The 57,671-nt window shown below is 44.2% G+C and carries 50 protein-coding genes (1 of these 50 running past the window's edge); 19 read left to right on the top strand and 31 right to left on the bottom strand.

Annotated features, from left to right (window positions below; translation table 11 throughout):
* From JKP82_RS18985 to JKP82_RS18950, 8 genes are all read right to left on the bottom strand, one after another.
* A protein-coding gene (locus tag JKP82_RS18985; RefSeq protein WP_159533020.1) for an IucA/IucC family protein crosses the window boundary here: on the bottom strand, nucleotides 1–20 show its 5' portion. 1,846 nt of this gene lie to the left of the window's left edge; 20 of the gene's 1,866 nt are visible here — the first part of the coding sequence; its start codon is at nucleotides 18–20; its stop codon lies beyond the left edge, outside the window.
* 86 nt (nucleotides 21–106) lie between these two features.
* Nucleotides 107–1,480, bottom strand: coding sequence for an MATE family efflux transporter (locus JKP82_RS18980; RefSeq protein ID WP_159533018.1), 1,374 nt, complete (start codon nucleotides 1,478–1,480; stop codon nucleotides 107–109).
* A gap of 201 nt (nucleotides 1,481–1,681) precedes the next feature.
* A complete protein-coding gene (locus tag JKP82_RS18975; protein WP_218398262.1) occupies nucleotides 1,682–2,836 on the bottom strand; it encodes a HupE/UreJ family protein in 1,155 nt (384 codons plus the stop codon).
* Between the two features lie 9 nt (nucleotides 2,837–2,845).
* The gene (locus tag JKP82_RS18970) at nucleotides 2,846–3,997 is read right to left on the bottom strand and encodes a hypothetical protein (RefSeq protein WP_218398261.1); all 1,152 of its coding nucleotides are present in this window, start codon (nucleotides 3,995–3,997) and stop codon (nucleotides 2,846–2,848) included.
* Nucleotides 3,998–4,075: 78 nt separating this feature from the next.
* Nucleotides 4,076–4,582, bottom strand: a complete 507-nt coding sequence (locus JKP82_RS18965) for a cadherin-like domain-containing protein (RefSeq protein ID WP_159533012.1) — start codon at nucleotides 4,580–4,582, stop codon at nucleotides 4,076–4,078.
* Between the two features lie 12 nt (nucleotides 4,583–4,594).
* Nucleotides 4,595–6,175 (bottom strand): DUF4331 domain-containing protein, encoded by a 1,581-nt coding sequence (locus JKP82_RS18960; protein ID WP_218398259.1) that lies wholly within the window; start codon nucleotides 6,173–6,175, stop codon nucleotides 4,595–4,597.
* A 157-nt stretch (nucleotides 6,176–6,332) separates the two neighbouring features.
* Entirely contained in the window at nucleotides 6,333–7,034 is a 702-nt protein-coding gene (locus JKP82_RS18955) for an anti-sigma factor (RefSeq protein ID WP_159533008.1), read from the bottom strand.
* Nucleotides 7,031–7,564, bottom strand: a complete 534-nt coding sequence (locus JKP82_RS18950; protein WP_159533006.1) for a sigma-70 family RNA polymerase sigma factor — start codon at nucleotides 7,562–7,564, stop codon at nucleotides 7,031–7,033. Before JKP82_RS18950 ends, JKP82_RS18955 begins: the two co-directional genes overlap by 4 nt.
* 464 nt (nucleotides 7,565–8,028) lie before the next feature.
* Between JKP82_RS18950 and JKP82_RS18945 the strand changes: the two genes are divergently transcribed.
* A complete protein-coding gene (locus tag JKP82_RS18945) occupies nucleotides 8,029–8,472 on the top strand; it encodes an RDD family protein (protein WP_232370733.1) in 444 nt (147 codons plus the stop codon).
* A 141-nt stretch (nucleotides 8,473–8,613) separates the two neighbouring features.
* Here the strand turns inward: JKP82_RS18945 and lptG are convergent, their stop codons facing one another.
* Together lptG and lptF are read right to left on the bottom strand one after the other, a co-directional pair.
* A complete protein-coding gene (lptG, locus tag JKP82_RS18940; protein ID WP_218398255.1) occupies nucleotides 8,614–9,675 on the bottom strand; it encodes an LPS export ABC transporter permease LptG in 1,062 nt (353 codons plus the stop codon).
* The gene (gene lptF, locus JKP82_RS18935) at nucleotides 9,676–10,776 is read right to left on the bottom strand and encodes an LPS export ABC transporter permease LptF (RefSeq protein ID WP_159533000.1); all 1,101 of its coding nucleotides are present in this window, start codon (nucleotides 10,774–10,776) and stop codon (nucleotides 9,676–9,678) included.
* Between the two features lie 261 nt (nucleotides 10,777–11,037).
* On the opposite strand from lptF, the gene pepA reads away from it, so the two are divergent.
* The 3 genes from pepA to JKP82_RS18920 are packed head-to-tail and all read left to right on the top strand — an operon-like array spanning nucleotide 11,038 to nucleotide 15,789.
* A complete protein-coding gene (pepA, locus tag JKP82_RS18930; protein WP_013782779.1) occupies nucleotides 11,038–12,543 on the top strand; it encodes a leucyl aminopeptidase in 1,506 nt (501 codons plus the stop codon).
* Nucleotides 12,544–12,549: 6 nt separating this feature from the next.
* The gene (locus JKP82_RS18925; protein ID WP_013782780.1) at nucleotides 12,550–12,975 is read left to right on the top strand and encodes a DNA polymerase III subunit chi; all 426 of its coding nucleotides are present in this window, start codon (nucleotides 12,550–12,552) and stop codon (nucleotides 12,973–12,975) included.
* 39 nt (nucleotides 12,976–13,014) lie between these two features.
* Nucleotides 13,015–15,789, top strand: coding sequence for a valine--tRNA ligase (locus tag JKP82_RS18920; RefSeq protein WP_218398253.1), 2,775 nt, complete (start codon nucleotides 13,015–13,017; stop codon nucleotides 15,787–15,789).
* Between the two features lie 130 nt (nucleotides 15,790–15,919).
* Here the strand turns inward: JKP82_RS18920 and JKP82_RS18915 are convergent, their stop codons facing one another.
* From JKP82_RS18915 to JKP82_RS18890, 6 genes are all read right to left on the bottom strand, one after another.
* Nucleotides 15,920–18,583 (bottom strand): ATP-binding protein, encoded by a 2,664-nt coding sequence (locus tag JKP82_RS18915; protein ID WP_159532996.1) that lies wholly within the window; start codon nucleotides 18,581–18,583, stop codon nucleotides 15,920–15,922.
* A gap of 34 nt (nucleotides 18,584–18,617) precedes the next feature.
* Nucleotides 18,618–19,892: an ABC transporter substrate-binding protein gene (locus JKP82_RS18910; RefSeq protein ID WP_159532994.1), complete on the bottom strand. Its 1,275-nt coding sequence runs from the start codon at nucleotides 19,890–19,892 to the stop codon at nucleotides 18,618–18,620.
* A 142-nt stretch (nucleotides 19,893–20,034) separates the two neighbouring features.
* Entirely contained in the window at nucleotides 20,035–21,525 is a 1,491-nt protein-coding gene (locus JKP82_RS18905) for a sensor domain-containing diguanylate cyclase (RefSeq protein ID WP_246604311.1), read from the bottom strand.
* Nucleotides 21,526–21,624: 99 nt separating this feature from the next.
* On the bottom strand, nucleotides 21,625–22,446 hold the full coding sequence (locus JKP82_RS18900; RefSeq protein WP_218398251.1) for a choice-of-anchor H family protein: 822 nt from the start codon (nucleotides 22,444–22,446) through the stop codon (nucleotides 21,625–21,627).
* Nucleotides 22,447–22,560: 114 nt separating this feature from the next.
* Nucleotides 22,561–22,959 (bottom strand): ribonuclease E inhibitor RraB, encoded by a 399-nt coding sequence (gene rraB, locus JKP82_RS18895; RefSeq protein ID WP_159532990.1) that lies wholly within the window; start codon nucleotides 22,957–22,959, stop codon nucleotides 22,561–22,563.
* 30 nt (nucleotides 22,960–22,989) lie between these two features.
* Nucleotides 22,990–23,715 (bottom strand): 1-acylglycerol-3-phosphate O-acyltransferase, encoded by a 726-nt coding sequence (locus tag JKP82_RS18890; RefSeq protein WP_159532988.1) that lies wholly within the window; start codon nucleotides 23,713–23,715, stop codon nucleotides 22,990–22,992.
* Nucleotides 23,716–23,947: 232 nt separating this feature from the next.
* On the opposite strand from JKP82_RS18890, the gene JKP82_RS18885 reads away from it, so the two are divergent.
* Nucleotides 23,948–25,087: an HD domain-containing phosphohydrolase gene (locus JKP82_RS18885; protein WP_159532986.1), complete on the top strand. Its 1,140-nt coding sequence runs from the start codon at nucleotides 23,948–23,950 to the stop codon at nucleotides 25,085–25,087.
* A gap of 115 nt (nucleotides 25,088–25,202) precedes the next feature.
* Here JKP82_RS18885 and glnG read toward each other — a convergent pair whose 3' ends face one another.
* The 4 genes from glnG to glnA form a co-directional block, all read right to left on the bottom strand.
* Complete coding sequence (glnG, locus tag JKP82_RS18880; RefSeq protein ID WP_159532984.1) at nucleotides 25,203–26,612, bottom strand: nitrogen regulation protein NR(I); 1,410 nt, start codon at nucleotides 26,610–26,612, stop codon at nucleotides 25,203–25,205.
* Nucleotides 26,602–27,687: a nitrogen regulation protein NR(II) gene (gene glnL / locus JKP82_RS18875; RefSeq protein WP_159532982.1), complete on the bottom strand. Its 1,086-nt coding sequence runs from the start codon at nucleotides 27,685–27,687 to the stop codon at nucleotides 26,602–26,604. Before glnL ends, glnG begins: the two co-directional genes overlap by 11 nt.
* A 126-nt stretch (nucleotides 27,688–27,813) precedes the next feature.
* Nucleotides 27,814–28,383 (bottom strand): DUF4124 domain-containing protein, encoded by a 570-nt coding sequence (locus tag JKP82_RS18870; RefSeq protein ID WP_159532980.1) that lies wholly within the window; start codon nucleotides 28,381–28,383, stop codon nucleotides 27,814–27,816.
* Between the two features lie 105 nt (nucleotides 28,384–28,488).
* A complete protein-coding gene (gene glnA, locus JKP82_RS18865) occupies nucleotides 28,489–29,898 on the bottom strand; it encodes a glutamate--ammonia ligase (RefSeq protein ID WP_057789700.1) in 1,410 nt (469 codons plus the stop codon).
* Nucleotides 29,899–30,330: 432 nt separating this feature from the next.
* Here glnA and typA point away from each other — a divergent pair, with 432 nt between their 5' ends.
* The 3 genes from typA to JKP82_RS18850 all read left to right on the top strand — a co-directional run bounded on the left by typA (nucleotide 30,331) and on the right by JKP82_RS18850 (nucleotide 34,017).
* Nucleotides 30,331–32,160: a translational GTPase TypA gene (gene typA, locus JKP82_RS18860; protein ID WP_159532978.1), complete on the top strand. Its 1,830-nt coding sequence runs from the start codon at nucleotides 30,331–30,333 to the stop codon at nucleotides 32,158–32,160.
* A 178-nt stretch (nucleotides 32,161–32,338) separates the two neighbouring features.
* Entirely contained in the window at nucleotides 32,339–32,734 is a 396-nt protein-coding gene (locus JKP82_RS18855; protein WP_159532976.1) for a response regulator, read from the top strand.
* Nucleotides 32,735–32,871: 137 nt separating this feature from the next.
* Nucleotides 32,872–34,017 carry a MalY/PatB family protein gene (locus JKP82_RS18850; RefSeq protein WP_159532974.1) on the top strand — a complete coding sequence of 382 codons (1,146 nt, stop codon included), beginning with the start codon at nucleotides 32,872–32,874 and terminating at the stop codon, nucleotides 34,015–34,017.
* Nucleotides 34,018–34,109: 92 nt separating this feature from the next.
* Here the strand turns inward: JKP82_RS18850 and JKP82_RS18845 are convergent, their stop codons facing one another.
* The gene (locus JKP82_RS18845; protein WP_159532972.1) at nucleotides 34,110–35,306 is read right to left on the bottom strand and encodes an Nramp family divalent metal transporter; all 1,197 of its coding nucleotides are present in this window, start codon (nucleotides 35,304–35,306) and stop codon (nucleotides 34,110–34,112) included.
* Nucleotides 35,307–35,509: 203 nt separating this feature from the next.
* Here JKP82_RS18845 and JKP82_RS18840 point away from each other — a divergent pair, with 203 nt between their 5' ends.
* Entirely contained in the window at nucleotides 35,510–36,187 is a 678-nt protein-coding gene (locus JKP82_RS18840) for a UPF0149 family protein (RefSeq protein WP_159532970.1), read from the top strand.
* Here JKP82_RS18840 and JKP82_RS18835 read toward each other — a convergent pair.
* The 3 genes from JKP82_RS18835 to JKP82_RS18825 all read right to left on the bottom strand — a co-directional run bounded on the left by JKP82_RS18835 (nucleotide 36,184) and on the right by JKP82_RS18825 (nucleotide 38,557).
* A complete protein-coding gene (locus JKP82_RS18835; protein WP_159532968.1) occupies nucleotides 36,184–36,381 on the bottom strand; it encodes a hypothetical protein in 198 nt (65 codons plus the stop codon). The two genes, JKP82_RS18840 and JKP82_RS18835, sit on opposite strands and share 4 nt — an antisense overlap.
* Before the next feature lie 68 nt (nucleotides 36,382–36,449).
* A complete protein-coding gene (gene hemJ, locus JKP82_RS18830; RefSeq protein ID WP_159532966.1) occupies nucleotides 36,450–36,878 on the bottom strand; it encodes a protoporphyrinogen oxidase HemJ in 429 nt (142 codons plus the stop codon).
* A gap of 2 nt (nucleotides 36,879–36,880) precedes the next feature.
* A complete protein-coding gene (locus tag JKP82_RS18825) occupies nucleotides 36,881–38,557 on the bottom strand; it encodes a chloride channel protein (protein ID WP_159532964.1) in 1,677 nt (558 codons plus the stop codon).
* Between the two features lie 117 nt (nucleotides 38,558–38,674).
* On the opposite strand from JKP82_RS18825, the gene JKP82_RS18820 reads away from it, so the two are divergent.
* Nucleotides 38,675–39,400 carry a DUF6776 family protein gene (locus JKP82_RS18820; RefSeq protein WP_159532962.1) on the top strand — a complete coding sequence of 242 codons (726 nt, stop codon included), beginning with the start codon at nucleotides 38,675–38,677 and terminating at the stop codon, nucleotides 39,398–39,400.
* A gap of 93 nt (nucleotides 39,401–39,493) precedes the next feature.
* Here the strand turns inward: JKP82_RS18820 and JKP82_RS18815 are convergent, their stop codons facing one another.
* Nucleotides 39,494–40,630, bottom strand: coding sequence for a putative manganese transporter (locus JKP82_RS18815; RefSeq protein WP_220100008.1), 1,137 nt, complete (start codon nucleotides 40,628–40,630; stop codon nucleotides 39,494–39,496).
* A gap of 450 nt (nucleotides 40,631–41,080) precedes the next feature.
* Here JKP82_RS18815 and JKP82_RS18810 point away from each other — a divergent pair, with 450 nt between their 5' ends.
* From JKP82_RS18810 to minE, 4 genes are all read left to right on the top strand, one after another.
* Nucleotides 41,081–42,472, top strand: a complete 1,392-nt coding sequence (locus JKP82_RS18810) for a class II fumarate hydratase (RefSeq protein ID WP_218398249.1) — start codon at nucleotides 41,081–41,083, stop codon at nucleotides 42,470–42,472.
* Between the two features lie 297 nt (nucleotides 42,473–42,769).
* Nucleotides 42,770–43,513 (top strand): septum site-determining protein MinC, encoded by a 744-nt coding sequence (gene minC / locus JKP82_RS18805; protein ID WP_159532956.1) that lies wholly within the window; start codon nucleotides 42,770–42,772, stop codon nucleotides 43,511–43,513.
* A gap of 29 nt (nucleotides 43,514–43,542) precedes the next feature.
* A complete protein-coding gene (gene minD, locus JKP82_RS18800) occupies nucleotides 43,543–44,352 on the top strand; it encodes a septum site-determining protein MinD (RefSeq protein ID WP_159532954.1) in 810 nt (269 codons plus the stop codon).
* Nucleotides 44,352–44,606, top strand: a complete 255-nt coding sequence (gene minE, locus JKP82_RS18795) for a cell division topological specificity factor MinE (RefSeq protein ID WP_159532953.1) — start codon at nucleotides 44,352–44,354, stop codon at nucleotides 44,604–44,606. The genes minD and minE overlap by 1 nt, the downstream gene beginning before the upstream one ends.
* A 114-nt stretch (nucleotides 44,607–44,720) precedes the next feature.
* On the opposite strand, the gene JKP82_RS18790 is transcribed toward minE, so the two are convergent.
* Nucleotides 44,721–45,554, bottom strand: coding sequence for a polyphosphate kinase 2 family protein (locus JKP82_RS18790; protein ID WP_159532951.1), 834 nt, complete (start codon nucleotides 45,552–45,554; stop codon nucleotides 44,721–44,723).
* Between the two features lie 211 nt (nucleotides 45,555–45,765).
* Here JKP82_RS18790 and erpA point away from each other — a divergent pair, with 211 nt between their 5' ends.
* The gene (gene erpA, locus JKP82_RS18785; protein WP_159534683.1) at nucleotides 45,766–46,110 is read left to right on the top strand and encodes an iron-sulfur cluster insertion protein ErpA; all 345 of its coding nucleotides are present in this window, start codon (nucleotides 45,766–45,768) and stop codon (nucleotides 46,108–46,110) included.
* A gap of 124 nt (nucleotides 46,111–46,234) precedes the next feature.
* A complete protein-coding gene (locus JKP82_RS18780) occupies nucleotides 46,235–46,807 on the top strand; it encodes a glutathione S-transferase family protein (RefSeq protein ID WP_218398246.1) in 573 nt (190 codons plus the stop codon).
* Here the strand turns inward: JKP82_RS18780 and JKP82_RS18775 are convergent.
* Complete coding sequence (locus tag JKP82_RS18775; protein WP_218398244.1) at nucleotides 46,801–47,763, bottom strand: D-2-hydroxyacid dehydrogenase; 963 nt, start codon at nucleotides 47,761–47,763, stop codon at nucleotides 46,801–46,803. The genes JKP82_RS18780 and JKP82_RS18775 overlap by 7 nt on opposite strands.
* Before the next feature lie 236 nt (nucleotides 47,764–47,999).
* Between JKP82_RS18775 and JKP82_RS18770 the strand changes: the two genes are divergently transcribed.
* Nucleotides 48,000–48,446, top strand: coding sequence for an SRPBCC family protein (locus JKP82_RS18770; protein ID WP_129739950.1), 447 nt, complete (start codon nucleotides 48,000–48,002; stop codon nucleotides 48,444–48,446).
* Between the two features lie 148 nt (nucleotides 48,447–48,594).
* Here the strand turns inward: JKP82_RS18770 and JKP82_RS18765 are convergent, their stop codons facing one another.
* Entirely contained in the window at nucleotides 48,595–49,716 is a 1,122-nt protein-coding gene (locus JKP82_RS18765) for an alkene reductase (protein ID WP_218398242.1), read from the bottom strand.
* Between the two features lie 270 nt (nucleotides 49,717–49,986).
* Entirely contained in the window at nucleotides 49,987–51,306 is a 1,320-nt protein-coding gene (locus JKP82_RS18760; RefSeq protein ID WP_159532941.1) for a carbohydrate porin, read from the bottom strand.
* Nucleotides 51,307–51,795: 489 nt separating this feature from the next.
* Between JKP82_RS18760 and fucP the strand changes: the two genes are divergently transcribed.
* Nucleotides 51,796–53,127, top strand: a complete 1,332-nt coding sequence (gene fucP, locus JKP82_RS18755; protein ID WP_218398274.1) for an L-fucose:H+ symporter permease — start codon at nucleotides 51,796–51,798, stop codon at nucleotides 53,125–53,127.
* A 135-nt stretch (nucleotides 53,128–53,262) separates the two neighbouring features.
* On the opposite strand, the gene JKP82_RS18750 is transcribed toward fucP, so the two are convergent.
* Together JKP82_RS18750 and JKP82_RS18745 are read right to left on the bottom strand one after the other, a co-directional pair.
* Nucleotides 53,263–54,417: an anhydro-N-acetylmuramic acid kinase gene (locus tag JKP82_RS18750; RefSeq protein ID WP_218398240.1), complete on the bottom strand. Its 1,155-nt coding sequence runs from the start codon at nucleotides 54,415–54,417 to the stop codon at nucleotides 53,263–53,265.
* 7 nt (nucleotides 54,418–54,424) lie between these two features.
* Nucleotides 54,425–55,750: a peptidoglycan DD-metalloendopeptidase family protein gene (locus tag JKP82_RS18745; protein WP_218398238.1), complete on the bottom strand. Its 1,326-nt coding sequence runs from the start codon at nucleotides 55,748–55,750 to the stop codon at nucleotides 54,425–54,427.
* 455 nt (nucleotides 55,751–56,205) lie between these two features.
* Between JKP82_RS18745 and tyrS the strand changes: the two genes are divergently transcribed.
* Nucleotides 56,206–57,405 carry a tyrosine--tRNA ligase gene (gene tyrS, locus JKP82_RS18740; protein ID WP_159532933.1) on the top strand — a complete coding sequence of 400 codons (1,200 nt, stop codon included), beginning with the start codon at nucleotides 56,206–56,208 and terminating at the stop codon, nucleotides 57,403–57,405.
* Nucleotides 57,406–57,671: the final 266 nt, after the last annotated feature.

The raw sequence follows: 57,671 nt of genomic DNA, 5'->3' as shown, positions 1-57,671 counted from the left end.
TGCTTGGCGATTGTGGCCATGCTTTTCTCCCCTTACTCAGACATTAAAATTCCCCGTCATCGTAATGAGAATGATTATCATACTCAAGTTGGTTTACATTTGTTACTTATTCCAAAAGCGTAGTGGGGCGAAATCGATAGCTATATATGAGAGCAAAACTAAAGGTTAGCCATTCGGCAATGGGCAGTGCGATAAGAAATAATAGTGGTGAAGGTGACAGTGACAACAGTGTGCTGTGATAAAAAATAACGTAGAGGAACACCAGCATAGTTGCGGGAAATAAAATACTACGGCATAGCGCCAACAATGCCGACGGCGCGGGTTTATGAATGGCCGTTAGGTAGCACCCTAGAAGAATATTAATGCCATTTACAATGAACACCGGCCACATCAGGCCTATAACGTGACCAACAAGCTCGGTTACCTCGCTGTCCCGTTCATTTAAAAATAAGGTGGTAAGAGGTGCTTGTGCAAAAATCAGTGCACCCGCCAGCAGCAAGCCAGTGAGTAACACACTTGAAAGTGAAATTTTTAGAAATGCGTAAACTCGAGGGGTATTCTTTGCGCCGTAATTCTGGCTAACCAGTAAATGAAGAGCATCCGCCACCCCATAAGACACCATCACGCTAAGAAAAATAAAATAGTTCACTACGCTAAACGCAGCAACACCATTTGCCCCTAACTGTGCAATCAGCAGCCAGTTTAGGAGTAAGAAAAGGGCGCCAACTGATACTTCATTGACGAATTCTGAAACGCCGTTATAGGCAGTGGAAACAATAGCGCGCCAATTTTTCTGCTTAAAGGAAAAGCGTAGGGTACGTTTTTGGCTGAAAAAGTAGGTCATAAGCACCACGCACTGTATAAACTGCGCGATGGCAGTAGCATAGGCGGCGCCCGCTATTCCCATATCAAGGTGCAATATGAATACCCAATCAAGAACAACATTAGTAAGCGCCCCTATGACTAAGGCTTTTGTTCCCAGCACAGGATGACCATCGGTGCGCACAAAATAATAAAGCACCATGGTGCTTAGTTGCAGAATGAACACCCAACGAATAATGGCAAAATACTCGGTTACTAGCGGTTGAATATGTGCAGGTATGTTTAAAATTACGTATAACGTAGGCTCAAGAGCAAAACTTAGCAGTGCGAAACAAAAGTTAACTAGCACAGTGGTTATCAGAGTTTTACTCATAATGTCAGAGGCGGCGGTAGTGTTCCCTTCGCCTAAATACTTGCCTGCAGTTACCGCGCCGCCAATGGCGAGCATCAGTGATATAGCAATAAGAAAGGTTAAATACGGTAATAGCAAACTAACGGCGGCTAGCGCATCTGAGCCGACAATATTTCCCACAAAAATGCCGTCTACAAGGCTAGCGGTGGTAAGTGATAGTAAGCCTATCATTGAGGGAATAACGTAATAGAAAAATGTGGGAATGGTGGGGCCTGCCAGAACCCGATTTTGCTCGCGACTACTCATTGCTTGCTCGTCTGTAAATAATTAACCCTGTGCTAGAAACCTCATTGATGACCAGCGTGTAGGGGCAAAGGTTATGCGGCAGAAACGTGAGGTGCAATCAAGGTTACATTTGTGACATTTGGCGTGACATTAGGTTGACATTCAAAAGCCCCGCTTAACACCAGTGTTAAGCGGTCTGAACAAGGTTTACTGCTATGATCGTTACCAGCGCTGAATCGTCCAGTTAATAGCGATAATCGCAATGACTGATGATAGGAGTGGCATCAAGGTTTTGGCATAAAATGCAAAATGACGCAGCCACAGAAGCAAGGGTAGTAATACTGCCACAATAGCTAACTGACCCACTTCCACACCAATATTGAAAGCAGCCACACTAAGTACCAAGTTATTTGACTGCGCATTTAAATCGGCAAACACGCTGGCGAACCCCATTCCGTGTAATAAGCCAAAGGCAAACGTAATAATGCCTAAACGAACAATTAGCGGATAGATATTATTAAGAGCAGTCAGCAGCACTGAAATAGCGATACCAAGCTCGACTAAACGGCTATCCAACGCAATAAAATTCAGGGCGGTAGCGGTCAGGGTTATAGAGTGCGCTAGCGTGAACGCACTGACTAATATTACAGTGTGCTTTAGTATTCGAGAGGTTGAAGGCTCTTTTTGCCACTGTTTTTGCTCTCTTACCAGGTTAACGGTAAGCAAGGTAGCCACTAAAAACAGGATATGATCGATACCAATGAAGATATGCCATACACCTTCGTACACTAGCGAAATGAACAATGCGGTTAGTGACGTAGTGCTAGCATCGAATGTAACGCTGCGGTTATCTGTATCAAGTACGCTGGTAACAGATGTGTTTTCTGAAATGCTTTGTGAACTGCCTTGTGAACGACTTCCTGATTGACCAGCAAGGTTTACGTTCACAAGAAGCTTATGGGTAGGGCTATGTTCAAAAATGCCGTCGTAGTGAATGCCCAATGTGCCAGCTGATCCGCACACAATCTGAATAGGTGAAACTAGATAAGAGTCACCGGAAACACTTCTAATATTTGGCATGCTAAGGCTAATTTTACAGGGTGAGTCGTTTACTCTAATACTTAGCACTTTCGTTATATAACTCTCTAATAAGGGCTGGTTTTGGTGAATCTCACCCCACGTCAATGCGCCATTGCCATTAGTATCTAGTCCAGCTACCTGCCCAATATCATCCGGCTTTAATAACAATTCACCGCTATAGGTATTTTCTTTACCTGCGTTTAGCGTTAAATACCCGCTACTAAGTTCGTGGGCGTTTACTACGCTTACGTTGATAACTAAAAGGGACAATAAAAGACTAACTACAAGTGTTTTCATATATGTTCTTTAATTCAATGCAGATGATGTGGCAACAGCGCTTTCGGCCCGTGCAAGTAACCTAGCGTCACTTCGTGTTTGTGCCGCTTGCCAGTTCAGTCTGGCGAATTTCAGGGCTATAGCAGGTTTATAATCAATATCTAAAAAATAACTAGCCACTTGCGCTGCATGAGACACATCTTCCCGCCAAGTACGTAAGGCCATTCTATCAGCTAATTGCTTTTGAATTTCAGTGTCATGAAGACTTATTTGCCTTTCAGCTTTCGCCCAGCGAAGCAATAAGCCATCGTCTATGTCGTTGTTCGTGCTGTTGGGAATGCGATTAGTAGCCTGAATTGCTGTAAGCCTATTAATGACATCTTTGGGCTTTGAAAGTTTGAGCTTAGCATCAGACCATAGCAGCAATGCGCTTAATGGCAGTTTTTGTGCGTCTAATTTGTTCAGGTGTGAAAGCGTAGCTTCGGGTTTATCGAGGGTATAGGCCATTGCAGCCAAAGTTTCGTAGTACCAAAGGCGTTCGCTCGCACTCGCTTGCTCGGCGCGAGTGTTATTAGCATGGTTTTCCACGGCATGGTTTTTTTCAGCAAATGTCTCAATATTTAATAGTTTTTTGTAGCTAGCACTATTAGTATTAAGTGTGAATTCGGCATTCAAAATACATGTGATGGCCAATAAATAACTGGTTTTTCCAATTAATTGTTGGCAAAAGTTCTTGGCCGCAGCGGGGTTACCTTGTTGAATGTTAATATCAGCTAATAGCAATAAAGCCGGTGCATAAAGCGGTGTATTTATTTCGTTTAAAATAGCCTCAGCTTCGCTAAATTGATGTGTGCCTTGTAGCACTTTGGCCTCTAATACCATTAGCTGTGTTTGCGCGCTAGCAGAAAGGGGGTCTTTTTGCTGCTTTTGATAATGAATGAAGCGAATCACCTGTTGTCTTTCATTGCCTGTAGCATCGGGATAACGGCTTTGATTAAGCGCTGTTTGCGCTTGTGCTATGGTCATTTTTGCGTGAGGTTGTGCACTCCATGTGGCGATAACTTTATTGCTAGGAATGTCGCCTGATGTGCCGCTAAGAGAAGCGGTATCATCAAACGTAAAGGCCGATGAACATAACGTAGACAAAGCGCTAAGCGCCACAAGCCGATTCATTAATTTCATGATCTAAACTCCTAGGTTTGATAAACGTAAAGTGAACAATCTGAAGAAAAAGAGCGCCATCCATGGCGCTAGTACTATTTACTGCTGAGGCAGCAAATCATCAAAACTGCTTTGCTCAGCATCCAGCGTGAACGCTCTTCCATTGACGGGAAGGGGGGTATCAGTCGCTTCTTGGTTAAAAGCATCTCTGGTATAACTTGAAAACGAGACTTGTTGCGCTTCGATGGTGATAGTCACTTCGCCCATGTCAGCATCATTCACACCGTCAGATACACTGAAAACAAAGGAATCAGTTCCCGTAAATTGCGCATTAGGTGTATAGGTAAAATCGCCATCTGCGGTGACCGTTGTGGTTCCGTTTGCGCTGTCGTCGGCTAGCGAATAGGTTAACATGTCGCCGTCAGCATCGTTTGCGCTTAGCATCTCAGTAAATGCGATATCTGCTTGCGTGGTAAACATGGCATCTTCCGCTACCGGCCCCTCGTTTACTTCTGGCGTGTTATCACCGTCGTCACTGTCAAAGCACCCAGTAAGCGCACTGAGTGCACCTACTAAAGCGATACCTTTCAATAGAGCGTTGTTCATAATCTTCACTCCTTATTCAGAACCCGCAATAGGTGTTTTAAGGTAAGGGAATGAGGCGTCAGTCATGCTTGCATCCACAGGAGCACCATCAGTAAAAGGAACATTACCTACGCTGGCGTCTTCTTCTGCGCACAAGCCAAGGTTAGTGTCTTCACCGTTCACCGGGATGGGGTAACATAATCGACCCATCACAACACGAAGGGCAATATCTACCACATCATCGCCAGGTCTCCTTCCGTTAGGGAAGCCGGCTAAATCGTCACCTGCCACACCAAAGGCAGACTGTTCAGCCGCGGGGATTGCTGGAATACCCGTATTCAAGCGAAGCATTTCCGACGCGGTTACTGAGGCCTGTTGATTAACTCCGGGAAAACCAGTTAAAAAGGCGGCAACTAAATCATTTCTTGGGAAATTAGTTGGCGCTAACGTTTCTATTGATGTGCCTAACGTAGTGTTAACCGCATCTTTGAATAAGATGTTCAGCAACTCTGGTAGGGCAGGGTGGGTGACATAATCAGCGAACTGACCATCATCACTTGGGTGTGCACTAGAGAACGTATCTTTATCGCCTATACCAATAACAAGCTCGTTAACTAATGGGCTACCTAAGCGAGATACTTGTGTCATCGCGCCGCCATTAACTTCTGGCGATGCAAAGGTAGCATCAGGGTTTAGGATACGTGCTTGTGGAAGACTGGCTGTTGTCCAAGTGCCAACTACGCCATTACCGTCGCCCGTAACACACGCTGAAGGTACTTCAACAGAAATTGAGGTCACATTTTTATCGGCTAAGTCATCGTTATCATCGCTTTGGGTAATCCCGCCTGGAAAGCCACCGCCATCACCTGCGCCCGGGGCGCTGTCGCCTTCAACCGGTACGTAGTTAACCAAATCAAAGGTTTTACCTAGGTTTACCACAAAAGGGTCTTTGCGCTGGCCCACAAATACCCTTGCCATGTCATTACAGCCCGGTATCGAGAATGAATAGATAAAGCTTTCTGCATACCGAGCATATTCGGCTTCGCTCGTGAAGGTTTTATTCCCGATATAATCAAGAGGCTTGGTAAACGTATCGCCAGCACTTGGCGTTAGTGTAGTGCGCTCACCACTTTGCATATCGCCAGAAACCATAGTTAAGCTATACATTTCTGAGAAGTTAGCGGCGCTTTGGTCGTCTGCGCTAACAGGGCCAATGTTCTTTAATGGCACCTTCACCATTTTTTCTTCGCCTGCTGCGCCGATAGGTAACGCTATACCTTCGTTTTCGGCTGCAAGCATAGACTGAAACTCAAAAACAAAACTAACGTCTTCTACTGCATCGCCATCGCTGTCGATATGAATGGTGTATTGCGCGTTAGGATCCATGGCGAAATAATTAGGGCCGCCGTAGGCATCTTGCAGTGGAATGTAATTTGCGATGAAAGTAACGTAGCCCTCACGCCCTTCTTCGTAGCTGTTAAATGCATAAAAGTCGGTACTATCTAAAGCAGGGTGACGAGTAATATTAGGCGCTTCACGGTGGCTTGAAGCCACTGCGCCTGCGGCAATAAGTGCGCAAGAAACTGCAACTACTGAACGTTTAATCGAAATCATATTATGTCTCTTAGTGAGTGAGTTCATAAAGCCAAACGATTCGGATGCACAGTTGGATGCAACTATTTTACTTTTATTTAAAATACTTTTTTCATACACAAAAAAGCCGGCTTGAATGCCGGCTTTCAAAAGTACTTTTTTAGAAATGTCTTCTCTATTACACAGAAACTAGCGGCGCTATGTATAACACTTCAGTAGGTGCACCGGTTTTTGATCCGCCTGGCGCTTCTAAGCTTACGGCTAGTGCCGCGATTCTACCGTTGAGTAATATGGCATTGGTTGCAAGATGCTCAAGTCCAGATTCGGGTAATAAGCCTAAGGAAATAGGGGCTTCGCCGTTTTCAGGCACCATCCATAACTCATAATCTTTATCGGTAATAGCAGCAAATGCGCTGGTCACTTTTACATCCATGGTAGATTCAGATATTTCTATTACCCACAGCGGCGTATTGTCTGCGTTATTTACAACAGCAACATGAGAAATCTCTTCATCGGCTACCGGTATCATCACTACAAGAAGTACCGCAAATATCATTGCAGCAGCGGTAGACAGAAAGGAGAGATAACGCCATCTAGCCTGCTTTGCTTGTTCAAATTCAACAACGTTCGACACTGGTTTTGTTGAATTGCCATGATTAAGACGGTGCTGAATTTGTTCCCACACACCGTGAGGTGGCTCTACAGGGGTTATGCCGTCTGAAAAGCCTACCAAGTATTCTTCCCACTTGGCGGTGGTTTCACCCACAATTTGGTACTGCATCAATAGTTTTTGATACCGCAGACGCGCTTTGCCACGTAAGGTGCCCACCACATATTCGGCCGCGAGTGCGTTTAACCGTTCTTCTTTCAAATAATTCATAATGACAAACACCTTTGTAAGCTTTGAAGGCCACGTCTAATCCAGCTTTTAATAGTGCCCAGAGGCGACGACAAATGGTTCACAACTTCTTGATGGGATAGTCCATTTACATAAGCCAATTGGATTGCTTGGCGTTGGGATTGATCCAATTCATCCAAACATTCCGCTAATTTATCTTGCTCGGTATTCATCCGAACGGTGTTAGAAGACTCATCCAATTGAGGCGCTTCGTTATCTAGTGATACTTCATTTCTCAGATTGTGATAGCGTATTAAATCTAATGCACGGTAGCGAGCAATACTGACCATCCACGTCAACACAGTACCTTTACCTCGTTGGTAACTGCCAGCGTTATGCCATATTTTGATAAACGCATCTTGGGTAGCTTCGTCGGCTAGTTCCGGCCGCTTCAAAAGCTTTAACACCACAGCATATAGCTGAGGGCTAGTTAATTTATATAGCTCAGCAAAAGCGGCTTTATTGCCATTCGCTGTTTCACACAGTAGGGGAAACAAGGTTTCATGTTCCATAAAGTATCCTTCTTTACCGAGCCATAAATGGCATTTAGAAATTAAATGGCCTTAAGCTTCGGAACTCTGATCAGGGCATAGACACAAGAATTTTTCGATCGATTGTTTGTGTTTACATGTTATTAAACGTTTGCCGTCTTTAATTAGATGCAAAAAGTATAAATATTCTTTGTGCTCTTCACCCTACACGCTATTTCTAACCGGTAATGGCTTAGCGATTCACAATACTAAGTATTAAAACTAGCCCTGTTTCACTATCGGTTATTTATGCATTGTCTGGGTTGTGGCACACTAGCGCGGTATAGAACTGTATCGGAAGTATTTTGAACAAAAGTCACAACAAAGCGTCACGTGCTGCACGCAATGCAAAAAAAGCGAATAAGCGTGAAAAACTCACCGAAAATGACGCTGTCGAATTAACCCCTTCCTCGGAGCGCGCAGGATTTATTCGTCGTTTAGCTGCCATGATATACGATACGCTAGTGGCCGTTGCGGTAGGTATGTGTGCGGCGATGGTGGTAATAGTGACGCTTATTGTACTGCTTTCAAATGGTATATTGGATTTGCAAGGCTACGAGCAACCCGCTGAATTAATTCAGGCATCTACTGGGTACAAGTTACTGATTCAAATATGGGTTGGCTTGTGGGTGGTTGGTTTCTTTTTATGGTTTTGGAAGCGAGGTGGGCAAACCTTGGGTATGCGTGCATGGCGACTTCGTATCTTCAGCACCGTAGATGCGCCTATGACATGGCCGCGTTTGCTCATTCGTTTAGTGGCTTCATTAGGGGGCTTAGGCACGTTGTTGGTATTGTTTGATTTTAAGCACAAGCAATCGTTGCAAGATAGATTGGCGCAAACCCAAGTGCTCAAACTGACTAAAGAAAGTAACGACCATAAAAGCTGGTAAGCAAAAGCGCTAATACAAATAAGAAAGGGAAGCTAGGCTTCCCTTTTTTGTATCCAGTGTTGAAACGGCGGAGCCTATTGCGTCTGATGATTCAACCAAACGCTTAATTCAAGCGATTAAAATTAGACGACTCAAAATCAGCTACTTTCTCAGCATGATGGTGGCGATGGCCGCAAACAATAAGCTGGGAAGCAAAGCGCCTAAAAACGGTGGAATTTGATATACCAAACTAAGTGGGCCAAACACTTCATTTAAAATAAAGAAGCCAAAGCCGGTCAGTACGCCCATGATCACCCGGGCACCCATAGTAACGCTGCGCAGAGGGCCAAAGATGAACGACAAGGCCATTAATAGCATTACCCCTACCGAAACAGGTTGTAATATTTTGCGCCACAATGCCAATTCATAACGTGATGGATCTTGGCCGTTATTAGCCAAATAGCCGACGTAATCTAGCAAACCAGAAATAGACAGGGCCTCAGGCTTTACCGCAACAATACCCAACTTATCTGGCGTTAATGTCGAGTTCCATTGCATACTTTTTTCGTTATCTAACGTTACCGCGGTTTCACTAAAACGAGTAACGTCCACATCGCTTAAGCGCCACTCACTACCATCGAAATTACCCGATTTAGCATAGGTAATACTTTCAAGTGAAAGGTCGTCGTTAAAATCAAAAATGTTGATATCTTTTAGTGAATCGCGGCTTAATACTTCACCAATACTCACGAAGTGCTCGCCGTCTTTGGCCCAAACCAATTGCTCTGAAGAGAACAAACTTCCGCCTGAAATGGCCTCGGTGCGAATTTCTTTTGCTTTTGATTCACTGAACGGGGTTACCCATTCACCCACCGCCATCACCAGTAAAATCATGATGGTGGCAGACTTCATGGTAGAGACAATAATATTCCATCTACTCATGCCCGCAGCTTGCATAACAACAAGCTCACTGTTGCTGGCCAGTACACCCATACCGATTAACCCGCCCAGCAGGGTTGCCATGGGGAAAAACTGTTCTAAATCTCTTGGTAAGCTAAGCACAACATAAAGGAACGCCACCATCATGTCGTAGTCGCCTTCACCCACTTTACGCAGTTGCTCTACAAATTTAATCAGTGCGCTTAAGCCAATAAGGACCGATAGAGTAACAGTTACCGTACCTAACAGCGTGCGAGCAATATATAAATCGAGGATTTTAAACATCTACTTTTTCCCCAATATCCAGGCCCTAAATTGGGTGCCTGTTTTTCTGTCTCGAACAATCAAAGCAACACCAATTATCAGCATGATGGTATGCACCCACCACAGCCCAAGTTGAGGTGGTATTTTGCCGTCTTCTAGTACCCGCCTACTGGCTAATAATAATAAGAAGTAGCCAAGATAGAGCAGTATAGCCGGGAACATCTTTCCAAATCGGCCTTGACGGGGGTCAACGGCGCTCAAGGGCACCGCAATAAGTATCAAGAAGGGCAACGAAAGGGGAATGGCAATACGCCATTGCAATTCTGCACGGGCTTCTATCGATTCATCACCCCATAACTCAGTAGTAGGCAATACACTTACTTTGCGTCTTGCTTCCTCTGCTGGTTTATCAGCTATTTGAATTTGGTATTCATCAAATTCAACCTTGCGGTAGCTTTTTTGCGACTGCTGACCTTCGTACTGCACCCCTTGTTTTAACACCAAGTTTCGGGTGCCATCAGGGTTACTGGCCACTTGCCCTGTTTGCGCGTAAACCACTTGAACCTGATTTTCACCATTTTCAGTTTTATTTTGCGATAAAAACACGCGGCGCAATTGGTCTTCCGTATCAATGTCGTGAACAAAAATAACGGCTTTGGCATTACCGGTTTGTTGGAATCGACCAGGAATAATGGCAGAAAGACCTGCCTCGTTTCGGGCTTTTTCCCTCAGTTGGTATTCGTTTTCAGCCGCCATAGGGGCAAAATAGAGGGTAATCGCCCCCGTTACTATCATAATGAGTACCGATAAGAACAACATCACGCGGGTGATGTACCACTCACTGATACCGCATGCACGCATGACAGTCATTTCACTGTCTACATACAGCCGCCCATGGGCCAGCATAATGCCTAAATAAGCACTTATGGGCAGCACGAGTGATGCGAGAATAGGGGCGTATAGCCCAAGAAAGCCAAGTACTAGTCCTGCTGGTATATCGCCGTCTGAGGCATCACCGAGTACACGTACAAATCTAAGGGTGACAAATATCGCCATTAGAATGAAAAATATGGCTAACTGAGACTTAAGGGTTTCCTTAAGCAAATAGCGGAATATCAACATCTCAGTCCTACCGGAAACTTTGGAATTTTAGTGAAAGAAACCACAATTTTGAGTAAACTTACCGTTTTTACAAGTTTTGCCTGCAATCATAAAATTAATTGCATGGTGTGGCGAAGCAAAATTGACATAATTTACGTCAACATTGCGTCATTCGCAGCTAGCATGCAAGTATGGCTGCGTATTAAAACATAAAGCAGCGCGAAACGTTATGTGAATTTAGTCAGCATGCAAATCTTAAACGACGAAAAACGAGGTGATATCGTGGAGTTTAGTGTAAAAAGTGGCAGTCCGGAAAAACAACGCAGTGCCTGTATTGTTGTCGGGGTCTTCGAGCCGCGCCGCCTTACCGCGGTGGCTGAACAACTAGACGAAATCAGTGAAGGCTATATTAGCAACTTATTACGCCGCGGCGACCTTGAAGGTAAAGCCGGTCAAATGCTATTGCTGCACCATGTACCGAATGTACTGAGTGAGCGCGTATTACTAGTTGGTTGCGGAAAAGAGCGCGAACTTGATGAGCGCCAATACAAGCAAATTATTGCCAAAACCATTACTACCCTAAACGAAACGGGCTCGATGGAAGCGGTGTGTTTCTTAACGGAATTACACGTTAAAGGTCGCGACACTTATTGGAAAGTGCGTCAAGCCGTAGAAGCTACCGAAGATTCTTTGTATACCTTCTTGCAACTTAAAACCAAGAAAGGTGAGCCACGTCGTCCATTGCGTAAAATCGTATTTAACGTACCTACACGTCGCGAACTCACCGTGGGTGAGCGTGCAGTAGAGCATGGGCTAGCCATTTCTCGCGGCGCCAAAGTTACCAAAGATGTGGCTAACATGCCGCCAAACATTTGTAACCCTGCCTATTTGTGGGAACAAGCGCAGTCTTTAGCCAGCCAGTACGACAGCGTTAGCGCTGAAGTAGTAGATGAAACACAAATGGCTGAACTGGGTATGCAAGCCTATTTAGCCGTGGGTCGTGGTTCTGCGAACGAAAGCATGATGAGTATTATGCACCATCGTGGTGGTCCAGCCGATCAAGCACCTATTGTGCTGGTGGGTAAAGGTCTTACGTTTGACTCAGGTGGTATTTCAATTAAGCCTGGCGAAGCCATGGATGAGATGAAATACGACATGGGCGGTGCAGCTGGTGTGCTAGGAACCATGCACACCATTGCAGCGCTAAACCTGCCTATAAACATTATTGGTGTGCTAGCTGGCTGTGAAAACATGCCAGATGGTACGGCTTATCGCCCAGGCGATATCTTAACCACCATGTCAGGGCAAACGGTTGAAGTATTAAATACGGATGCAGAAGGACGCTTGGTACTGTGTGATGCGTTAACCTACGTTGAGCGCTACGAGCCTGAGCTGGTGATTGACGTGGCTACCTTAACCGGTGCCGTCATTATTGCGCTTGGCCACCATGCTACCGGTGTAATGAGCACACATAACCCGCTTGCCCATGAACTGCTAAATGCGTCTGAGCAAAGTTCAGATCGCGCATGGCGTTTGCCAGTGTGGGATGATTACCAAGAACAGCTTGAAAGCCCGTTTGCTGATATGACTAACTTAGGTGGTCGTCCGGCAGGCAGTATAACGGCAGCGTGTTTCTTGTCTCGTTTCACCAAGAAATATAATTGGGCGCACTTAGATATTGCTGGTACTGCATGGCGCAGTGGCAAGAACAAAGGTGCAACAGGGCGACCTGTTCCTATGTTATCGCAGTTCTTAATGAACCGCGCTGGCACTAAGTTAGAGGACTAACGCACGATGCCTCAAGTCGTGTTTTATCAACTGAGCGCAGGCGACACCAGTGTGGCGTCTCGCGCGAGCGAACTTATTGCAGATGCTTTTGCCAACAAGCAAAAGATAAGCGTGTTATGCGATACGCAAAAGCAAGCCGAAGAAGTTGATGAATTTTTATGGCAATTGCCAGCCAATCGCTTTGTTCCCCACAACCTATATGGTGAAGGGCCACAAAGCGGCACACCGGTGGAAATTTGTTGGCAACCCGAGCAGGTTGCCCGCCGTCAAATGGTGGTTAATGTTGGTTCGGGCATGGTGCCTTCGCCAAATCAACATCGCCAAATTATCGATTTTGTTCCCGTAGATGACGAAGCCAAACAGGCTGCGCGGGTGCGATATAAGAACTACCAGCAAGCCGGATGTAATATGCAGTTTAAGAAAACTGCGTAGTGATCACATCAAAATCGGGCTTCACAACGAGAGTAAGTAATGGATAAAACCTTCGAACCACAGTCCATTGAGCAGCAATGCTATGAAAAATGGGAAAATTCGGGCCTTTTTAAAGCATCGGGCAGCGGCGATCCGTATTGTATTTTGCTTCCACCGCCAAATGTTACCGGTAGCCTTCACATGGGGCACGGTTTTCAACAAACTATAATGGATGCCTTAACCCGCTATCGCCGCATGAAGGGTGACAACACCCTATGGCAAGTGGGCACCGACCACGCGGGTATTGCTACCCAAATGGTAGTAGAACGCCAATTAAATGCAGAAGGCAAGACTCGTCATGACTTAGGTCGTGAAGACTTCATCAAAAAAGTCTGGGAATGGAAAGAGCACAGTGGCGGCACTATTACAGGGCAAATGCGCCGTTTAGGCACATCACCTGATTGGTCTCGTGAAGTGTTCACCATGGATGACAAGTTGTCTGATGCGGTAACCGAAACTTTCGTGAAGCTTCACGAAGAAGGCTTAATTTATCGCGGTAAGCGTTTGGTTAACTGGGATCCTGTACTGCACACCGCAGTGTCAGATTTAGAAGTACTAAACGAAGAAGAAGATGGCCACATGTGGCACATGCGCTACCCACTTGCTGATGGCAGTGGTGAGTTAGTGGTTGCTACTACTCGTCCAGAAACCATGTTAGGTGATACCGCTGTTGCGGTACACCCTGATGACGAACGATATCAAGCTTATATTGGTAAAGATATTAAGCTGCCTATTACTGGCCGTTTAATTCCAGTGATTGCCGATGATTATGTGGATCAAGAGTTCGGTACTGGCTGCGTTAAAATAACCCCAGCCCACGACTTTAACGATTACGACATGGGTAAGCGTCATAGCCTACCGATGATCAATATATTAACTGATGATGCGAAAATTAATGATGAGTCGCCAGAGGCTTATCGCGGCTTAGACCGTTTCGACGCACGTAAGCAAATTGTGGCCGACTTGGACGCCCAGGGCGCACTCGTTAAAATTGAACCACATAAGCTTAAAGTGCCTCGCGGCGACAGAACCGGCGCGGTTATTGAACCTTACCTTACCGACCAATGGTATGTTGCGGTTGAATCACTTGCCAAGCCTGCTATTGAAGCGGTTGAAAGCGGCGAGATTCGTTTTGTACCAGAAAACTGGAACAAAACCTATTACCAGTGGATGCACAACATTCAAGATTGGTGTATTTCACGTCAGTTGTGGTGGGGACACCGCATTCCTGCATGGTATGACGACAACGGCAACATTTACGTGGGTCGTACTGAAGCAGAAGTGCGTGCTAAAAACAGCTTGAGCGACGACATTGCGCTTCGCCAAGATGATGATGTACTCGATACCTGGTTCTCATCTGCACTATGGCCGTTCGCGACCATGGGCTGGCCTGAAAAAACGCCTGAACTAGAAACCTTCTTGCCTTCATCGGTATTGGTAACTGGCTTCGATATTATTTTCTTCTGGGTGGCTAGAATGATCATGATGACGAAGAAGTTCACCGGCCAAATTCCGTTTAAAGATATTTATATTACCGGTCTTATCCGCGATGAGAACGGCGATAAAATGTCAAAATCGAAAGGGAACGTACTTGACCCTATCGACCTTATTGACGGTATTGACCTAGAAACGCTAGTGAAGAAACGCACCTCAGGCATGATGCAGCCAAAACTAGCTGAAAAGATTGAGAAGCGTACGCGTAAGCAATTCCCTGATGGTATTCATGCCTATGGTACAGATGCACTTCGCTTTACCTTTGCTGCAATGGCGTCCACCAGCCGTGATATCAACTTTGATATGGCGCGGGTTGAAGGCTATCGTAACTTCTGTAACAAAATTTGGAATGCATCACGCTTCGTACTGATGAATGCCGAAGAGCATGACACAGGCCGTGATGGCGGCGAAATGGTATTAAGCATTGCTGATCGCTGGATTTGGGCTAAGTTCCAACAAACCCTCGTCGAGTTTGAAAAAGCATTAGAAGACTACCGTTTCGACATTGCTGCGCATATTGTGTATGAGTTTACTTGGAACCAGTTCTGCGATTGGTACTTAGAACTTACAAAGCCAGTACTTAGCAACGAAGCCAGCAGTGAAGCTGAAAAACGTGGTACACGCCATACGTTAATTAACGTATTGGAAAACTTGCTACGTTTGTTGCACCCGTTAATGCCATTTATTACCGATACTATTTGGCAGCGTGTTGTTCCATTAAGCGCGCTTCAGGTTGAAGAGAATGCAAGCATTATGGTGCAAGCAATCCCAGTACAAGATGCCGCTAAACAAGATGAGCAAGTACTTGCTGATATTGAGTGGGTGAAGAAGTTCATCGTGGGTATTCGTAATATTCGCGGCGAAATGGATATATCTCCAAACAAACCGCTTAATGCCTTACTTAAAAACGTAAGTGCTGAAGATAGCCGCCGTTTAGAGGCTGCTAAAGCCTTCCTAGACAAGTTGTCTAAGCTCGAGACTGTTACGATACTAAAAGACGGTGAAGAAGCACCAGCGAGCGCAACGGCGCTAGTGGGTGAAATGGAAATACTAATTCCAATGGCGGGTCTTATCGACAAAGATGCCGAGCTCGCGCGTATCACGAAAGCCATGGATAAAGTGGATAAAGACGTTTCACGTACACGCGGAAAGCTGGGTAACGAGAAGTTTGTAAGTAACGCCCCAGACGCCGTGATTGAGAAAGAGCGCGGTAAGCTGGAAGAAGGTGAGAAGCAACTCGAAAAGCTAAAAGCGCAATACGAGACTATTGCTGCTTTATAGGTGCGCTATTTAAGGAGCGGCTTAATAAGCCAGGGCTAGCAAGCCAATTGATAAAGGGTTGTCGAAAGACAACCCTTTTTGTTTGGCCGTCAATCAGGAAACGGTGCAAAGTGTAAGAATCTCTGCGTTTTTAATGTTTCATGTGCAGCTTTAACATATCAACCAAAGCTTTGCGTTTAATTGGCTTCGTGAGATAGTCGTTCATGCCCACATCGATAGCGCTTTGTTTATCTTCTTTCATGGCATTGGCCGAGAGCCCAATGATGGGAAGGGTAGTAAAGCCCGCTTTTCTTAGGGCTTTTGTAGCCTCATAGCCATCCATTACGGGCATTTGGACATCCATCAATACTAAATCATAATGGGGGGCGTTTTCTATTTTACGCACCGCTTGATTGCCATCTTCCGCTATATCAAACGTAATCCCTAACATTTTAAGCATTTCACCGGTAACAATCTGATTTATATTGTTATCTTCAACCAACAAGATATGTCCTTCTAAACTAACATCTTCAATAACATCCGCACTGTTGGTTGTGGCTTGTCGTGTTTCATTACTGACTACCATAGACATGAAATGTTCAAATTGTGCAGGCGTAAAGGGGTGCATAATAAGCGGGCCTTTCCACAGGCTATTGTACTTATCTTGTAGCGCACTCCCTACGGTATCCATGATCAAGCCAACATGAGTTCCTTGCGCTGCTAACTCGTGTAACCAGCGGACATTTTCCTTAAACACACTAAAGCTAGGAATATCAACAATAAGGTGTTTAGGCAGAGCATCGAGCGATTGGGCGGCGCTAATGTCCATGATATTGGATTGGCTAATTTGTATTATCGACTGATAGATATCTGGTAGCAGAGGCGAAGAAGTTAAGTACATACTGGACGTGGGCAACTGAGGTGTAAGGTCAAAAATACCAGGCTGATTCTTAAATACACGAAGAGGCAACGATATAGTAAAGGTACTGCCTTTTCCTTCCACTGAAGTGGCTGATAATGAGCCACCCATCAAGTCGGTGAGTTGTTTTACAATGGTTAAACCCAGGCCTGTTCCCCCATACTTGCGATTGGTCGCGTCATCCGCCTGAGTAAAGGGGTTAAAAATACGAGCAAGTTGTCGCTCACTCATACCAATACCTGAATCTTCAATGATCATTGTTAGGGAGAGTAAGTTACCTTTATCGTTAATACTGCCATTAAACCGAATGCAGATTTCTCCTTGCTCGGTAAATTTCACCGCATTACTTCCAATATTCATTATGATTTGAGCAATACGTAGCGGGTCGCCAATAACTTGCGGCACAATGGAAGGTGACACAATGAAGCGAACGGCTAAGTTCTTTTCTTTGGCTTTAAGGGCAATAACAGCAATGAGGTTATCGAATAGCGAATGAAGGGAAAAGCTGACTTCTTCAATTTTAAGTTTGCCGGCTTCAATTTTTGAGAAATCTAAAATATCATTTATAACACTCATTAAAATTTGGCTTGAATAGGCGGCTTTATCAAGATAACCACTTACAATATCAGGCACTGGATGTTGCTGAGCAAGTTCTATTAAACCAATAATACCATTCATGGGCGTGCGAATTTCATGGCTCATATTGGCTAAGAAAATACTCTTTGAGGCGGTTGCTCGCTCTGCTTTTATCTTACTTTCAGTGAGTTCTGAGTTTAAAGATGCCAACCTGCCATTTAGTTCACGGGCTTCCGATAGTAAGCTTTCCGTTTGCTTGTTTTTGTCACTAAATACATGGGCAGCGCGAGCAAGATTCCCAATTTCGTCGTTACGGCTATTGCCTGGAATACTCGAAATATTCTGGCCTTCAGAAAGCCGATTGAAAACTTCGGTAATGGTGCGAATAGGGCCTAAGATACGGTAGGCCGTAAATATGGCAGCGGTGAGGGTAAGTAGAATGGAGACCAGAGAAAATATCTCACCATTACGTCGTGTTTCTTGCGCTACCAAATAGGTGTTATGAGCAATAGATTCGGTTTTCGACGTTACTTGGTTGGCAAGTTCGCCACTTAAATATAAAAATTCATTCGCTGAACCTGCCATAACGACATTAACCAAAAACAAATTCCCTTGGGTGATTTGTGTCAGCTTGAATAAGTCTGCTTCTGCCTTTTCTAGTAAATCATTAACTTGGCTATGAAGTGTCTGGTTGTCTATTGTGATAGCTTTGATTGCAGTAATAGCTTCATTGAATTGAGTAATTAACGCCATATCAGGCTTCATCAGATAGCGAAGGATTGCGTTTTCCGCCATAGCAATATGGAAGTTAAGTTTATCGATGGTACCTTGAGGAAGCGTGAAGTTCTCGTTTGCAGTATCAAATAAGCGCTTAACTGCCAGCAAATCTGACAATGACCCATCAATGATTAAATCGTCTTTTCTTGAACGAGCATCAATAACCTGTCGGAAATTTTCTTGGTAGGCACTAAGATGTTTATGCATTCGAGACAGCACATAGGTATCGTCAATTTCACCGCTTTGAGTAACAGGATCGGCGAGCTCTTCTAACCTTTTGTTGATAGAGAGCATCAACCTTTCGAATCGCGTTACCGCAGATTGACTCGCATTTTCTTTGTAGATAAGTACATTACGCTGTAGGTCGATAACGTCTCTTTCGAGCTCTTTCACTATGCCCACATCAACCACAGCACGACTTGAGGCCGCCATACCGCGGCTTAAAACAGATTGGTTCTCCCTAGCAATATACCCTTGTACTAAGAGCAGGGCGACTAAAGCAATTAATACGAGAATAAGTTGCGTTCGAATCGAGGTCAGCATAGCTACTATTGTGCCTTTGACTTAGCCAATTTGGCTAAGACGTAATAAATTCATACCATTTTTGGAGGCTATATTCGTAGGTAGGCATGACCGTATTCCATACCGCAATATTACTAAACCTATCTTCATAGCTTCCACCTGAGCGCTGTTCACCTTTTTGAACACTAACCTTTCCTGCAGGACCTTTTAGGCTTTCGCTTGCAGGTAAGCCTTTGTACCAATAATTCCACTCGGCTTGCGACAAATACTTTGCGGAGCGCTCTGGGTTAGAGATGTAATAGCCCTGGCGAGCAATAAATGCGCCTGGCCAGCCGGACAACCACCAATTCATATATTCATAAGCAACATCTTTGCTTCTGCTTTGTGCGGCGGAGGATAAACACATTACACCATGCCAGCCTCGGTAACCTTCTTTGGGAGCGGCAAATTTAACTGGAATATTTTGGCTGTTTAAGGCTGATACCGCAGGAGAGAACATGCTTTCTATAGAGACACGTTGGCTTTTCATAAATTGAACTGATTCAGGCACCGACGTCCAAAAGCCACTGAAGTGATTTAATTGGGATAACTCAATAAGAATACTGAATAAGTTATCTAGCTCTTGTGTGGTCATTGCCCCTATATTTTCAAACGATATATAGCCTTTTGCTTGTGCAGCTAAGGCTAAGTCGAAAAGTCCAATGGTGGGGTCATTCACGATCCCCACTTTGCCAGACAACCGGCTATCAAGCAGCCACCCCCAACTTTCCTCTTGGTTTTTAAGTTGCTCAGGAAATTGCGACGTATTGTAGCCAAAAGAATCTACGTTGTGCACATAGGGAAGGAAGCTAATGGTGTCTGTATGTTCAACACCCAAACTACCATCAGCTTGTACGTTAATAATTTTATGGGGAGCATCACCAGCGCCTAGTCGTGCTGCTTCTGTTACTTTACCTGTTTTGGTTAAATCGTTTATTTCATCCCAATAAGTAAGTTTTTTCTTTTCGATCGGCTGAATAGCTTTTGAACGCCACAAAACATTAATGCTGTTTGACCACTGTTCATATAAATCAAAGGCACTAGGGTCCATTGATGCTCTTTGAAGTACGGTGGCGCTTCCACCAGGCTGAAATTGAATATTAATGCCTAAATCAGCCATGGCGTGTTGACGGATTTCTTCTTGCAGCGTGACATGGGTACCCATGACTCTTAACGTTGGTGTTGGCTTTCCTATTGCAAAAGGCGCTACTCCGGCAGATACTCCCAGCGCAGCCGCTCCTTTGATAAAACTACGCCGAGGGCGAGAAGATAAACGTTGGCTGGGTGGCATTAGAACGGTTCCAGTTGTTCTTTATAATATTTTTATTCTGGCATCGATTTTAGATATTTACCAAGTTATTTGCCAAAGCCAGCGAAGCTTTAGACCAAAGAACGATAAAAATGAATTCATCATACTCGTTTAGGTTGTGCCACTAATTGAGTGAATTGGATTCCGTTTTATATTGTCTTACCAAGCTAACCCGATTTCTCCCTTCCCGTTTAGCGCGGTACAGCGCCTCATCAGCCTTGCTCATCATCTCTTTTGTTTCAGTGGGGTTTACCTCGCTGACATAATAAGCACCAATACTGATAGTTACCTCATAACCCTTTAGCGCAGGAAGCGTGCTTGAAATTGATTCAACCCGCTTTCTGAGTCTATCAAGAATATTCTTAGGATCATGGGAGCCTGGTAATATCATACAAAAAGCAAACTCTTCTCCGCCTACTCTTCCTACACCATCTTCTTGGCGGAAAAATTGTTTCATCGACTTCGCAACAGCCACTAATACATCATCACCAAACGCATGACCGAAGGTATCATTGATTTTCTTAAAGTGGTCAACATCGGCAATGCCGATTAATAGAGAATGGCCGTGGCGATGAGCAAAGTGCGTAGATTTATCTAGTGCCTCTTCAAAGGCACGCCTATTCGGAATGTCGGTGAGAGGGTCAAAATAGGCGAGTTTTTCAAGTTTCACGTTAACGTTACGAAGCTCTCTGGTACGTTGAGTTACCAAGTCTTCTAAATTTTCTCGAATACTCTTTAGCTCAAAATTACGGTTATTCAGTTGCTCGGCGTGAAACTTAACGGCACTTACGTCTCGCTCGACCGAAGCGAAGTGGGTGACTTCTCCCAGCTGATTTTTGAGTGGAAAAATACTCATTTCAACCCAGTAGGGGGTGCCGGTTTTAGTATAATTAAGTAGTGTTTCCGTTATTGGCTTGTTCTCTGCAAGTGCACAGTGAATGCGAGAGGTAGCTTCTTTGTCTGTCAGTGTACCTTGAAAAATCCGTGGCGTTTCACCCATTAGCTCTTCTCTAGAATATCCCGTAAGCTTACAAATGGCATCGTTCACGTAAATGATTTTGGGTGATAAAGGTCCCTCGATTGATTTCGCCTCGGTAACAATAATCATATCTTGTGCGCTTTGCACAATATCGAGGAATGAAAACGCTGCAATTTTTTCGGTGATTTCGGTAAAGTAAACCACCACAAAACCTGCACCCTCGGATTTTTCCGGATAAGCACTGACATTTAACCAACAGATCTCTCCGCTGTTATCATTGACTAAGCCAATAATTTCATCAGTAATCGAGACATTTAGCGACGTCACTTTGTTTACCGGATATTCGTCGGGGTGAAGACGGCGATTTTGCCTGTCTACCAACTCCCACCCATCTTCTAGCAGATGCCGGCTTTGTAAACGTTCAAGTGACGTTTTAAATAGCTTCATAGCTGCAGGGTTCACGTAAACAATCTGCGAATCCCAAGAATGTATCACTACGCCAATATGCGCATGTTCCAAAAGGTTGATCAGGTTTACATTTTCAATTTTCATCGCACGTATACCATCTAGACTTAACATATCGATGTAGCTGCCAACCGGTAGCCACTTTCGTAAGTCATTATGCGGCCAAATCATATTGCATAATGCTTATTTTTTGTTCTGCTACTTTAGTATAGTGATAAAAGGATAAAGCGCCGCCTTTCAATGAAAGTCTTTTTGGTAAACAGTAAATTGCTAGTGCCGAGCCAACCTGCGCGCCACTAGAGTAAAGGCGATGAATAGTAAACCGAAGATAGTCGTGCTGCCGCCGTGTTCCTCAACCACTATGACCGTATCTTCGTAGATATACTCATGGTTATCACTTTCTAAACTTAGATAAGCAAGGTCGGCATCATCATAGCCGTCAGAAAAAGCGACCAGTTGCTCGGAATAGGCATCATATAGTTCGATGAGCACATCATAATCTGCAGCGGGAAAGCCTGAAAGCAGGCGGCTTTCTACCACAAATGCATCTGAGGAATCTTCACCATACAGCACAAATTCAGAGGTGACATGAATGGCCTCATAGCGATCGTTTCTGCCTAAGTAAATAACCCCATATACAAGGGCACTGTCGTAAGCGGTATCTGCATCGAACTCAACGGTAAATTCAGAATAATATCCGTCATAATCGATATCAGTATCTAAAGATACCCAACTGTCATAAATCCAGTAATCGGGCAATAGTGTGGTAGATTGTGCTTCGGCATAGGATTTACTCGTGCCGCTAAAAAGGCTTTCACGTTTCGCTTTTTTCTCAGCCAACGAAGGTGATTCCAATACGCCAGTTTTTGTATCGTTAATGGCACTGGTAGAGGCATTCTTGGTGGTCGCGTTAATTGCAGCCTTAGTGGACGCTTCAGCTGGGGAGTAAACGGCGCCGTAGCGATATTCTGTTGATTCTACAGAAACAGGGTCATTGGATGACACTGGATCCGCGTATGAAGTAGTGATCAACGAGCAAGGCAATACTGCTAATAGGCAGAACTTAGCAAAGGGTTGAATGGGTGATTTCATTGTTTACATCCTTTCTAATCAATAGTGACAGGTGCCATTGTTGATTAAATAAGATGAACAAAAACTGAAGCCACCCTTAATGTTCTGTTGAGTAAAGGGATGAGTCTGTCAGAATCAATCTTCTAGGTAGTCGTCTTCGTACTCATCTTCATCATCGCCGCGGGGCATGAAATACGTACCCCAGCCGTCGTATTGAACGTCTTGTTTGTCAGCAATTTTAAGTAGGGTATCGGAATCAGCATTGAGTTTTTCAAGGTCTAACGCTCGTTCAATGATAGCATCGAAACAAAATATTGTGCCGCCATCATCAAGCATTAACTCTTCTGCGTCAGTCACTTCAAAACCCGCTTTGAACGTATCAACCGCCGCTTTTTCTAACTTGTCGAAGTCGTTACTCGCAAAGTGATGCTCAATGGTGTATTCAGCATCGGCCTGGCTACCGTCTTCTAATAGCGCTTCTATGGTTTCCTCATTGAAGGAATACCATTCTTCTCGTTCATCAAACTGACTCATAAAGCAAAACCTCAATCATTTTTCGCAAGTTTACCTGCTTTTTTCCATTTCAGCGACTTCAGCATCCAACTGGGCCATTTTGTTTTTCATCTGGTCGTTGAAATACTGCATCCATGCTTTAATTGGTTTTTCGTCGGTGAGGGCTTCAGGCGCACTAATATCGATAAGTACTACGCCATTGTCCCACCGATTCCACTTTACTTTGTTGTGTAGGTTACTCGCAGTAACCATGACGATGGGTTCATTGGTGGTTTTCGCCAGTCGGAATGCGCCTTGTTTAAAAGGCAATAAACCGCGTCCGTAGCTTCGTGTTCCTTCAGGGAAGAACCATACAGAGGTACGCTTTTTAGCTATACGGTTGGCTGCAATATCTAATGTGTTTCGGGCTTTGCCGGAATTTTTCCGGTCGATGAGGATATTACCTGATAGCCAATAAATTTGACCGAAAATCGGGATCCACTTAAGGCTTTTCTTGCCAATGGTGACAACGCCGGGTAAAGCGGCTTTACAAATCGTCATCACGTCGTAGCTATTTTGATGATTAGCAATAAACACGTAGGGTTCTTTTATGTCTACCGCCGGGTCTTTTCGAACAATCACCTTTAAACCCATTACGTAAGACATTAACGAATAAAGTTTACCCGCCGTATGCACATTATCTTTATGGAACGGGCGAAAAATACATACTGCAAATAGGGCTATATTAACTAGCAAGAAGGTGAGTAAAAGCGTAGGTACGCGTAGTAAAGCTATCAAAGTGGCTCCTGAATATAAATGACGCGCGAAGTATAAAGTAAGTTTCAGCGTACACTTGTCCGATGAGCTATTATAGATGCTTTAACGGTTCTGTTGCCATGGAATAGCTAGAAATACGTTCAAAATGGGCAAGTTAATATAAAATACTTAACTTTAGTATGAGGTAACTTGGTCGATAGCATCTTACAATAAGAGAAAGTGCAACCTCATCCTCACCAACCCGGTATCTATAATGCAGACATTTGTACCTGACGACCTCGAAGAAGATATTCTTTGTGACTTAATGGAAGAAATTAATGAGCTTTACGAATCGAGTGAGCAGACATTAATCGAATTAGAGCTTCGTCCAGAGGACAATGAACTGCAACGTGCGTTGTTCCGTTCAATCCATACGATTAAAGGCGACCTTGGGTTAGTGAATTTTTCACCCATGATCCCCTTGCTTCAACATGTGGAAGACTTACTCGACTATTTACGTAAAGGGCAAGTATCTTATACCAGTACCATGAGTGACTTGGTATTACTTACCATGGATAGGGTCAAGGCATTTGTAGAAGCTGTTATGGCTGAAGGAAAAGCCGAATATGACGATACCTTGCATCAACAGTTGGTCATGGCGATAAGTCGAATTACGCCGGATAATGGTGATGAACATGAGAAACGCCTCACCGAAGCGGTATTATTACTCAACCCCGCGCTAGACGTGATCACCGACGACAACAACCCTGAAAATATTCAAATAAAACCGCCTACTTTGGCAACGTCGGGTATACCTAAAGACATGAGTAGTGAAAAGAAACTGGATGTTCTTTTCTTTCGCGATCTCATGCAAACCATTGAGAAACGCTCGAATTTTTGGGTTGGTCGGGGGGATAGGGTAGCTAAGTTAGCGATATACATTAACAGCACAGCGGGTAAACCTATTGATGAGTCTCAGCTAGCCGTAGCCAGTTATGTGCATGATTTTGGTATGGCTTTCATGCCATTAAAGCTATTGCATAAAAGCGAAGCGTTAACTGATATAGAATTTAACTTAATGCGCTCCCATGTGTATAAAAGCTCTCGTTTGCTAGAGCACTTAGATCAATGGGATTTGGCCCGTAAAATAGTGATGCAGCATCATGAGCGTACCGATGGAACCGGTTATCCATTAGGGCTGAAAGAGGAAGGTATTTGTGATGGCGCTAAGTTACTAGCTATTGTTGATACTTATGATGCAATGACACATTCCCGAGCTCATAATGAAGATAAGCAACTATCCAAGAAAGAGGCGGTTATTGAAATTAACCGAAGCGCTAAAGGCCAATTTAGCATGAAGTGGGTTAGGTTGTTCAACCAAGCTATGACAAGTCTGTTGAAAAAGGGCGGCTAGCCTCCGATTAGCTACGAACATATTTTTTGTTTTCAACAAGCATAAAAAAGCCCGCAATTTAACAATAAATAAAGCGGGCTTTTGTGTATTTGTAGCGCTTAAAACCTACCTTGAATTACGTAATACCTAGCTCTTTTAATTTGCGAGTAAGGGTATTACGCCCCCAACCTAAACGCTTAGCGGCATCTTGCTTATGGCCGTGAGTATGCTGAAGGGCACGTTCTAACATAATCTTTTCAAACGTAAGCATAGCGTCATTCAGAATATTGTATCTGCCATCGCGAAGTTGCTTGTCAGTCCAGCGGGCGAGTAAATCTGGCCAATCTCCCGCTTCGGCGGCGGGCTTTTCTATGCTGCTGTCACCGTGGATTTCAGGCGGCAAGTCACTTGGCAGAACTTCTTGTCCACTGGCCATTACGGTTAGCCATCGACATACGTTTTCGAGTTGTCTCACGTTACCTGGCCAAGGAAGCTGAGCCATCAGCTTTTCGGCATCTTTACTTAAGCTTTTTGCTTCTACATCTAGCTCTTTAGCTGCTCGGCGTAAGAAGTGACGCGCTAATAAATGAATATCTTCACGGCGCTCAGATAGAGACGGTAGGTGCACACGAATAACGTTTAAACGGTGAAATAAATCCTCACGAAATTTTCCGTCAGCCACACGCTTTTCTAAGTTTTGGTGGGTTGCAGCAATAATACGCACATCTACTGCCACAGATTGGTGGCCGCCCACTCGGTAAAATTGTCCGTCGGCTAAAACACGAAGAAGTCGAGTTTGTACGTCTAACGGCATATCACCTATTTCATCAAGAAAAAGGGTACCGCCATCAGCTTGCTCAAAGCGGCCTTGGCGCGCATTTTGTGCACCGGTAAACGCCCCTTTTTCATGACCGAATAATTCCGACTCTACCAAATCAGCTGGAATAGCGGCCATGTTAAGTGCGATAAAAGGCTTGCTAGAGCGCGGGCTATGGCGATGCAAAGCGTGGGCAACAAGCTCTTTACCGGTACCTGACTGGCCGTTAATTAAGACACTAATTGATGAACGAGATAATCGGCCGATTGCACGGAAAACTTCCTGCATCGCGGGTGCTTCACCGATAATTTCTGTTTCTGGATCGTCCTGAGGGGCTTGCTGCGTTTTCGACTGCTCTCTTGCATGGGCTAACGCACGCTGTGTGAGTGTTACCGCTTCATCAATATCAAAAGGTTTGGGGAGATATTCAAACGCCCCTTTTTGATAGGCATTTACCGCACTGTCTAAATCTGAATGCGCCGTCATAATAATTACGGGCATCATAGGGTGGGTTGCATGCACTTCGTTTAGGAGTGTCATTCCGTCCATCTGCGGCATTTTAATATCAGATATAATCACTTCCGGCGCTTGACCGCTTTGTAACTGAAGGAGTAAATCTTGTGGGTTTTCAAAACACAAGCATCCGATGCTTGCTGTTTGTAAGGCCTTTTGAAGCACCCAACGAATAGAACTGTCGTCATCGACAATCCATACTGACTCATTCGTCATTGCCTGTCTCCTTGCGGTCTATCGGAATATAAATTACGAATTCGGTGTGCCCAGGGTGGCTATCTACATCTATTTTTCCGCCGTGATGGTTTATCAATGTTTGCGATATCGATAACCCTAAGCCGGAACCATTTTGCTTACTGCTCACCATGGGGTAAAAAAGCGTGTCCTTTATTTCTGAGGGAATGCCTGGGCCATTGTCTATGACCTTAATTTTAGCGATTAACGCATGGCGGTGTCCCTGAATTGTCATCTGTCTTTCAATGCGTGTTACTAAACGAATCTGAGGATTGGGCGTTTCACTTTCGGTTAGCGCCTGAATGCTGTTTCTGACAATATTCAATACGGCTTGCTGAATCATATCAGCGTCAATCATTAACGGCGGAATACTCGGGTCGTAATCACGAATGATGGTAATGGGGGTTTCTGAGTCAACCCGCATTAGGCTTCTAACTTGCTCTAACGCTTGGTGTACATTACTCCAATTGAATCTGGGAAGTGAATTTGGCCCCAGCAAGCGATCGACCAAATTACGTAGTCGATCAGATTGCTCAATGATCATTTGGGTAAATTCTTTGTGCCCTTCACTCAATTCTTTCTCAAGTAATTGCGCCGCCCCGCGAATGCCCCCTAATGGGTTTTTAATTTCATGAGCTAACCCACGAACAAGTTCACGAGCTGCATAATGTTGTGCGTTTTGTAAATTTTCACGGGATATTCTTTTTTGCTGGTCTATTTTTTTTACTTCAAATAGCAGCCTAGCCCCTTCTTCTAATTGCAAGTTCGTGACAGTTAAATCAACCATGACGTTGCGGTTATCTCTAAAACACAGGCGAATTTCATTTTCGGTAAAGTCTTCTCCGTGTCTTAGCGCTGCGCGTAAGCGAGTGGTATCGATATTTCCAGGCAGAAAAAAGTCGTCAAGACGATGGCCGCATAGTTGCTTTCTACCTGTTTCAAATAGCGCTTCCCCTGCGTGGTTGGCATAAACAATATTTAATCTATCGTCCACCATTACAAGCGCAGTATTCAGGCTGTTCAAAAATTGTTGCGTGTCTAACTCGGTTGATTGCATCCGAGCTTATCTCCTTTGCACTATATAGGTGCATTGTAACGTATCGGCAAAAATTGTAGGCACAGAATTGGTGTTACTTTTTTTCTGTTCCCCGCTATGGTGCGGGCTTTGCGCTACTTTCGAACGTTAGTTGCTATTTATTAACGCTGAAGCTTGATGCAGAAACAGCGTTTGTAGTGCGGAGGATGCAAGAGTCTTGCCCTTATTGTCTGTGAGCTCAACCTTATACTGATGTTCGCCCCGATTTATGCCATTTAAGGTAAATACGCCTGTTGTATTGCTCTGCAATAGGGCGTCATCAAAGATTAATTGATAGCGAGGCGCTTTCACTGAAGTCGGTTGGTTCGCACGTATGGTGACGTTTCCGGCATTGTTTCGAAGGGTGGCATTAGGGGCCGGAGAGGCTATAACCACTTTATAGGCTACTTTCTTCGATTTAGTTGTTTGAGCCAGAACGGGTTTAGGTGTTGAGGGACTGGACACTACATTCTGTGTTTTAGCATCAAACTCAACGGTGTCGCTTTTCGGTGAGGGGCTATCGGTATAAAGGATAGTGCCGTCAGCCTGCTTAACCTTGTACACAGGAGAGCTTGTGGTGGTAGACACCTCAGGATCATTTGATGTGCTTTGCCCATGGCTTTTACCGGGAGTTAACACCATCACCATAAGCAACACAATGTAGGGATAAATATTCAATAGGGAGACTCACTCATAGTTTCTTACTTATATAGTAGAAAAGCTTTAGCATAAAAAAAAGCCCGCATAAGCGGGCTTTTGTATATTGAAGCACTTAAGCGTTAATTAAACGCTGTAGTACATATCGAACTCAACTGGGTGAGTTGTCATGGCAAGCGTAGTTACTTCTTCAGACTTAAGATCGATGTACGCATCAATCATGTCGTCAGTCATAACGCCACCAGCTTTAAGGAATTCACGGTCGTTATCCAATGCTTCTAGTGCCATTTCTAGCGAGCTAGCAACGGTTGGAATTTCTGCCGCTTCTTCTGGTGGTAAGTCGTACAAGTCTTTATCCATAGAATCGCCAGGGTGGATCTTGTTCTTAATACCGTCAAGGCCAGCCATAAGCATTGCTGAGAAAGCGAGGTATGGGTTAGCTGTTGGGTCAGGGAAGCGTACTTCGATACGACGTGCTTTATCGCTCGTTACGTATGGAATACGGATAGATGCAGAACGGTTACGCGCAGAGTATGCAAGCATTACCGGTGCTTCAAACCCTGGAACCAAACGCTTGTAAGAGTTTGTTGATGCGTTTGCAAAAGCGTTGATTGCACGAGCGTGTTTAATAATACCGCCAATGTAGAAAAGCGCTTCTTCAGAAAGACCAGCATACTTATCACCCGCAAAGATGTTTACACCATCTTTAGCGATTGATTGGTGACAGTGCATACCAGAACCGTTATCACCTACAAGTGGTTTAGGCATGAATGTAGCAGTTTGGCCATAAGCGTGAGCTACGTTATGTACTACATACTTATAAACTTGGATTTCATCTGCTTTCGTTACTAGTGTGTTGAATTCGCAAGCAATTTCGTTTTGACCAGCAGTAGCAACTTCATGGTGATGTGCTTCAATAACTAAGCCCATTTCTTCCATTACTAAACACATTGCAGCACGAATGTCGTGCGCTGAATCTACTGGAGGAACTGGGAAGTAACCGCCTTTAACACCAGGACGGTGACCCATGTTTCCGCCTTCAAAATCAGCGCCTGAGTTCCATTTTGCTTCAGCAGCATCAATTTTGTAGAAAGAGCCGGCCATGTCTGTGTGGAATTTAACATCGTCAAAAAGGAAGAATTCTGGCTCTGGGCCGAAGAATACAGTGTCGCCAATGCCGGTAGATTTTAGGTATTCTTCTGCACGGCGCGCAACTGAACGTGGATCACGCTCGTAACCTTCCATAGTAGAAGGCTCTAAGATGTCACAACGAATATTTACTTGAGTCTCTTCTGCGAATGGGTCGATTACCGCACTCGTAGGATCAGGCATAAGTACCATGTCTGATTCGTTAATGCCTTTCCAGCCAGCAATTGAAGAACCATCGAACATTTTACCTTCTTCAAATGTCTCTTCGTCTACCGTAGCGGCAGGAATCGATACGTGTTGTTCCTTGCCCTTAGTATCAGTAAAACGCAAATCAACAAATTTCGCTTCACTTTCTTTAATCAGCTCTAATGCCTTTTCTACTGACATCGTGTCCTCCAGGTTTAATGTAAAAATGCGGAATGATCAGCTTCATCCCAACAGTGGAAAAACTAAAAGCGATTTTCATGCCATCTATCGTGATTCCAATTTTGCTGGCTTAGCAGCAAGAGGATAACGGAATGACTAATGGTGTTGCACACAAATGGTGCTTAATCGCTATATTTTGGTGCAAATTAAATTTAGGTAGCCGTAAGCTAGCCTAGATTAACTTGTCTTCACTTACCACCGAAAACAGGGCTCGAAAGTAATAAATTCGTTAATCAAAGACTATAATAGTGAAAAACATGCCTCCCTTTAAAAAAAAGGTGCGCAAACGCCGTGGTTTTTCTGTACAATCCGCGCAAAATTTACTATCTGCATTTTTTGCAACAAATCTAATGCATGCTTAACATCATGTAATGATTTACACAGGCTCCCTAGATGAATACCACTGATATTAATAAATTACGTAACATTGCTATTATTGCTCACGTTGACCACGGTAAAACAACTTTGGTTGATAAACTGTTACAACAGTCAGGCACTCTTGAAACTCGCGGTGAGCAAGAAGAGCGCGTGATGGACTCGAATGACATCGAGAAAGAACGCGGCATCACAATCTTAGCGAAAAACACTGCTATTAACTGGAATGACTACCGTATCAACATCGTAGATACTCCAGGACACGCCGATTTCGGTGGTGAAGTAGAGCGTGTAATGTCAATGGCCGATTCAGTGTTGCTTCTAGTAGATGCGCAAGAAGGTCCAATGCCTCAAACGCGTTTCGTAACACAAAAAGCATTTGCTCAAGGCTTGAAGCCAATTGTTGTTATCAACAAAATTGACAAGCCTGGCGCACGTCCTGATTGGGTTATGGATCAAGTATTCGATTTGTTCGACAACCTTGGCGCAACTGACGATCAGTTAGATTTCCAAGTTGTATATGCATCAGCACTAAATGGTTGGGCTTCATTAGACGCCGACGAGCCAGCTGAAGACATGAACGCATTGTTCCAAACGATTGTTGACCAAGTATCGCCTCCAGATGCAGATGCCACTGGTGCATTCCAAATGCAAATTTCTCAACTTGATTACAACTCATATGTAGGTGTAATTGGTGTTGGCCGTATTAAACGCGGTACTGTTAAGCCAAACCAACAAGTTACTGTTGTTACCGCTGAAGGTGAGAAGCGTAACGGTAAAGTTGGCCTTGTATATGGTTACCTTGGTCTAGCACGTCATGAAGTTGAAGGTGCAAGCGCTGGCGATATTATCGCAATCACAGGTTTAGGTTCGCTTAAAATCTCTGACACTATTTGTGATGTTAACCAAGTAGAAGCGATGACGCCGTTATCTGTTGATGAACCAACAGTTACTATGACCTTCCAGGTAAACACTTCACCGTTTTCTGGTAAAGAAGGTAAGTATGTTACTTCACGTAACATTCTAGAGCGTTTGAACGACGAACTAGTACATAACGTTGCACTTCGTGTTGAAGAAACGCCAGATCCGGATAAATTCCGCGTATCAGGCCGTGGTGAACTTCACTTGGGTATCCTTATTGAAAACATGCGTCGTGAAGGCTACGAGCTAGCAGTATCACGTCCAGAAGTTATTCTTAAAGAAGAGAATGGCGAAACACAAGAACCGTTTGAAACACTAACGGTAGACTGTGAAGAAGCGCATCAGGGCTCTATCATGGAACAACTTGGTCTGCGTAAAGCTGAAATGACCAACATGTCTCCAGATGGTAAAGGCCGTGTACGTATCGACTTCGTTATTCCTAGCCGTGGTTTGATTGGTTTCCAAACAGAATTCATGACGATGACGTCTGGTTCAGGTTTGCTTTATCATACGTTTGATCACTATGGCCCATACAAAGGCGGTATCATTGGTAAGCGTAAGAACGGTGTTCTTATTGCTAACGCTAACGGTAAAGCCCTAACTAACGCCTTGTTTAACCTTCAAGAGCGTGGTCGTTTGTTTATCGGTCACGGTGTAGAAGTTTACGAAGGTATGGTTATCGGTATTCACAGCCGCGATAACGATTTAACTGTTAACGCCCTTAAAGGTAAGCAGTTAACTAACGTTCGTGCCTCTGGTACTGATGAAGCGCAAACTTTGGTTCCGCCTATCAAGATGTCGCTTGAGCAAGCGCTTGAGTTCATTGATGAAGACGAATTAGTTGAAGTTACGCCTGTATCTATTCGTATTCGTAAGAAGTTACTTACTGAAAACGAACGTAAGCGTTCTTCACGCGAGAAAAAGTAATCACCTCCGTTGATGACTTAATTAGTTTTCAAATGCATTAAGATGATTCAAAAACGCCAGCTTTCAAGCTGGCGTTTTTTTATGCTCACGTTTTTGCCAAAATGTCGACGAAAGATGAGTTGGCAACATCGACTTTGGCCTCTATCATCAAGTTAATGAAATTAAAAAGGCAAAGCCCGTGTTCTCTGTAGCAGTTATTGAAGACGATGTTATTACGCTCGATCTTATTACCGATGCATTAGAAACCCGTTTATCGGCGACGGTTTACCCGTTTAGCCGAAGTAAAATTGCCCGTGAATTCTTGCTTCAACAAACGCCAGACACGTTACAATTGATTATTAGCGACCAAGTCATGAAAGAATATGACGGATTAAGTTTGTTAAAGGCATGCCGGTCGGCGAACTTATCTGTTCCGTTTTTACTGATCACTGGTGATCCCAATAAAGAACTCGTCATGGAAGCGCGCAAGTTAGGTGTATCTGGTTTTTTAGCAAAACCCTTGCAAATGGACTCCCTGGCCGCAAAAGCCAAGTCCGTAGCGCTAGCAAATGCTAAAAGTCGCGTAAGCGAATAACTAGCTACTCCTTAGTAAAGCATTCAAGGGCGTTAGCAAACAAATAAAAAAGTCCTAAATGGTCTAAGCAGCGCTAGTTTATATGCTTACGAATTATTACACTGGTGCTCATAATGTAATGGCAACAGGATGTAAGTGTGACGTTTAATTTTGACCAAACCCCACCTCGTAAAGATACCTATTCGTTTAAGTGGCAAAAGTATAAAGGTAAGGACATTATTCCTGCTTGGGTTGCCGATACTGAATTTCGATGCGCTCAGCCAATTTTGGATGCAATTTCTGAACAAGTTGAGCATGGCAATTTGGGCTATGTATTACCTGGTCAACATCAAGGTGCGATTAGTGCAATCCAGCGTTGGTTGAAAGACAAGCACGACTGGGAGGTGAAAGCAGAGTGGATTGTGTGGACGCCAGGCGTTGTGCCTGCGTTTAACGTTGCCTGTAAAGCTTATTGTGAAGCTGGCGATAAGGTGCTTATTCAAACACCTAATTACCCGCCTTTGCTAGCAGCACCAAAATTAAATGAACTAGAGCGCATCGATATAGGCACAGTGATTGACACTAAGTCGGGAGAGAGCCGCTATACATTAGACTTTGAAGCGCTAGAAGCCCATGCTGCCGACCCTAAATGTAAGCTATTCATTCTTTGTAATCCGATGAACCCAGTTGGCTCGGTATTAACCAAAGCAGAGCTAGATCGGGTTGCTGATATTTGTAACGCCAATGACGTGTGTTTATGTTCTGATGAAATCCACTGTGACCTGATTTTAGAGCCTGGAATTAAGCATATTCCGGCTGGACGTGAAGCGAACCTAGCCAACAACAGCGTTACCTTAATGGCCGCTAGCAAAACCTTTAATATTGCTGGTTTGGGTACCTCGTTTGCGATTATTCCAGACCCTAAACTCCGGCAGCAATTTACCGGTGCTGCTGCGGGTATTGTACCTTGGGTCAATGTGTTGGGATTAGCGGCTACCGAGGCAGCCTTCACGCTGTGTGATGATTGGCATAGTGCTCAGCTTGAGTATTTGCGCGCTAACCGTGATGCCGTGTATGAAACGATAAACGGCATAGATGGGCTATCTATGTTGAAGCAAGAAGCCACGTTTTTAGCATGGGTAGACGCAAGCGGTTTAGGGGTTGAAAATGTACAAACGTGGGCAGAAGAAAAAGGCGTAGGCCCTTCTCCTGGTGCAGATTTTCACAAAGCCGATCACTTTCGAATAAATTTCGGCTGTAGCCAGTTGATGCTCAACGATGTGCTACAACGTCTAGCTATGTAGCCGACCAGTTAGCCACTCACTAAACATAGCATATAAAAACGCCCGTTTGCTTATCGCATAACGGGCTTTTTTGTGGCTGAATGCCGTGTAACTTATATGAATAAGCTGGTGAGTTTGTAAAGCCCCAATCCCACCACAACAGATACCACTAGAACGCCTGCAAAATTGCTCCATGGGGTGTTTTTGAATTCACCAAGTGCGTTGCTTTTATTCATCACCACTAATAAAAAGATAGCAATAATAGGCAGCAATAATCCGTTAGTAGCTTGAGCAAATAAGATAGCAGGCAAGGGTTTAAAACCGAGTGCAGCAACGGCAACGCCACACACAATTATTGCCAGCCACACCGTGCGAAACCCTTTGCTTTTCAAGTTATCAGACAGCCCAAGTGCTCCACAAACTGCATATGCAGCCGCAAGTGGCGCAGTTATCGCGCTGGTTAGCCCTGCCGCAAATAAGCCTAGTGCAAAGAACCATTGGGCTTTATCGCCCAACACAGGTTTTAATTGCTCACCCATGTTGCTCGCATCCATCGTAGCCGCTTGGTTAAAAAATGCCATCATGGCCGTGGCCATTACAACAAGGGTAATTAAGCCACCCATGCTAATGGCGGTTGCCGATTGCTTGCGGCACCCCTTAATGGCATTAGCTTTGTCTGCATTATTAGATGACTTCGCCACAAGACTTGCATGGAGGAATAAATTGTAAGGCACAATGGTGGTGCCTATTAACGCAAGAATGGTAGTAATGGAGTCTGCGCTAAGCTGAGGTTGAAGGAGCTGGCTAAACATTAAAGGTATATCGGGTTTAGCGACTATCAGGGTAACGAAAAATACGCCAGCCATGATAAATACGAGGTACACCAGAACGTTTTCTATCCATGAGTAGCTGCCTGTCCACAGTAGAGCAATGGCAAGTGCGCCAAGAATAAGTGCCCAGGTGCCCGTGCCAATTTCCCAAAAAGCATCCAGACCAATGGCGGCGCCGGTAAGGTTACCTGATTCATAGGCGGCGTTCCCAATACCAATTGCGCTGACAATTAAGGCGATGAATAGCATTTTTAGCCACGGCGTCGATACCATGTCTTTCATCGCTGATGCCAAGCCTTTGCCCGTTGCCACCCCCAAGCGAGCAGCCATATCTTGCAATACAATGGTGGCAAAAATTGAAAACAATAACGCCCACACCAAATGAAAACCGAAGTTAGCGCCTGCTAGACTCGCCGTTGTTACTGTACCTGGGCCAATGAAGGCGGCCGCGATAATATATCCTGATTTATCTTTTGCCATTGCAGTCACTCTTAGTTTAGTTTTGCTATCATGACAATAGGTTAGCCATTGCGCAACCACGCAGACTAACTCCATCGCTACTGGCTTACTATGTTGCAGTGTATTGAAAGCAATCGTTAATCGCGCTTTTAATACAACATAAAAAGGGGCGCGAAGGGTACAGGTAATAAATAGGTCATTTCAACCGCTTGTAGGAATTTTTAATGTCAGAAAAGGCGCGTCCCATCGATATTCTTTTGCCTGTGTTTGAAAAGGGCAAGTTAACGCATGTGCTACCTAGCGCTTATAAAGCCGACGGTATGATATTCGCAGTTGCAGCGTCACCAGAAATCCCTATGCCAGAGCAGTGGATGCCATGGATGATACAAAGCTCGTCAAGTGCGCTGGTAGACGAAGATGTAGATGCATTGGCGGATGTGCTGATGGATAACTTAAGGGCTCACCTGCAGTGTATGACGGACGAGAAACCCTTAATGCCAATGCGCTGTGAGTATTCAGAAGGGCAAGCTGATACTGCTCCTGAAATACCCGCTGAATTAGCTCAATGGCTTGAAGGATTGCTTTACGTGCACCAGCAACTGGAAGATGTCTGGCAACAGGCGTGGGGAAAGTTAAGTGCGAAAGATGCCTATCGTGAAGACAGTAGTAGCTCAGATACCCCAGAGAAACGACTGTCTCGTTGCTTAAAGTTATTTACTACCCTGGCGAATGTTAAACTGGCATTGCAGTATCGTAATCCCAGCCAAGCACAACAGCTAAAAGAAAACTTACCTTTATTGTGGAAGCAGCTCCCTGCGATGGTTCAAGATTATATTGCTCTGGCTGGTGAACTGAGCGCAGCATTACCCAATCAGTTTGAAACCTTTACGAAACTTCCTTAACGTGCTTTCTGGCGTTGCAGCTGTTTGCGCTGAGAAAGCGTGTTGCGCAATGACTTCATATAGGCGTCTAACTCTGCTTTAGCGTTGTCGTAAGCATTACTTAACTCACTAGAGCCCGGCTGGCGCATCAACGCTTTAAACGCTAAATCAGTTTGCGATAACAAATCTTTTAAATGTTGGTTACTATCATCCATGTAGTTTCCTTTAGGTTATTTAATGGTTAATCCATAACTGTATTACGAGGTAACACGGTCTATCGAATTTATAAAGGTTTTAGTATTGCTAAACAAACAATAGCCAATATAAGCAGTACCGGTGCTTCATTAATAATGCGGTAAAATTTGGCGCTGTGACGGTTTTCGTCACGGGAGAATTGCTTTACTAGCTTAAACAAATAGAAGTGATAGCTGTAAAGCGCAAGTAAAAGCATAAATTTAATATGCAGCCAACCCGACATTTTAAACCACGTACTTCCATAGCTTACAATAAGTGCGACGCCAAACGCTAAGGTTAAAAAAGCGAACGGGGTAACAAAAAACCACAGCCTTCTTTCCATTACTTTAAACTGGTCTTTCACTTCTTGCGACGTGGCTTCAGCGTGGTAAACAAACAGCCGAGGAAGATAAAAAATTCCTGCCATCCACGCCAACATGAAAAAAATGTGAAGTGCTTTAAACCATAAAATGTACATTGTTAATACTGTGCCTTTTGTAAAAAGCTTTGCAAAATATTCCAGGTAATAACGCCAATGATGTCGTTTAGTTCCTGATCGTAAATATAAACCGCACCAGAACGCATATTTTTAAGATGCTCATATACTTCATGGAGCGTGCTTTGGGCATTTAAGCCTTCCATCTCGTGATAACTAAGCGCATTAGCATCGTGCTCTAAGCTCACATTATATTGGACCAGACGATACTGCACATCTATTTCAAATTTTGATTGTTGAATTACGATTTTCGTTGGATTTTTCGATAAATAGTCTTCAAGTGCCTTATCTGGAGCATCATGAAAAAGCTTATAGTCTTTGCTTAATGCAGCTAGCACGCCAGTCTTTTCAAGGGCTTCACGAATAGAAGAGATGGCATAGGGTAAGTTTTGATAATCTAATTGGCGAATGAAAATCGACCGATTGCCGAAAAACTGTGTTGATGTCACATAAGCAGGCACGATAACCAACATGGCGGGCAAGATGATTTCAGGGCTGTAAGATAGCTCCATTACCGCAGATAAGGCGGCGAGAGGCGCGTGAAGTACAGCGGTAAGCATGCCTGCAATGCCCAATAAGGCAAAGCTATTAGTAAACTCAGGCACGTCGATAAAGTATGACAATGGCACTAGCAGTACCGCGCCTGCAAGCATACCGATAACCATCACAGGACCGATAATTCCGCCGGGAATACCCAGTCCAATAGCAAAAACAGCCAGTACTACTTTGCTCACTAAAATGGCACACAGTAAAAGCGTTTCTGGGTTACTGGCAAATAAGGTTTCAACATCAATAAAGTTCGCCCCTAACGCCTCGGGCAACAACATACCCACTGTGCCTGTTATTAGCGCCGCCAGCATGAGTCGCCACACCATGGGGACAGGTCTAAACCAGGTCATTACCCGCATAAGTTGGTTATTAAATAATGTAGCGAGCATACCGAGTAAAACGCCCAGCAAAATAAGGTATAAGTACATCCACTGACTAAATGCGGTAAAAGACAAAAATGAAAGCTCATTCACTTGCCCAAATACGATACGGGTTAACACCGAGCCACACGCAGCAGCAAGCATAACGGGCACAAATATATGTATTTTATATTCTCGTAATACCACTTCCATGACAAAAATAACCGCAGCAAACGGAGTATTAAATGAAGCGGATATACCCGCCGCAATACCACAACCGGCGAGAATACGAATGCTGTTATAGGGAAGTCTTAGCCATTGACCTAAGAAACTGCTGGCCGATGCACCTAAATGAACGCAGGGACCCTCGCGGCCTACCACGAAGCCACCCGCTAGTGCCAACATACCGCCGAAGAACTGATTAATGGTGGTGCGAAAGGGAATATGGCCGTAGTAATATTTTACGCGGTGTATGACAAAGGGAATACCCATTCGGTAGTGCTTAAAGCCCGTGATATAGGCAATAAGCAAAATACACAGCACGCTAAGCAAGGGCATGAGAAACCAAACGGGCCATTCATCATTGAACCATTCCCGCAGTGCGCCAAAACCTGATGCTTGAAGCCACTCCACGCAAAGTCGAAACATGATGATCAACGATGCTGCGCTTACGCCGCCCACAATACCCAAGAGGCAAAGTTGTATAGACGTCCTCGGGTGAGCCACTTCTTGTCGTAAAGCCTGCAAACGCATGTTGTGATACAGTAGAGAAATCGTAGGTATAAGCAGCTTACCACAAACACTTGAAATTCATAATGTTAAGAAATTTAATGTATCTGGCTCACATTCACTAAGAATCAAAAACTATTCATGACAACCGATAAATTGAAACAACTCCTAGGTAATTATAAGTGGTCATTGCTTGTGGCTGCTTTATCTCTGTTGATGATGGCGTTTGGCTACAAGCTAGCGCGGATAGCGGACGAGGGCGACAGTTTGAAGGTTGACGCTCAAGATAAAACCATTGCGTTACTGGTAAGTGAAAACAATCAATATGTGACTCAGGTTAATCAATTAGAAGTCGCATTGCATTTAACAGAATTAGAAAAAAAATCGATTTCGGAACAACTCAATAACCTTCAAAAAGAACAGACTGAGCTTCAAGAGCAACTCGCTTTTTATCAACGAATTATGGCACCTGAAACCACTCAGGATGGTTTTGTCATTGAAGGGGTCGAAGTTGTCTCATTGGCAGAACCTAATCAGTTTCAAATGCGTTTTGTCGTGCTGCAGCAGCGACAAAACAAAGCATTAGTTAAGGGCAAACTTGCTATCACTTTATCAGGTGAACGTGAAGGGAAGGAGTTAACGGTTTCTATTGGTGACCCTGGGTTTATTTCGCAAGAAATAGAGTACAGGTTTAAGTATTTTCAAGCCGTTAATACAAGCTTTACGCTACCCGATGGTTTTCAACCGACATCAATTACTCTTACTACTACCGTATTTCAGTATAATTCTCGGCGTGGAGATCTAGCTAAAAAGGTCACATGGGAAGACGCATTGAACAGTGACAGCATATTAGACGATACTCAATAGCGCCTTGTCGTTGTACTTGATGCGCTTGCGAACGTGCTTGCCCAAAAGTGTCTAGCCAAAAGTGATTTGCTGCTAGCAGCCTCACTGACATCGCTATCTCTCAAATAAAAAATAATACCCATAGCCTACCGCTACGGCAGGAGCAGCGGAATAGGCAGTTGCTAGAATGGCAGCTTTTGGTGACAGTGCTATGGCGGGAAACAGTGCATCGCCATCATTACTAATTGCATTACCAAGCTGAGCTGAAAATGGCACTGCCCCGTTTAAATAAAGACTGGTCACTAAAATTTGTGGGCCGCACCCAGGCAAAAAACCAACCACAATTGCTAAACCTACAACGCTCGCGCCCATAGAGGTTAGTGTGGCACCTATATCGAGTCCAAACCACAGTATAGATAATTCAAACAATAAAAAAGCAACGACAACCCAAGCTAATACAAATTGGGTGTCTAACGCTGCTTTACTCTGCCAGCGAGGGGGAGGCGTAATAGCATCTTCTCTGGTAAGCGACGCATAACCTGTACTTCCACCGTTTAACGACCATAGTGTAATTGCCGACAGACATAATACGGCACCAATAAGTTGCAACGTAGGTTCCGTTACACCCAGATATTCATGCACTGGCGATTGAAACGACAAGCCCAGTGCAATGGCAAGTGACGGTAACGCCACAACCAGCCAAAAGTACGTAGAAAGTTTATCAATTAAAGAGGAGGCAGTGGTAGATGGTTGCTCATTATGATCGGTACTATTAAGGGTATTGGCTGAGGACGGTGGCTGGTAATTGTGGAAATGGTTCACAGCAACGCCGGTTAGGGTACCCACCACCATTCCAACACCCATTACGGTTAAGCCATCAAACGGCGCTTGCGCCAGTAGCAAGAACGCGGCGTCACCCATGGTACTTGTTAGCACAGCAACCACAGCACCGAAGCTTGTGACACCTCGAGTATATTGAGTGACCACAATAATCGCGCCCCCACAGCCGGGAAGGGCACCAAGGAAGGACGCCAAGCCTACTTCATAAAACGGATGCTTGCGCATAAAATCGCCGATGGCCTCAGCGGATACCTTTAACGTGGCAATGTAATAAACAGACAGTGATGCATAAACAAATGCTGATACTTGGAAATAGGCATCGGACAGAACTGCGATGGTTGCTTCCCGAGTGAATGAGTAAACAAGAAGCACGACAACAAACGCCGGCAAGAAGAGGCGCTTGTTTAACATTAGTGTTTTTTGCCTAATTTTGTATTTACTGATTTTTTCAGTTGAAGTTAGGGAGGACACTCGCGACTCCAGGTGGCAGCAACAGGTGGTCGTACTTCAAGGTTCAGTACTAAAAGGTACAGTCCTATAAGGTACAGCCCCACACGGTACAGTGAAAATAACAGGTTTTATCAAAGGCACACGTAATGAGCTTTGTTAATACACTGTACTAATTCCTACGAACTTTCACGTGATCAGATCATGCTATAATTACATTAAATGATAATAGTAATTATTATCATTTAATGGCAACCTGTCAATACTCATCGTTAGTAGTAACAAATCATAGATACTGAACGATGTCTTGACGGATGCACTGTTGTTGAAAGGGATAAATAAGGATCCAAACCGTGCAGGGGGAAGTAGGCAAGAGTAGAGTAACGTTTATTTCATCAGATTAAGGGGACAGTAATGACAAATACCCGAACAGAAAGTGACAGCATGGGCGAGCTCGAAGTTCCTAGCGACGCGTTATATGGCGCACAGACACAACGCGCAATTAATAATTTTCCATTAAGCGGCGAACGAATGCCGCTTACTTTTATTCGCACCCTAGTGACAATTAAAAAAGCCGCTGCACTTGCGAACAAAAAACTCGAAACCCTTAATGCTGGAACTGCCGACGCTATACAGCAGGCCTGTGACACATTGCTTGATGAGCCCGAGTTACAGCAGCACTTCCCGGTAGATGTATTTCAAACAGGCTCAGGCACTAGCACCAATATGAATGCCAATGAGGTCATCGCTAACTTGGCGAATCAGCAACAAGGTAAACATGAAGGGGAAGCGGTCCACCCTAACGATCATGTCAACAACGGACAAAGCTCAAACGATGTTATTCCCACTACCATTCATGCAAGTGCCGCCATTGAGCTGACAGAATCGCTTATCCCGGCCATTACGAAGCTAATCGATATCATCGATACCAAAGCAAATTCAGTGTCTGATTATTGCAAAACCGGCCGCACACACTTAATGGATGCTATGCCAGTTAGGATGGATCAAAGTTTACGTGCTTGGTCTGCGCAGCTTAGTCAGCAACGTAAGACAATAAAGTCGCTTCAACCCTCCATTCAAACGTTAGCGCAGGGTGGAACGGCAGTAGGCACAGGAGTAAATGCACATCCTGACTTTGCTGAAACCTTTGCCAGTAAGCTATCTGACCTTACAGGTATAGCATTTACCCCTGCTGACAACTGCTTTGCATTAATTAGCTCGCAAGATACGGCGGTAACTTTATCAGGCGCGATAAAATCCCTCGCCGTTACCTTAATGAAAATTTCAAATGACTTACGCTGGATGAACTCAGGACCCCTTGCTGGTTTAGGTGAAGTATCGCTGCCGGCATTGCAACCAGGATCATCTATTATGCCCGGCAAAGTGAACCCCGTAATACCCGAAGCGGTAGCGATGGCATCTGCACAGGTGATGGGAAACGATGCAGCCATAACGGTGGGCGGGCAGTCGGGCAATTTCGAGCTTAACGTTATGTTGCCTATGATTGCCGATAATTTGCTGTCGAGCATCAAGTTAATGTCGAATAGCTGTGTGCTTTTGGGCGAGCAGGCCATTAAAGGGTTTACGGTTAACCAAGAGAACCTTGAGAAAGCATTGGCGAAAAATCCTATTTTAGTGACTGCGCTTAACCCTATCATTGGTTATGCGAAAGCCGCAGAAATAGCGAAAAAAGCTTACAAAGATAAAATGCCCGTTATCGATGTTGCAGAAGCGATGACCGACTTGCCAAGGTCTGAGCTGGAATCGTTATTAGACCCTAAAAAACTGACTGAAACTCAGCGCTAAGGCATTTAGTAGGGCGGTTAACCGAGCTTTAATTTCCTGGTTGAAAGGCGCTATGAACAAAATAATGGTATGCAAAGCGTGGATCCCCACGCTTTTTTTACGGATTTTCAATGCAATTTTAGGTCGATACTAGATGCCTAGTGCAAAGGAATGTTAGATTGTGGTTGTTTTGTGAGCAGTTGTGCGCTTGTTAAGCGCTTGCCTATTGCCGATGAAGCGGAATTTGATAGAGTGCATACTCGCTTTAAGCCCTCATGGTTGGGCAGTTGAGCAATAAAAATTACTCAGGAATAATTAATGACAGATACATGCTTTCGCATGAAGGGCACTACACTAACCAGTATCGTGTTAGAAGTGATCGATTTTGATCCAGATACCTTTGAATCTCAGCTTGCTGAAAAGATAAATAGTGCACCCCAGTTTTTCACTCGATCATCGCTAATATTGCATTTAGTCAAATTACTGAGTGCTACCGAGTTCGAGTTGCTCGTTGCGCTTTGCCGACGCTTTAAGCTTCAACCTATGGCGGTACGCGGTGAAGTAGGGGCACTTAGAAGTGTCATCAACGATTTGGGCTTAGCAGATGTTAGCCAAAGTAAATTTACAGAAAGCTCGTTGAAAACAACAAAACCAGAAAGCACTGCGTTAAAAGAGCAGGCCGCGAATGAGCCAGCAGCATCCTCACCAGTGCCGACACCAGCAGCTGCCACTAAACCAGTAAAAGTCATTAGCCGCCCAGTACGCTCAGGGCAGCAAGTCTATGCTGAGGGTGGTGATTTGGTGATTACCGCTGCGGTGAGCGAAGGGGCAGAAGTATTAGCAGATGGAAATATTCATGTTTACGGCACACTTAGAGGCCGAGCTCTGGCGGGCGTAAAAGGTAACGTGCATGCCCGCGTTTTTTGTCAGTCGTTAGATGCAGAACTTATTTCAATTGCTGGGCAATTCATTATGCATGAAACCGTAAAAGCATCATGCTGGAAACAGCCCGCACAAATCTATTTAGAAGAGGACACGTTACACATTGAGCCTATCGCCTAAGTGTTAACGTATTCTACAAGGAATTAAAAATGGCAAAGATTATTGTAGTAACATCGGGTAAAGGTGGGGTTGGTAAAACGACTTCAAGTGCCGCTATCAGTACAGGTTTAGCCTTGGCGGGTCATAAAACCGTAGTCATCGATTTTGATGTGGGCTTACGTAACCTCGATTTGATCATGGGCTGTGAACGCCGCGTGGTTTACGACTTCGTGAACGTAATAAATAAAGAAGCCACGCTGAAACAAGCGCTAATTAAAGATAAGCGTACCGACAACTTGTTTATTCTGCCAGCATCACAAACACGTGATAAAGACGCGCTTACCATCGATGGGGTTCAAGCCGTACTTAATGAGTTGAAAGAAGATTTCGATTTTATTATCTGTGATTCACCAGCAGGTATAGAACAAGGCGCTCAAATGGCATTGTATTTTGCCGATGAAGCTATCGTTGTGACTAACCCAGAAGTCTCTTCGGTACGTGACTCAGATCGTATTTTAGGTATTTTGCAAAGTAAGTCTTTGCGCGCTGAACAAGGTAAGCCAGTAAAAGAACATTTATTGCTAACTCGCTATAACCCTTTGCGAGTAGAAAGTGCAGAAATGCTTAGCGTGGCTGATGTTGAAGAAATATTAGCGATACCATTATTGGGTGTTATTCCTGAATCGGAAGCCGTACTTAAGGCTTCTAACCAAGGTCAGCCAGTTATTCTAGACTTAGAGGCTAACGCAGGTCAGGCATATTCAGACGCTGTTCGCCGTTTATTAGGCGAAACCATTGAACATAGATTTCTAGAAGCAGAGAAGAAAGGGTTCTTTAAACGCCTGCTAGGAGGCAAGTAATGGGTATTTTCGATTACCTAAAGAAAAAGGAAAAGCCGCGCACTGCGGCCATGGCCAAAGAGCGGCTACAAATAATTGTTGCGCATGAAAGACGCAAACGTACCGAGCCAGATTATCTGCCAATGATGCAGCAAGAAATCATTCAGGTGATACGCAAATATGTGAGCATTGCAGATGACCAAGTATCGGTACAGTTGGAAAGCAGTGACGATTGCAGCGTGCTAGAGCTTAACGTGACCTTGCCTGAAAGCTAGAGTTAGGGCTAGGAATAGGTGGATTACACCGAATCAAAGCCTCCTATGGCCACAATTAGCCGTAAATAGTGCTACCCATGTCTTAGTCACAAGACATGGGTAAACTGCTATCTTTTATTCACTTTTCTCTAAAGTAATACCAAGTTGCTGCTTCGCTAAATGCACCACGGTAGAGTCGATTGGCGGTGGTTCTACAATTACGCCTTCACTCAGTGCCTCAACAATTGTTTTTAGTACGCTAATACGGGCAAACCATTTATGCTCGGCCTGTATCACATGCCAGGGTGCCATTTGAGTATCGGTTTTATCAAACATCTCTTCTATGGCGTTAATATAGCCCTCCCGTCGGCCACGATTTCGTATATCTTCTTCGGTTAGCTTCCAGCGTTTGTAAGGGTTATTTAAGCGCTCTTCAAAGCGTTCTAACTGCTCTGCTGCTGAAATATGCATAAAGAGTTTTACCATCGTCACGCCATCATCAATTAATAGCCGCTCAAACTCATTAATTTCTTGGTACGCTCTTTCCCATGCGGGCTTAGGTGTAAAACCTTCAATGCGCTCTACCATCACACGGCCGTAGTAAGAGCGATCAAAAATGGCAAGCCTACCCGGTGTAGGCAGTCGTGTTTGAAACCGATAAAGGTAGTGGCGACCTTGCTCTTCTGGCGTAGGTTTAGCGAACGGGTGAACGCGAAAACCGCGAGGATCGAGTTTTTCGGTCACTCTTCTAATTGCGCCGCCTTTTCCTGAAGCATCCCATCCTTCAAACACAATGATTGCGCGCCTGCCTTGGTGATAGTATGCCTGTTGAACATGTAGTAACTTTTTTTGCCAGCTTTTCAGTGCTTGTTTGTAATGTTCACGTCCATCAATAGCAGGAGCTTGTGCGCCTTCTGGCAGTCTAAGCCTACGGTTTTGAAGGGAAATAGAAGATACTGAATGCGCCATGTTAATCCCGTCGGTTTCTTTTTAGAGTATGCCTTACGGGCATGAGTGTCCATTTTGCCAATCATTTTCATGCTAAATGAAATGTCGCTAGCTATTGTTTCAGTTAGTTTCACCCCAATAGTTGATAGCGTTACTCAAGTATTAGATAATTGGGTTATCGATACGTGTACGTGAAGGCGTGCAAGTGCACATGGTTAATGAAGAGGTGAGTATGTCTGTAGAAATGGCGTTGCCAATTGAGTTCTCTGATGCAGCGGCGACAAAAGTAAAAGCGCTCATCACGGAAGAAGAAAACCCTGCGTTAAAACTGCGGGTTTATGTTACTGGAGGCGGTTGTTCTGGCTTTCAGTATGGTTTCACTTTTGATGAGAAGGTGAACGACGGCGATATGACAATTGATAAAGATGACGTTACCTTAGTGGTAGACCCTATGAGTTTACAATATTTAGTGGGCGGCATTGTTGACTATGTTGAAGGTTTAGAAGGCTCACGCTTTTTAGTGCAAAACCCAAATGCAACCACTACCTGTGGATGCGGCGCTAGCTTCAGCGTTTAAATGATTATCGGGCGTACACCGCATCTTGGTGTATGCTTGTCTCGCCTTTACGGTCTTGTGCTTTTCTCCTCGTTGATTTTATGGCTAAACTGAGTGTGTAAGTAAATTCACTCAGGTTGAAGCTATGAAACTGTATGGTTCGGTAACATCACCATTTGTACGTCGAATTCGCGTAGTACTTTCTAATACGCCCCATGAATTCCTCGATTTACAAATATTCTCTGGGGAAGACAGAGAGCTACTTGCATCGCGAAACCCCACTTTAAAAGTGCCTTGCCTAGAAGACGACGGGCAATTAATTTTCGATTCTAGAGTAATTTACAGCTATTTGGCGAGTAAACTCGACCATGACTCCTTATCTTGGGAGGAAGAAAATCTGCTTACTCTGATAGATGCTGCTAACGATTCATTCGTGCAATTGATGCTATTAAAGCGCTCTGATATCGATATCAATCAAGACAATCTCATCATTCGTTTGCAAAAAGAGCGTATCGAATCGGTTTTTTCAACACTGTCTAAGCAGCTGGAAGCGGGTGGTTTTAGTGGCTGGACGTATCCTGAAATATGTCTGTACTCAATGGTAGATTGGGTGCTATTCAGAGAATTGCACAGCTTTAAAGACTATCCTTTGTTGCTGGAATTCCATGAAAAGCATCGTGACCGTATAGAGCTAACCGCTACCGACCCACGTCAGTAGCCTTTATTGAAATTAAATTGATAATAAAGCGGTTCGTTAGCCATGTAACGTATTGCATTCGTTATAAATACGCCCGCAACATCCTCAGGTGATGATACAGCCGCAGTATGTGCAGTAACCACCACCTTGGGGTGGGTCCAAAATGGGTGTTCCTTTGGTAGTGGTTCTTGTGTGAATACGTCAAGGACTGCTGCTTGTAGTGTGCCGTTATTCAGCGCGTTTAAAAGCGCGTCATTTATAACGGCACTTCCACGTCCTGCGTTGATAAACACGCTATGAGGCTTTAGTGCGCCAAAGAAAGCCTGGTTTAATACACCTGTAGTTGCGGGGGTATCTGGCATCAAGTTCACCACATGGTCGGCCTCTTGTGCAAACTTGAGTAGATCAATTGCTGAATAGACGTCATCGAAACCGCCTACCGCTTGACCACTTCTCGATAAGCCTATTACCTTCATTTCAAAACTTTTTGCCACAGGAATAAGTGCTTTAGCTATTGAGCCAGCGCCTAAAATACCAAGGGTTTTGCCCGTAAGGGGCGCTCGGGGGCTTTCTTCCCAAATTGGGGGCTGATGATTCTGGTTATGCGCGAATGCGGGAATATTGCGTGCGTATTGCAAGAGATAGGCAAACACATATTCGCGCATTAGGTTTCCAAACACGCCTTTTACGCCAGTGAGTATATAATCGCTTTTGTCCAAGTTAATAAGCGGTGCATTGCCAGCCCACGTTGATTGGCACCAATTCAAGCCAGTGCACTGGTCGACAACCTTAGCCGCCAAATTAGGATCGGCAAGTAATACCTCAACCTCGTCTGGGTTAATTTGTTCAGAAGTGGTAACGGCTTGGCAGATATTCAAAGCATGAGGCTCAGGCCATGCATTTGCTATTTCTTCTGCTAATGCGCTGGCATCTTTGCTGAGTATAGAAACGTTGAGTGTAGGCGATTGAATTGACATAAATGAGCCTTAGTAAAATTTTATTGGTGGCCTTTACAATTAGCCGAATACATAGCGTAAATAGTTTACGCAGAATAGATACTGCTAGTTAGGATACCCTAAGATAATCATTCACATAAGGCAACGCTATCGGTCAAACTAAAGAAAATGTCGAACATAGCCGATAACAGCCTAGAATCCTTTTCTGCTAGCGCCTAAACTTACCAAGGCTCTAGTTTTTTTACAGGCGACTTAACATGTTTCAATTTACCCTGAATGTATCCCTTCATGCGCCCATCTCCTTTTTGTTTGCTGCGTTTCATGAACCTGAATATTTATCTGAATGGTTTGCTCCGGGTAATTGCACGGTATCGCAAATTATGAGTAGCTTTAAAGAGGGCGGAAGATACCGTATAAAAATGATTGAACCCAACGGCGTTGAAATAGCGCTAACGGGTGAATATGTGACTATCTTAGCAAACGAGAAGCTTGTGTTCTCTTGGGCGTGGGAAGATGGCGTAGAAGAAACCGTCATGAGCTCAGTGGATATTTCTTTTGAAGAAACTAGCGAAGGGGAAGTGGCGTTAACGCTAATTCATAGTGGTTTCAGCAACCAACAAGAATGCGATCAACACCAATATGCGTGGATGTCTTGCCTAGAAAAGCTTGCGGTATTAGCTGATAAACAAGTGGCGTTTAACTAAAGCTGCGATGCTAGCGAAATATTAATAGCGCAGTGTTGCTAAAGATATAAAAAAAGCAGTCATAAAATGACTGCTTTTTTATTAACTTACTGCAACATTTTTGCACCTGCAGTTAAATCAACCTTACTTACTAGGTTAACCTTATTTGTTAGGTTAAGGACGCCATGGCTGCTTTTCCGCTTTCTTCACGGTAGGTATTGTAATCGGTATAACCTTCTTCGCCGCCGCCATACCACGTTGAGGGGTCATCAAACGCCGCCAGCGGGTAGTTGTTTTTGAACCGTGTCGGTAAATCTGGGTTGGTGATCCAAGGGCGCCCAAATGCAATCATGTCGGCATCACCGTCGCTAATACGTTTCTCTGCCTCCTTCTGGGTATAACCACAGTTTCCCATTAACATACCGTCAAACAATGCGCGAAACTCTGCAAGCGTCATAGGCTCACCGCGTTCATGGAAACCAAACGCTAGGCCATCCATCACATGTAAATAGCCAAGGTTAAGCTTATTAAGTGCTTGGGCGACATAAGTAAACGTATCGCGAAAATCATCTGCACCCATGTCATTAAATACGCCATTAGGCGATAAACGCACACCAACTTGCTCTGAAGGCCAAATCTCTAGTACGGCGTCCATCACCTCACTAAGGAAGCGGTATCGATTATCTACGCTGCCGCCATATTCATCACTACGTTGATTGCTGCGACTGTCTAAAAACTGATTTAGCAGGTAACCGTTAGCGGCATGCACTTCTATACCATCAAAACCTGCAGCTTTCGCATTTACAGCCGCATGTTTAAAATCAGCAACTGTTCTACGAATGTCATCTTGTGTCATTGCTCTTGGCACTTCGTAAGGCTTTTTACCTTTTGGCGTGTGAATTTCATCGCCTTCAATGGCAATAGCAGACGCAGAAAAAGGCAAGTCGCCGTTATGGAAGTCACTATGAGACGCACGACCGGTATGCCATAACTGGAGGATAATTTTGCCGCCAGCTTCATGCACTCTTTCATTAATAGAGCACCATCCTTCCACCATTTCATCGGTGTAAATTCCGGGCGTGTCTACCCAGCCAATACCTTCTTCTGATATGGCCGTCGCTTCGGTGATAATAAGGCCTGCATCGGCGCGCTGTGCGTATTGATCACCCATGATTTTGTTAGGTATGCGGTCGCTACCTGCACGGCCACGTGTCATAGGTGCTAATACCATGCGGTTTTGTAGCGTATTGCCTGCCCATTCTAGAGGCTTAAACAGAGATAACTCTGACATTTGTTGTTCCTTTTAAAACGGTGTGTAAGTGATTACAGAAATGGACGCGACTTGGATTGATTCAAGGTGAAAGGATATGCCGTTCGGTACTAATAAATAGCAAAAAGAGTGTAAGAGGCGAGGGTAAATCCTGCGAAGTTGGCAATGCTGACGCTACTAGCACTATAAGAATTGAGATTTTAACCAATGAAAACGTGCTTTAGCTAAAAAGAAAAAGGGCCGTCATAATGACGACCCTGACGGTGAAAATGAAAGGGGAGTTTATGTTAACTAGTGCAGTATCAGACCTGCTAGGTTAACGTCAAACCGTACGCCCACTACCCATACATCATCTAACGATTGAAGCCGGTCACGTTCGCTAAACTGGTCTGGATTAATAATATAATGCACGTTAGGCTGAATCCGAATATTGTCGTTAATATGGACGCCGTAGCTTAACTCCATCATGGTTTGGCTGTTTGCAGGGCGGCCTGAACCGCCATTTGCTTCGCGCAATACGCGTTGGTCTTCAATGGCATCCTCACTATAAAATTGTTGAGTGACGACAAAGCCTATGGTGTCTTCGTCTCTTCCTACGAAGGTACCGCGTTTAACAAAGCCCGCTTTAATATACTCATCTTCTATAAGCTCACCTGATGTGCCTGTTAACACCGCACCAAAAATTGTAACGCTGCGTTTAGAATGTAGATCTGGACGTAAAATGGTTTGCTCGAATCGGGCGAAAATACCAGAGCGCCCATTTTGGGTCGCATAGTCGTTACCGGTGACAGCTGCAAAATCACCATTCTCATCTTTAGCTGGGTCTGTGTAGTCCGCACCATCATACCAACCGCCAATTTCATAGCGTCTTGGGTAGTCGTCATTTTCCCAGGTAGTTTGATAGCCCAATGTCACAGGTACGACTACGCCAGTTGATTCATCCGTTGACCAATCAAAACCATGATCACTTAAGTCTTGGTGAGGTGTGTTCTCTTCATACACACCAGTGTGAAAATAGATTTCAGGCGATAGCCAGAATTTTGCGTGACCTCCCCAACTTGAAACAGGCCACCATGTAAAGTTACTGGTTTTAAAAACAAATGTGGGGTTTCCGCAAGCGGAATTCGTTTGAAAATATTGACATAGCTCTGAACCAAGAAAGCTGATGTTTGCCACGGTTCTGCCGACTTCTATTTGTAGCTGGTCGTCAAAAAAGTTTTTCTCTACGGTAAACCTAGCTAAACGGGAATTTTGGCCGCCATAGATTTCCTGAACAGAGGTACTACTTCCAATATGCGTAGCCGCTAAGTTTTGTCCGTGACGATTAGTGAATGCCACATGGACTTTAGTATTTTCCCAACCTGCAAATTTTTCTAAGTCTATTTCTGCGCCTAAAAATAATTGACCAGCATAAGCACTCCCTTCACGCTTACCGCCATCAACGTTAGCAGCGGCTTCCCCCGTGTAACTTGCCTGCCACTCTATATATTCCGATGTATCTTGCGCAGAAAAGGTAGGGTAAGAAATACTGACTAACAGATAGCAGAAAGTAAGTGTAAGTGACTTTAAAGTCAGAGTTTTTTGCTTTAACCAACGAAAAGTATGCTTCATGTCTTACCCTTAGTGTTAATTGAACGTGCTTATAATTTGCACTTGTTTTTGTGCTCATCACGATGCTTCCATTCGTTTCTTATGCCTAGGGATAAGTGAATTGAAGTCACATCGTGTTAACAGCTTGCGTATGGGAAATGCAATCTAATGCAGTCAAACTAATAAATCAACCTTGTTTATTTATTTTTATTTTACAAAGGTGTTAACAGATGGGGTGGCGCGATATAGGATTTTTTTAGAGGGAGATGGCCTCTTTTTAGACTTTTGTAGTGCTTTTTTTTAAGTTTAAGCTGGTTTAAGCCTTGTTTAATATAAAGAATTCATGAAATTTGGAGTGGAGTGAATAGTTGAAGTAATAGCGCTCATGTTAACGTGGTGTGGTATTTTTAGTCGCGCCACCAATTAAATAAGTCTTGTTGATTTATTGACATGGACATTTTTTGTTGGTTAAATTGCTCAACAAATTGTTTACAAGATGAGGTTGGGGTGATGCAAACTAAAGCGCCTATAGTTTCCAGAGATACGCTATTGCCGTTTATTCTATTGACGGTGTGTTTTGCTGCATGGGGCGTTGCCGCCAACATGACGGATCCGCTAGTGAAAGTCTTTAGTAAAATATTTACTATGTCGTCACTACAATCGGCCTTAGTTCAGTTCGCTTACTACGGTGCTTATTTCTGTTTAGCGATACCCGCAGCCTTTATTAATAAACGATACTCTTATAAAACGGGTGTGCTTGTAGGGCTAGGATGTGCTGCAGCCGGTGCCTTTCTATTTTACCCAGCAAGTCAGACAATGACTTATGGCTTTTTCCTGTTGGCCTTGTTTGTGATGGCCGGTGGATTGTCTATTCTGGAAACGTCCGCTAACCCTTATGTCATGGCGATGGGCAACGAGCAAAGCGCCACCAGAAGATTAAACCTAGCACAGGCATTCAACCCTGTAGGGACAAACTTTGGAGTATTCTTAGCCGCTACGCTCATACTACCTAATTTGAATCAGGCTTCAGCTGAAGAGCGAAGTGCTATGTCTATGACTGAGCTAAAATCTGTTATAGGTGCTGAATTGGATGCGGTGATGATCCCTTATGTTGCTATGGCGTGTGTACTTCTTGTGGTTTGGGTTGCTGTAGCTTTGATTAAAACCCCTGTGGATGAAGCCACTGAGTCTAAAGCTGATGATATCGACATTGCAGCATCATTGAAGCGCCTAGTGGCGCACAAGCATTATCGTTTTGGTGTTATGGCTCAGTTCTTCAACGTGGGCGCGCAAACTTGTGTATGGACTTTTACTATCCAATACGTCATGAAAGCGATTGGGGGTAATGAGGTGCAAGGCGGCGATGTACTTCAATACAGCATGATAGTGTTTCTTATTTCACGTTTTGTGATGACGTGGGTAATGCAGTACCTCTACCCAGCACGACTGCTTATGGTGATGTCGCTGGTGGCAGTAGGTTTATGTATTGTTATGACACAAGCGCCAAATATAGTCGGTGTGGTGGCACTTGTTTCAATATCTGCATGTTTATCGCTAATGTTTCCTACTATCTACGGCATCGCGTTAGAAGGGCTAGGGAAAGATACTAAACTTGGCGCAGCCGGCTTGGTAATGGCTATTTTAGGTGGCGCAATTATGCCACTCTTCCAAGCTGCAATTATCGACTCAGCAGGTATCGTCATTTCTTATATTGTTCCTGCAGTATGCTTTATGTTTGTGGCTGGCTATGGACTGTTTGACATTAAAGCAGTTAAAAGTCCTCAGAAAGTATCCATTGACGATTTGAAGACCAAAAATTTGAAGGCAAACATGGCGAAGTAATACTTACTTTGCTGTAGTGATGCTCATCATGATTTTAAAAAATGTCAGCCTTTGCTGGCATTTTTTATAGAAAAAGTAATCGTTATGTGTGAAATGAAAACGGGTGGTTGACTAAAGGTTTCGTTAAACGTTGACTTAGCGTGAAGGGCAAAAAACACCCAATACCGCCTCTCGTGAAGCACCGGTAACAGCGGGGACGTTGCCTGGAATATTATTTCGATGTGCAAAAGCGAGCCACGCGAATGCGGCCCCTTCAACGTGTTGGGGGTGAATATTGATACTGTGGCTGTCACTCACTTGATAGCTTGGCAGTAAGTTGGCTATGCGATGCATCAGCACAGGGTTAAAGGCACCGCCCCCACAAACGATGACTTGTGCGCCTTTGGGCATTTTTTGCCTGTTAATTTCATCAGCAATACTCGTTGCTGTTAGTGCTAATAGCGTCGCTTGCACATCTTGAGGGGCGAGTGTGCTGGCTTGTGAACGTGCGAGCGCATCAAGGTAAGACGTTAACCATACTAAATTGAAATACTCTCTGCCGGTACTTTTAGGCGCAGTTTGATGAAAATAGCTATCTGCTAGCAGTCCAGTTAATAAGTCATTGCTTACTACACCCGTATTCGCCCATTGGCCTTTGTCATCATAGGGCTGGTTTAAATGCTGTTTAATCCACCCATCCATTAGGGTATTGCCTGGGCCAGTATCATAGCCAAGAGGGGCAATAGCATCTCGTTTTGCTGCTAATACTGAAATGTTCGCAATACCGCCAATGTTAACCAACACTCTGGGGTTGGTGTCATGAGCGAAGATAGCATTATGGTAGGCTGGAACTAAGGGCGCACCTTGGCCGCCAAGAGCAATATCTTTACGCCTAAAATCAGCAATAACATCAATACCTGCTAACACGGCAAGAGTATTAGGGTCGCCAATCTGACATGTAAAACCTTTTTGCTCAATGTCGTAGGGAAGTTCAATTCCCTGCGGAAAGTGCCTTATGGTTTGCCCGTGAGAGCCAATTGCGGTGATATCGCTTGATGAAAGCTGAGTCTCTGATAGCAACACGCTTACGGCTTGTGCAAAGCTTTCTGCTACCAACCTATCGGCGGTTGCCATCGCATTGAGCTCGTTAGTAGAGGGGGTGCAAAGTGAATGAAGTAAAGAAAGTAGATTAGCAGGGTAGGAAATGGATACGGCATGTAAGGTTTGGCACTTATCTGCAGTGATATCGCAAAGGACGGCGTCAACGCCGTCCATGCTAGTCCCTGACATAAGGCCAATATACTTTGCCATAAGTCGGCTATTTCATTGCAAGCATAATGCGTTTGTTGTTATTAAGCTGCTGCTGACGTACATGAGCAATTTCCATGAATGCTTCACGCTCTTCAGCGGCAATAGGTAATGCTTTTGGCAGTGATACGGTACGAGGGTTACGGTGTACACCGTCTACCAAAAATTCGTAGTGAACATGCGGGCCAGATGCCAAGCCAGTGCTACCTAAGTAACCAATGGTTTGACCCTGTTTAACCGTGTCGCCTACTTTTACTGCTCGCTTTTTAAAGTGCAGATACTTAGTAGTATATTTTTCACCGTGTTGAACAAAAACATGGTGACCATTGTATTTATCGTACGCTGACTTAATTACTTTACCATCACCCGCGGCCATAACTGGCGTTCCAACCGCGGCAACGTAGTCGGTACCACGGTGTGCTTTCCAGCGTTTTTGGACAGGATGGAAACGTGCTTTCGAGAAGTTAGAGCTCACATACCTAAAGTTAATTGGCGCACGTAAGAAGCTCTTACGCATGCTTCGGCCTTCAGGTGTGTAGTAAGTACCATCTTCATGCAAGATAGCGCTAAAGTCTTCACCTTGGTTAGTAAATTCTGCCGCAACTATGTCGCCATAGCCCACAAACTCACCATCGATGTATTGTTCTTCAAACACCACATTGAAGGTATCGCCTGAACGAATCTCCATCGCGAAATCAATATCCCAGCCAAAAATGCCCGCAAGGTTCATAATCTGATTACTGGTTAATCCTGCTGTTACCGCAGCATTCCAAAAGCTTGAATGAATCTCGCCTTGGGCAAAATTATAGCGAATATCAACGTCACGCTTTTCAAGATCGGCCGTTAAGCTATTATCTTCGCTGGTGGGGTCGGGGCGAATGAATAAGGTTTCGGTAGAAGAAAGCTTATATTTAAGCTCGCCAAATGTACCATCGTTGTTAATTTTAAACGAAAGCTCATCACCAGGTAATAACGTGACCAGTGTTTTAGCAAGGTCACCGGCTTGAGTAACATTGTAAACATCACGAGAGGTAAAACCCGCACGCTTAAAGAGCTTTGCAAGGGTATCGCCGCTTCGTACTTTATAAGTTTGCCAGGTCGACTCTTCTTCAATCGAAAACACGTCGGTGGACGGCATAATGTTCAAATCAAGAGGGTACCGAATACCGGTATCAAGTACCAAAGCGTCTTGATGACGACTCGCCTCTACTGTGACTGACGGCAATAGAATAAGCCCACCTAAAAACATACTAGCAATAGCTAATCCTGTTCGGTGTTGCTTTGGTAATTGTTTAAATATGTTTAGCGCCTTTAGGGCGTCTAGTTTGATTCTCATAATACTACCTACTTGAGAATTTTATGTGCAATGTACTTGTCACATAAGTTGCTTAAAAATGCAACTTTTCTCATTGTTTTTTAGCGCAAAAGTTAATTATTGAACGCAATGGCAGTCGAACCCTGACTTACTAAGTTAGACTGAACAGGCCGAGAGCGATAACTCGCTTTTGCGCCCGCGGGGAAGAAGCTTCCACAAACACGCTGTAAACCCATCCATGGGAGCTCCGCCACCGCATCCATGCGGTGGAGGGTTTGTTACAGCTTCTTCCCCACAGACACAAGCGAGTTATCACTCATCACTGAGGCTACTTTCAGCCCTCAACCATTGCGTTCAATAACGAACGTGACGACAAGTCATCCGCTTTTTGACGCAGAAGCCTTTTAATGGTTCCAATGTCCGCGTAAAATGCCGCTCAAAATAGATTCTACAACATCAAGAGTGTGAAATAACCGATGAAAGACTGGCAAACAGCGCTAGCTGAAATTAAACGGGGAACGGATGAAATACTCCCCGAAGAGGATTTAATTGAGAAATTAAAATCCGGCAAAACCCTAACCATAAAAGCGGGTTTTGATCCTACTGCGCCTGATCTTCATCTTGGTCACACTGTTTTGATCAATAAACTGCGAACCTTTCAGCAGTTAGGCCATACCGTTGTTTTTCTTATTGGGGATTTTACTGGCCTGATTGGCGATCCTACAGGGAAAAATGTGACACGCAAGCCCTTAAGTAAAGAACAGGTATTAGAAAATGCGCAAACGTATCAAGAACAAGTGTTCAAAATTCTTGATCCTGAACTGACTCAAATTCGCTTTAACTCAGAGTGGATGGATCAGTTAGGCGCTGCAGGCATGATTAAACTAGCCGCCAGCCAAACCGTTGCACGTATGCTTGAGCGTGATGACTTTAAAAAGCGTTACAACAATGGTCAGCCTATTGCGATACACGAATTTTTGTACCCGTTAGTACAAGGGTGGGATTCAGTTGCGCTTAAATCTGATGTTGAGTTAGGTGGTACCGACCAACGCTTTAACTTGCTAATGGGCCGCGAGCTTCAAAAAGAGCAAGGTATTAAGCCACAGTCTATTGTGATGGTGCCGTTGCTTGAAGGCTTAGATGGCGTTCAAAAAATGTCTAAGTCATTAAACAACTATATCGGTATTACTGATGCACCAAACGAGATGTTTGGTAAAGTGATGTCGATTTCAGATGACTTGATGTGGCGTTATTACGACCTACTAAGCTTCCGCCCGCTTGAAGAAATTGCTGAACTTAAGCAACGCGTTGAAAACGGTGAAAACCCGCGTGATATTAAAATATTGCTAGCAAAAGAAATCATCGCTCGTTTCCACGACGATGCCGCAGCAGAAGGTGCACATCAAGACTTCATTCAGCGCTTCCAGAAAAATGCGATTCCTGATGAAATGCCAGAGTTTGAAATTGCACTTGGCGATGACGGCATTGCTATTGGTAACTTATTAAAAGAAACCAAGTTAGTGGGTTCAACGTCTGACGCTATGCGTATGATTAAGCAAGGCGCTGTGAAAATTAATGGCGATAAAGTAGAAGATACTCGTCTTGTACTTACCGAAGCTGGCGAAAATGTCTATCAAGTGGGTAAACGTAAATTCGCGAGAATTACGTTAGCTTAGTTTGACATTAGCTATTAGATGCTAAAAAAATACAAAAAAGCCCCGATTTATCGGGGCTTTTTAATGTCTGTATTTTTTGCTTGGGATGCTATCTGTATTACTTTCTGTTTCGTCAGTCGCTAATTAATTTGCGGCTTTTAAGCGTGAAAACAGTGCTACCCAATAATCATTAAATTGTGTACTTATTTCGGCTTTAAGAAAACCGTAATATCATTTCTGCGCCTTCACATTCGCAGGTTTCAGGGCACACAGGGCAATCGTAACCT

The organism is Alteromonas lipotrueae (assembly GCF_019249215.1).
Lineage (GTDB): Bacteria > Pseudomonadota > Gammaproteobacteria > Enterobacterales > Alteromonadaceae > Alteromonas > Alteromonas lipotrueae.
Note: the sequence above shows the minus strand (reverse complement) of the source record. Positions and strands in the feature narration are given on the sequence as shown.

What these genes read in the sequence shown, in the direction of transcription:
- JKP82_RS18770 (WP_129739950.1), top strand. Translation starts at nt 48,000, where the DNA reads ATGTTTCAATTTACCCTGAATGTATCCCTTCATGCGCCCATCTCCTTT.
- JKP82_RS18820 (WP_159532962.1), top strand. Translation starts at nt 38,675, where the DNA reads ATGACAACCGATAAATTGAAACAACTCCTAGGTAATTATAAGTGGTCA.
- JKP82_RS18910 (WP_159532994.1), bottom strand. Translation starts at nt 19,892, where the DNA reads ATGCCACCCAGCCAACGTTTATCTTCTCGCCCTCGGCGTAGTTTTATC.
- JKP82_RS18950 (WP_159533006.1), bottom strand. Translation starts at nt 7,564, where the DNA reads ATGGAACATGAAACCTTGTTTCCCCTACTGTGTGAAACAGCGAATGGC.
- JKP82_RS18835 (WP_159532968.1), bottom strand. Translation starts at nt 36,381, where the DNA reads ATGGATGATAGTAACCAACATTTAAAAGATTTGTTATCGCAAACTGAT.
- minD (WP_159532954.1), top strand. Translation starts at nt 43,543, where the DNA reads ATGGCAAAGATTATTGTAGTAACATCGGGTAAAGGTGGGGTTGGTAAA.
- JKP82_RS18765 (WP_218398242.1), bottom strand. Translation starts at nt 49,716, where the DNA reads ATGTCAGAGTTATCTCTGTTTAAGCCTCTAGAATGGGCAGGCAATACG.
- JKP82_RS18810 (WP_218398249.1), top strand. Translation starts at nt 41,081, where the DNA reads ATGACAAATACCCGAACAGAAAGTGACAGCATGGGCGAGCTCGAAGTT.
- JKP82_RS18905 (WP_246604311.1), bottom strand. Translation starts at nt 21,525, where the DNA reads ATGATTTGGCCGCATAATGACTTACGAAAGTGGCTACCGGTTGGCAGC.
- JKP82_RS18815 (WP_220100008.1), bottom strand. Translation starts at nt 40,630, where the DNA reads ATGTTAAACAAGCGCCTCTTCTTGCCGGCGTTTGTTGTCGTGCTTCTT.
- minE (WP_159532953.1), top strand. Translation starts at nt 44,352, where the DNA reads ATGGGTATTTTCGATTACCTAAAGAAAAAGGAAAAGCCGCGCACTGCG.
- JKP82_RS18915 (WP_159532996.1), bottom strand. Translation starts at nt 18,583, where the DNA reads ATGCTGACCTCGATTCGAACGCAACTTATTCTCGTATTAATTGCTTTA.
- JKP82_RS18945 (WP_232370733.1), top strand. Translation starts at nt 8,029, where the DNA reads ATGATATACGATACGCTAGTGGCCGTTGCGGTAGGTATGTGTGCGGCG.
- lptG (WP_218398255.1), bottom strand. Translation starts at nt 9,675, where the DNA reads ATGTTTAAAATCCTCGATTTATATATTGCTCGCACGCTGTTAGGTACG.
- glnG (WP_159532984.1), bottom strand. Translation starts at nt 26,612, where the DNA reads ATGACGAATGAGTCAGTATGGATTGTCGATGACGACAGTTCTATTCGT.
- minC (WP_159532956.1), top strand. Translation starts at nt 42,770, where the DNA reads ATGACAGATACATGCTTTCGCATGAAGGGCACTACACTAACCAGTATC.
- JKP82_RS18955 (WP_159533008.1), bottom strand. Translation starts at nt 7,034, where the DNA reads ATGAATTATTTGAAAGAAGAACGGTTAAACGCACTCGCGGCCGAATAT.
- JKP82_RS18745 (WP_218398238.1), bottom strand. Translation starts at nt 55,750, where the DNA reads ATGAGAATCAAACTAGACGCCCTAAAGGCGCTAAACATATTTAAACAA.
- JKP82_RS18825 (WP_159532964.1), bottom strand. Translation starts at nt 38,557, where the DNA reads ATGCGTTTGCAGGCTTTACGACAAGAAGTGGCTCACCCGAGGACGTCT.
- JKP82_RS18975 (WP_218398262.1), bottom strand. Translation starts at nt 2,836, where the DNA reads ATGAAAACACTTGTAGTTAGTCTTTTATTGTCCCTTTTAGTTATCAAC.
- JKP82_RS18920 (WP_218398253.1), top strand. Translation starts at nt 13,015, where the DNA reads ATGGATAAAACCTTCGAACCACAGTCCATTGAGCAGCAATGCTATGAA.
- JKP82_RS18840 (WP_159532970.1), top strand. Translation starts at nt 35,510, where the DNA reads ATGTCAGAAAAGGCGCGTCCCATCGATATTCTTTTGCCTGTGTTTGAA.
- fucP (WP_218398274.1), top strand. Translation starts at nt 51,796, where the DNA reads ATGCAAACTAAAGCGCCTATAGTTTCCAGAGATACGCTATTGCCGTTT.
- lptF (WP_159533000.1), bottom strand. Translation starts at nt 10,776, where the DNA reads ATGTTGATATTCCGCTATTTGCTTAAGGAAACCCTTAAGTCTCAGTTA.
- JKP82_RS18900 (WP_218398251.1), bottom strand. Translation starts at nt 22,446, where the DNA reads ATGAAATCACCCATTCAACCCTTTGCTAAGTTCTGCCTATTAGCAGTA.
- JKP82_RS18775 (WP_218398244.1), bottom strand. Translation starts at nt 47,763, where the DNA reads ATGTCAATTCAATCGCCTACACTCAACGTTTCTATACTCAGCAAAGAT.
- glnL (WP_159532982.1), bottom strand. Translation starts at nt 27,687, where the DNA reads ATGCAATCAACCGAGTTAGACACGCAACAATTTTTGAACAGCCTGAAT.
- JKP82_RS18845 (WP_159532972.1), bottom strand. Translation starts at nt 35,306, where the DNA reads ATGGCAAAAGATAAATCAGGATATATTATCGCGGCCGCCTTCATTGGC.
- JKP82_RS18980 (WP_159533018.1), bottom strand. Translation starts at nt 1,480, where the DNA reads ATGAGTAGTCGCGAGCAAAATCGGGTTCTGGCAGGCCCCACCATTCCC.
- erpA (WP_159534683.1), top strand. Translation starts at nt 45,766, where the DNA reads ATGTCTGTAGAAATGGCGTTGCCAATTGAGTTCTCTGATGCAGCGGCG.
- hemJ (WP_159532966.1), bottom strand. Translation starts at nt 36,878, where the DNA reads ATGTACATTTTATGGTTTAAAGCACTTCACATTTTTTTCATGTTGGCG.
- rraB (WP_159532990.1), bottom strand. Translation starts at nt 22,959, where the DNA reads ATGAGTCAGTTTGATGAACGAGAAGAATGGTATTCCTTCAATGAGGAA.
- tyrS (WP_159532933.1), top strand. Translation starts at nt 56,206, where the DNA reads ATGAAAGACTGGCAAACAGCGCTAGCTGAAATTAAACGGGGAACGGAT.
- JKP82_RS18960 (WP_218398259.1), bottom strand. Translation starts at nt 6,175, where the DNA reads ATGATTTCGATTAAACGTTCAGTAGTTGCAGTTTCTTGCGCACTTATT.
- JKP82_RS18965 (WP_159533012.1), bottom strand. Translation starts at nt 4,582, where the DNA reads ATGAACAACGCTCTATTGAAAGGTATCGCTTTAGTAGGTGCACTCAGT.
- JKP82_RS18970 (WP_218398261.1), bottom strand. Translation starts at nt 3,997, where the DNA reads ATGAAATTAATGAATCGGCTTGTGGCGCTTAGCGCTTTGTCTACGTTA.
- JKP82_RS18780 (WP_218398246.1), top strand. Translation starts at nt 46,235, where the DNA reads ATGAAACTGTATGGTTCGGTAACATCACCATTTGTACGTCGAATTCGC.
- JKP82_RS18885 (WP_159532986.1), top strand. Translation starts at nt 23,948, where the DNA reads ATGCAGACATTTGTACCTGACGACCTCGAAGAAGATATTCTTTGTGAC.
- glnA (WP_057789700.1), bottom strand. Translation starts at nt 29,898, where the DNA reads ATGTCAGTAGAAAAGGCATTAGAGCTGATTAAAGAAAGTGAAGCGAAA.
- JKP82_RS18750 (WP_218398240.1), bottom strand. Translation starts at nt 54,417, where the DNA reads ATGGCAAAGTATATTGGCCTTATGTCAGGGACTAGCATGGACGGCGTT.
- JKP82_RS18925 (WP_013782780.1), top strand. Translation starts at nt 12,550, where the DNA reads ATGCCTCAAGTCGTGTTTTATCAACTGAGCGCAGGCGACACCAGTGTG.
- JKP82_RS18760 (WP_159532941.1), bottom strand. Translation starts at nt 51,306, where the DNA reads ATGAAGCATACTTTTCGTTGGTTAAAGCAAAAAACTCTGACTTTAAAG.
- JKP82_RS18790 (WP_159532951.1), bottom strand. Translation starts at nt 45,554, where the DNA reads ATGGCGCATTCAGTATCTTCTATTTCCCTTCAAAACCGTAGGCTTAGA.
- typA (WP_159532978.1), top strand. Translation starts at nt 30,331, where the DNA reads ATGAATACCACTGATATTAATAAATTACGTAACATTGCTATTATTGCT.